Here is a 56,878-nt window from a genome sequence, read left to right on the forward strand (position 1 = left end):
TCGATCGCCGATGCCTGATCCAGGATCGACGCCAGGGCCTCCGAGTCGATCTCGGCGGGCTGCTCCACCTGCCAGCCGTGAATGCCGCTCGGCAGGCAGAGCAACGAGCCGGAATGCGTCATTCCCTCAAAGCGGAAGCCGAAATCGCCATAAGCCTCGATCGGTACCTGCCGCGGCAGGTGCTGATCGCGAACGACGAGCGGCGGCGGCCGCTGGAACAGAGCCATCGCTGCGTTAGGCCTTCTGCGCGCCCTTGCCAGTCTGCTTGGCCATGGCGTTGGCTGCCGACTTGGACGGATCCTCTTCCGGCTTGTCGTCCATCTGGTCGGGCCGGAGCTTGAAGTAAATCAGCACGGGTGCAGCGACGCAGATCGACGAGAAGATCGCCGCGCAGACGCCGAAGATCATGGCCAGCGTGAACGCCCGGATGACCTCGCCGCCGAAAATGTAGAGCGAGAACAACGCGATGAGCGTCGTCATCGTCGTGATCACGGTACGGCCAAGCATGTCGTTGATGGCGCGGTCGATCAGATCGCCCAGAGGGATCTTCTTGTATTTGCGCAGCGTCTCGCGGATTCGATCATAGACCACGACCGTGTCGTTCAGCGAATAGCCGACCGTGGTCAGGATCGCGGCGAGCGACGTCAGATTGAATTCGTGCTGCGTCACCACATAGAAGCCGAAGGTCATGATCACGACATTGGCGGCCGAAATGATACTGCCGACCGCAAACTGCCACTCGAAGCGGAACCACACATAGATCGCGATCGCCAGGAAGGTGACGATCATGGCGAGGGCGCCGTTCCAGGCGAGTTCGCCTGAGACGCGCGGACCGACGATCTCGGTCCGGCGGAACTCGGCCTGGTCGGCGAGGGCGGCGCGGACCTTGCCGATCGCTTCCTGCTGCGCCGTCTCGCCGCCGGCTTGCTGGCCGACGCGGATCAGGATCGAGTTGTCGTCGCCGATCGTCTGCACCTGAACGTCGCCGAGGTCGAGGGCATTCAGCTTGCTGCGCAGCGCGGTCAGGTCGGGATGCTGCTCCTTGGTCTGGATCTCGATGACCGTGCCGCCCAGGAAGTCGATGCCGTAATTCGGCCCGACGACGATGAACAGCACGATCGAGGCGAGCGACAAGAGCGCGGCAATCGGGAACGTCCAGCGCCGCATGCGCATGAACGGGATCTTGGTATTGTCTGGAACGAGGCGAAGATGGCGCATGTCTTAAGTCCTTCTTGCCGCGCTCAGAGCGAGATCGTGGTCGGACGGCGCCAGCGCACCCACATCGCGACCAGAAGTCGCGTGAAGGTGAAGGCGGTGAAGATGGTGGTCGCGACGCCGATGGCGTGCGTCACCGCGAAGCCGCGGATCGGGCCGGAGCCCAGATAGAACAGCACCAGGGCCGCTATGAGCGTCGTGACGTTGGCATCGAGAATGGTGCCGAGTGCTCGGTGGAAGCCCGCATCGATGGCGGCGATCGCGGAGCGTCCCTGTCGGAACTCCTCGCGGATGCGTTCATAGATCAGCACGTTCGAATCGACGGCGGTACCCACCGTGATGATCACGCCGGCGATGCCGGGCAACGACAAAGTCGCGCCGAGCAATGTTACGATCGCGAAGATCAGGATGACGTTGACGAGCACGGCAATGTTGGCGATCCAGCCGAGCACGCCATAGGTCGCCACCATGAAGGCGCAGACCGCCGCGGTGGCGATGATCGAGGCGATCTTGCCGGCGCGGATCGAATCGGCGCCGAGGCCGGGTCCGATATTGCGCTCCTCAACGATGGTCAGCTTGGCTGGCAGCGAGCCGGCGCGGAGCAGGATGGCGAGATCGTTCGCTGTCTGGATCGTGAAGCTGCCGCTGATCTGGCCGGAGCCGCCAAGGATCGGCTCGCGGATGACCGGCGCGGAGATCACCTTGTCATCGAGGACGATGGCGAAGGCGCGGTTGACGTTCTTCTGCGTCACGTCGCCGAAGGTGCGTGCACCGCCCGTCGTCAGGCGGAACGACACCGTCGGCTCGTTGGAGCGCTGGTCGAATGAGGCCTGAGCGTCGGTCAGGTCCTCGCCGGTCAGAAGCGGCGACTCCTCCAGCACATAGGTCGGACCGCCCGGCTCGTTGGAGGGCACGAGAATCGTCCCAGGCTTGCGCGCCTGATCGGCGCTCTGACCTGGAGCCACGCTCGAATCGACCAGGTGGAAGGTGAGCTGTGCCGTCTGGCCGACGAGCGATTTCAAGCGCTCGGGATCGCCGAGACCGGGAGCCTCGACGAGGATGCGGTCTTCGCCCTGGCGCTGGATTGACGGCTCGACCGTGCCAAGCTGGTCGATGCGGCGGGCGATGACCTCGATCGACTGATCGACGATCTGGCGGATGCGCTGCGCAAGGCCCGCCTCCGAATAGTTCATCTGGACAAGGCCGTCGCTACCGACGGTCAGGTCGAACTCGTTGACGGCGACACCGCTCAGGATCGAATTGCTCAGCGGATTGCGGAGCGGCTCCAGGCGCTTGCGGACGAGATCGAGCTGGGAGACGTCGCGGATGCGCAGCTGCACCCCCTGCCCTTGTACGCCGAGACCCGAATAGCCGATGCGCGGCTCTTCCAGCATCACCTTGCGGATTTCGCCGACGAGCGTGCGCAGGCGCTTCTGCACATAGTCCTGCCGGTCGACCTGATACAGCAGATAGGAGCCGCCCTGAAGGTCGAGGCCGAGGACGAGCTGGCGCTTGGGCACCCAACTCGGCCAGGAATCGACGGTTTCCTTGGAGAACAGATTGGGCACCGCGAGGAGGATCCCGATGAGCACTGTGCCCAGGATCAACACCATCTTCCAGCGCGTGAAATGGAGCATGGAAACCGCTTCCGTAGGTCCGGCCGTTTAACCGGCCGTGTTGGGGAGAAGGATTATTCGCCTTCCTTGACCGGTTCGCCCTTGGCGCGAACATCGGCAATGGAACCGCGGGAGACGCGGACACGGACGTTCTCGCCGACTTCAAGCAGAAGCTCGCTGTCGTCGACGACCTTCGCAATCTTGCCGATCAGGCCACCGGTCATGACGATGGTGTCACCGCGACGCACGTTCTTGATCATCTCCTGATGCTGCTTCGCCTTCTGGCGCTGCGGACGGATCATGAGGAACCACATGATCGCGAAGACGAAGATGAACGGCACGAACTGAATGATCATGTCCATGCCGCCGGGCGAACCCGCGGCCGCGGTCTGGGCAAAGGCTTCCGTAATGAACATCTGGCTTCCCTATGAATGTCCGACCCGAGGGACGAATGACTAAGCGCATCGACTGGCGCCGGTCCTCACATAGGGCGAGACAGCGGCCTGCGAAACGGCGCGGACTATAGCGGCGCCATCACCCTTTGCAAATGCCGTGTCGCGCATGATACCGCAGGACCCCACCTCGCCTTCGCATTCGCCAAGAGGAACGTCCCGATGCCCGCCGAACCGGACCTGACGCCGCTCGCCGAAAGGCTCGACCGCCTGATCGCCCTGATCGAGCGCGCCGTTCCGCCGGCCCGCCCGCCGCTCGACGTCGATGCCGCCGACGCGTTCGTCTGGCATGCCGCGAGCGGCACGCTGCAGCCCGTCAAGAAGGTCAACCGTGTCGACATGGTGCTGCTGAAGGGCATCGACCGCGTCCGCGACATCCTGAACGATAATACCGAGCGCTTCGCGCGCGGGCTGCCCGCCAACAACGTCCTGCTCTGGGGCGCGCGCGGCATGGGCAAGAGCTCGCTCGTCAAGGCGGCGCATGCCCATATCAATCTGGACCCAGCCACCCTGCCCGGCGGCCATCCGCTGAAGCTCGTCGAAATCCACCGCGAGGATATCGACAGCCTGCCGGAACTGATGGTCAAGCTGCGCGACCTCGATCGCCGCTTCATCCTGTTTTGCGACGATCTCTCCTTCGACAATGACGATACGTCCTACAAGTCGCTGAAGGCGGCTCTGGACGGCGGCGTCGAAGGAAGGCCCGAGAACATCGTCTTCTATGCGACATCGAACCGGCGGCATCTGCTGCCGCGCGATATGATGGAGAATGAGCGCTCGACGGCGATCAACCCGCATGAGGCGGTCGAGGAGAAGGTGTCGCTGTCAGACCGCTTCGGCCTTTGGCTCGGCTTCCACAAATGCAGCCAGGACGACTATCTCGCCATGGTCCATGGCTATGCTGATCATTTCGGCCTGAAGATGGACGCGGCGCAACTGGATGCCGAGGCGCTGGAATGGTCGACGACGCGCGGCGCTCGCTCGGGCCGCGTCGCCTGGCAATTCATTCTGGATCTCGCCGGCAGGTTGGGAGTGGCGTTGGGGCGGTGATCGCGGGGGAGCGGCGGATCGTAACCTCCGCTTGAGCCCTCCCCTTGAGGGAGGGCCAAAACCGCGCAAGCGGTTTTGGGGAAGGGTCGCTTCGTCGGGAAGAGGAGAACGCTTCGGCTCTGCAGACGCTAGCCCCTCCCCGAAGCCGCTTCGCGCCTTCGGCCCTCCCTCAAGGGGAGGGCTCAAGGAAGATCAGGTCTGGAGATAATCCAGCGGGTTGACCGGCTTCGAGCCCTTGCGCAGCTCGAAATGCAGCTGCGGGGCACTGACCGAGCCCGTGGCACCGGCGCGCGAGATGATCTGGCCGCGGCGGACCGTGTCGCCGCGCTTGACCAGGATCTGGCTGTTATGGGCATAGGCCGAGACCCAGCCATCGGCATGGCGGATCAGCACCAGCTGGCCATAACCTTCGAGCTCGTTGCCCGCATAGATGACCGTGCCGGCTTCGACCGCTTTGATCGAGGTGCCTTCCGGAACCGCGAGATTGATGCCGTCATTCTTCTCGCCGGTCGGCGAGGCGCCAAACGACCCGATGATGCGGCCACGAACCGGCCAGCGGAACGTCGTGCCATTCGTCGAACCGGCATCCGCAACGGCTGCGTCGGCCGTACCGCCATCCGCCGGCGCATAGGCAGCCGCCTGCGGCTTGTCGGGGGCACCCGACATTTCCTTGGCGGCGTCCGCAGCGCCCGATGGAGCGATCGAAGCGGTTGTCTCGGGCGACGTTGCGCCGCCGGGAGCCGCGGCCTGGCCGGCCGCCAGCTTGTCCTTGCCGGCTTCCTCGCCCTTCGCCTGATCCTCGCGCCGTGCCGGATCGGGCAGCGTGGCGACCGGCGTATTCTGGGAATGGCCGGGGATCTTGATCTTCTGACCGGCGCGGAGCTGATTGCTCGACGACATGTCGTTCGCCGCGGCCAGTTCGGTCGGGGTGACATTGTAGAGGCGAGCGATCGAGGAGAGCGTCTGGCCCGCCGTCACGACATGCAGCGATCCGAGCGCGCCCGCCTCGCCAGCGGCTGGCGCGGATGCCAGCTTCGGCTCGGTCGCCGACTTCGCCTCTCCACCCGCGACACCATAGGTCGGGATCGAGATGCGCATGCCGGAGACGACCTGCGAGGGGTCGGAGATGCCGTTGGCCTTGGCGAGTTCCTTGACCGGAACGCCATAGCGACGGGAAAGCGAGGAGAGCGTTTCGCCCTGACCGAGCGTCACGACCGTGGCGCCGGCTGTCGTCCAGGCGCCCTTGCCATTCGCCGCCGCATGGGAAGCCACTGAGGCGACGGCTGCCGATCCTGCCGAGGCAGCCGCCGAAGCCGAGGTGCCGGGCAGCATGGGCTGCGGGGCAGGCGGAGGCAGATCGGAGCGCTGGACGGGAGGGGTATAGGCCGCGGGCTGCGGCGGCATGGGCTGGTCGCCGCCGATGATCGCCTTCTGGTTCGTGGTACTTCCGGTGAACATCGGAATACCGAACTTCGACGTATCGCTGCCGCAAGCTGCCAGGAGCCCCGCCATCAGGGAGACCGCAGCTACCTGACTGAGAGTCCGGGTCCGAAGAGAAAGAACGCTGTTACGCATCTATGTCACTCGCGACGCCACATCACCAATGCTCACGAATAGACAGCAGTAACGTTTATAAACGCTTAAACGCGGTGCAGTGGCCGGCGGATTTGCAAATGATCTCGCAGGGATCGGGACATTTCGGCGGCGGGGGTACGGCTTTTTCGGCTAAGGAACCGACGATCAGAGCCGCTGCGCCCTGCCCGCGATGAACGGCAACAGCCGCACATCGCAAATCGGCGTCGCCACCAATTGCCGGTCGATCCGCTCGAAGCGCGTCAGCCTCTGAATGCCGTCCGCAGGTCCGATCGGCATGATCAGAACCCCGGTCGTCGAAAGCTGCTCGACGAAGGCCGGCGGCACGCTCGGCGCCGAAGCGGTGGCGACGATGCGGTCGAAAGGCGATTTGTCGGGCCAACCCGCCGTGCCGTCGGCGAAGATGGAGGTGACGTTCTCGATGCGCAGCGAGGCGAAGCGCGACTGCGCCGCGGTCACCAGCGTGCGAAAGCGATCGAGCGTATAGACGCGGCGCGACAGCCGCGACAGCACCGCCGAGAGATAGCCAGTGCCCGTACCGATCTCCAGCACGCGGTCGCCCTCCCCGGCTCCCAGCGCCATCAGCAGCCGCGCGATGACCAGCGGCGGGGTCGTCAGCTGGCCGCAGGCGATCGGCTGCGGGCGCTCGGCATAGAGCGGGCCGAAGCGGGCGTCTCCGTCGAGGAAGATCGGGCGCGGCACGGATTCGATGGCGGCCAGGATGCGGCGATCGGTGATGCCGATCTGGCGCGCCTTCAAAAGGAACTCCGCGATCGGAATCATCTCGCCATTATCGGCTTCGATCGGGAAGGGAACCTTCGGCGCGCGCATGTTAGGCGCCGGCTCGGCCGCTCGTGGCGCCCTCTCGATGCGCACGCCCGGCTCGAGCAAGCCCGGCTCATGCCTTGGCTCTTCGCTATATTCCTGACGGGACAGCCCGGCCACGCCGCGCAGGAATCCCGTAATCCGAACCGCTCCGAGTGCCATACGCTACGCGCCCTCGCCTTACGAAGCGCAGTCATGCACCCATCCTGGTAAACGCGTGGTTAGCCCCTCAACCGAAGAGCGCACGCAGGCCGTGCGCCTCGTCATAGGCGGTCATGTCGAGACGAAGCGGCGTCACCGAGATCGCGCCCTCGCCGATGGCGTGAATATCCGTTCCCTCGGCATGGGTTTCGACGACGCGCTGGTGGCGCAGCCAGAAATAGGGATTGCCGCGGCCATCATGGCGCTCGTCGATCGACAGGCCGTGGCTGACCATGCCCTGCGCCGTGACTTCGACGCCCGTGACGTCGCCGGGGGCGCGGTTCGGGAAGTTGATGTTGTAGAGAACGCCGCGCTTCGGTTCGATACCGATCAGCTTTTCGAGAATCGCCGGCGCATGCTGCTCCGCCGTTTCCCAGGGAATGACGCGCTTGGCGTCGGCATAGGCGAAGGTCTGGCTGAGCGCGATCGAGCGGATGCCGAGCAGCGTACCCTCGATCGCCGCCGCGACCGTTCCCGAATAGGTGACATCGTCGGCCGCGTTCTGGCCGGAATTGACGCCGGAAAGGACAACATCCGGCTTGCCGCCCAGCACCTTGTGCACGGCCATGATCACGCAGTCCGTTGGCGTGCCGCGCACGGCGAAATGGCGCTCGTCGATCTCGCGCAGGCGCAGCGGCTCGTTCAGCGTCAGCGAATGTGCCAGCCCCGACTGATCGGTTTCGGGCGCCACGACATAGACATCGTCCGACAGCGTGCGGGCGATGCGTTCCAGGACCTGCAGGCCCGGCGCGTGAATGCCGTCGTCATTGGTGATCAGGATGCGCATGGGAGGGGTCCTTCATTCGGTATCATTCGGGGCGCGATCTGAACCCTCCCCTGAGGGAGGGTCAAAACCGCGAGAGCGGTTTTGGGGAGGGGTCGCTTCGTTGGGGAAAGAAGCTAGCTTCGGCTTTGCCGCAGCTAGCCCCTCCCCGAAGCCGCTTCGCGCCTTCGTCCCTCCCTCAAGGGGAGGGCTCAGGAAGCGGAGACCTTCTCCAGCCCGCCCATATAGGGCTTCAGCGCCGACGGGACCGTGACGCTGCCGTCTTCGTTCTGGTAGGTCTCCATCACCGCGATCAGGCAGCGTCCGACCGCCGTGCCCGAGCCGTTCAGCGTATGGACGAAGCGCGTGCCCTTGCCCTCGCTGGGGCGGTAGCGCGCCTCCATCCGGCGGGCCTGGAAATCGCCGCAGACCGACACCGACGAAATCTCGCGATAAGCCTTCTGGCCCGGCAGCCAGACCTCAATGTCGTAGGTCTTCTGCGCGCCGAAGCCCATGTCGCCCGTGCAGAGCGTCACCACGCGGTAATGCAGGTCGAGCCGCTTCAGCACTTCCTCGGCGCAACCCAGCATGCGCTCATGCTCGCCGACAGATGTCTCCGGCGTGGTGATCGAGACCAACTCGACCTTGTCGAATTGATGCTGCCGCAGCATGCCGCGCGTATCGCGCCCGGCGGAGCCAGCCTCCGAACGGAAGCACGGCGTCAGCGCTGTGAAGCGCAGGGGGAGTTCCTTCTCGTCGAGGATGGATTCGCGGACTAGGTTGGTCAGGGGGACTTCGGCGGTGGGGATGAGCCAACGAGAGCCAATGGGCAACTGCTCCCTGAGCTTGACGAAATCATCCATCGGCAGAGAAGGGCTGCCAAGACTCCCTTGCTCGTCGCCCGCCTTGCCGGCCAGCTTTGCAAGAGCCAATCGTGTGATCGGCTCAGGATTGGCCCTGGAGTCCGCCGACAAATTGTCGAACAGCAGATCATCATCGATCGGGGTGAAGGCAGAAAATAGGTCTTGTCTGAACTTCGGCAACTGGCCCGTGCCGTAGAGCGCGTCGTCGCGCACCAAGAGCGGCGGCTGGACCTCTGTGTATCCATGCTCGCCCGTATGCAGGTCGAGCATGAACTGGCCGAGCGCTCGTTCCATCCGCGCCAATTGGCCCTTGAGCACGACGAAGCGGCTGCCGGATATCTTCGCCGCCGTCTCGAAATCCATCAGCTTCGTCGCGACACCGATCTCGAAATGCTCTTTCGGCTCGAAATCGTAAGGCCGCTTCTGGCCGGAGATCAGCTTCTCGACATTGTCGTGCTCGTCGCGGCCGATCGGGACGTCGTCGAGCGGAACATTGGGGATCGTCGCCAGAAGGTCGTTCAGCGCTTTGTCGAGTTCGCGCTCCTTCTCCTCGGCGTGGGAGAGGAACTCCTTGATCTCGCCAACTTCGGCCATCAGCCGCGCGGCGGTTTCCTCGTCCTTGGCGCCCTTGGCCTTGCCGATTTCCTTGGACGCCGAGTTCCGCCGCTCCTGCGCCGCCTGCACCTTCTGGACATGGGCGCGGCGCTCTTCGTCGAGGCCGAGGATCACTTCCGCCGAAGGCGGCGCGCCACGATGCGACAGTGCGCGGTCGAACGCGGCGGGGTTCTCGCGGATCCATTTAATGTCGAGCATGATCGGGTCTTCGTCTTTCGGTCCGGGTGGCCGGAAGAGCGATAGTGGCGAAAGGCGGAAGGATCAACCGTGAAGGCGGGGAAGGCAGCCGCCGGAACCGCCCCGATCTTCAACCCTCCCCTTGAGGGAGGGTTGAAAACGCTCTCGCGTTTTCGGGGAGGGGCTAGCTTCGGCAAAGCCGAAGCGTGCTTTTCTCCCTCAACGAAAGCGACCCCTCCCCAAAACCGCTTCGCGGTTTTGACCCTCCCTCAGGGGGAGGGTTCAAGATGAGAGCCCCCTACTCCGTCACGTCCTTGCTCTCTTCGGCTTCCTTCTCCGCCGCGACCTTGGCCTTCTTTTTCTCGACCATGCGGACGGAAATGATGGAAATCTCGTAGAGCAGCATCGCGGGGACGGCGAGCGAGATCTGGCTGATCATGTCGGGCGGCGTCAGCACGGCAGCGATGATGAAGGCGATGACGATCGCGTAGCGACGCTTCGACTTCAGCATGTCGGAGGTGATGATGCCGGCGCGGCCGAGCAGCGTCAGGATCACGGGAAGCTGGAACACCGTCCCGAAGGCCAGGATCAGCGTCATGATCAGGCCGAGATATTCATTGACCTTGAACAGCGCCTCGATCGAAGCCTTGCCGTCGCCGCCGGTCTGCTGGAACGACAGGAAGAAGTGCAGCGCCATCGGCAGGATCAGGAAATAGACGAGCGCCGCGCCAATGCAGAACAGAACCGGCGTCGCGATCAAATAGGGCACGAAGGCGTTGCGCTCGTGCTTGTAGAGGCCGGGCGCGGCGAATTTGTAGATCTGCGAGGCGATCACCGGAAAGGCGATGAACACGGCGCCGAACAGCGCCAGCTTCATCTGCGTCAGGAAATATTCCTGCGGCGCCGTATAGATCAGCTTCACGTCCTGCGTCGGGCCGACGGCCCACTCATAAGGAATGACGAGGATGTTGTAGATCGTGCCGGCGAAATAGAAGCAGACGAGGAACGCGACCAGGATCGCGCCGAGCGCCCAGATCAGCCGCGTGCGCAGTTCGATCAGATGATCGATCAGCGGCATGCGGGAGGCTTCGACCTCGTCTTCGACGCTGGGTTTGTCGCTCATGCGCTTCGCTCTTCCGGCGTCGTCTTGGCTTCAGTCGTTCCCTGCGGCGCAGGCGCTGCTGGTGGCGTTTCCGCGACAGCCGGAACCTCGGCGGCAACGACAGGCTGGGCCTTGAGGGCGCGCGGCTTCTTCGCCGGAGCAAGCTCGCCTTCCGCCAGTTCGGCCTTGGGCTTGCGGGGCCGCGGGGCGGGCTTCGCGGCCGGCTCGTCGCCGGAAGCGACTTCCGCCTTCGGTTTGCGCGTGCGCTTCAGCACCGATTCGGACGCCGCGACCACGGGAAGTGCGGCAGCCGCCGGGGTAAGGGCGGCCGGTGCGGCGCTCTGGTCCGGCAGCGCGGGCGGCGGCGCCGCTGGCTCGATATCCGCGTCGGTGGCGGGCCGCGCATCCTGTCCCATGGCTGGGGGAAGCGGCTCAGGTGCCGGCTTGGCAATCGGCTCCGGATTCGCGAGCGCCGCCTGGATCGGGTCGAGCTGCTTCTTGATGGCGTTCATCGGGTTCAGGCCGCGGAGTTCGTCCAGCGATTCCTTGACCCCGTCCAGCTCCGCCTCGCGCAGAGCCTCGTTGAACTGGCTCTGGAACTCGCCCGCGGTACGGCGCATCTTGCCCATCATGCGACCGGCAGCGCGAAGCATGGGCGGCAGATCCTTGGGACCCACCACCACGATAGCCACCACGACGATGACCAGTATCTCGGACCAACCGATATCAAACATCGATCACCGCCGGCCGGCAGAAAGAGGCGCGCCGCCCGGAGGCAGCGACCCGACCCTCAGCCCGGCTCCCGTTGAAGCCTCAGCTGGCGCGCGTCTTCTCTTCGGTCACGACGACCTCGGGGGTCTTGTGATCGATGGTCGTGCCCGCGGGCTTCACCGGCGTCTCGTCGTCGTCGGCGAGGCCCTTCTTGAAGCTCTTCACGCCCTTGGCCATGTCGCCCATGACGTCCGATATCTTTCCCTTGCCGAAAAGAAGCAGGACGATCACCAGCACGATCAACCAGTGCCAGATGCTCAAAGAACCCATCGAACCATCTCCAGAACTATCAAATTCAGCGGTTGCCGCGGACTATCGCAGAGCCGGCACGGCACTTCAACCGACCCTTTCCCGCATGTAGGGCTATTCTAAGGCTTTATCAAATATGAGGACATCGCGCGGATCGACCGCGATGGCGACGCTGTCGCCGGGACGTGTCGGGGTTCCGCCGCGCAGGCGCATGCGGATCGGCGCGTCGCGGCCCTCCACGACGACATCGATCAGATCGACTTCGCCCAGGAAACGATGCGCGACGACGCGACCGGGAATGCCACTCTCTGCCAGGCGAAGCCCCTGCGGGCGAACTGCGACGGTGAGGCGACTGCCTTCGACATGGTTGCCGGCCGGTAGCGCTCCTAGCGGCGTCACCACGCTACCGCCCGCGACGATGCCATCGAATTCGTTGAGTTCGGAGAAGAATCGCGCCGCATAGAGCTCGACCGGCTGCTCATAAAGCTCACGAGCCGGGCCGACCTGGAGCAGGCGCCCTTCGCGCATCAGAGCGATCCGGTCGCTCATGCGCATCGCCTCTTCCGGGTCGTGCGTCACGATGATGCAGGTCGCCCGCGTCTCGCGGATGATCGCCAGCGTCTCGTCGCGCACATGGTCGCGCAGCCGCTTGTCGAGGCCGGAGAACGGTTCGTCCATCAGCAACACGCCGGGGCGCGGCGCGATGGCTCTTGCCAGCGCCACGCGCTGCTGCTCGCCGCCGGAAAGCTCATGCGGATAGGCGCCGGCGAAACCCTCGAGTCCGACGCGGGAGAGCGCATGATGGCCCTGCCGCTCGGCCTCGGCCCTTGGCATGTCGGCGAGGCCATAGGTGACGTTCTTCAAGATCGTCATATGCGGAAAGAGCGCGAAATCCTGGAACATCAGGCCTATGCCGCGCTTTTCCGGCGGCACATGCCCCGAAGGGCCGGACAGTTCGTGGCCATTGACGAGGACGCGCCCGCCGGTCGGACGCTCCAGCCCGGCAGCGACGCGCAGCAAAGTGGTCTTGCCGCATCCCGAGCGCCCGAGCAGGCTCACGATCTCGCCTGGCTCGATAGAAAGATCGATGCCCTTCAGCGAGATATCGTCGCCATAGTGATGGACGATGCCCTCGAAATCGAGGCGCGCGGCGATCGTGACGCCGACCGTGCCACGGCGGCCCCAGGCGGTACGTTCGAAGGATTGCGTGCTGGCCATGGCAGTGCGTTTAGCCGCGCGGCTCAAAAAAATCGAACGAAATATGGTCGCAACGTAGGATGGAGGAACCTAGTCGGCCAGGAAACGCACCAGGCCATTCGTGGCGGAGAGGCGACGCGACAGCACGGAAGCCATGGCCTGGTGAAACGCCACCGCGATCTCCGACCGCTCGATCGCCAGCCGGTCCAGATCGGCCCGAGAGAACCGCCAGACAACCATGCTCTGCGTGACAACGACCGATGCGGATCGCAGCCCGCGCAGATAGAACGACATCTCCCCCACCGCCTCCCCGACACCGACCGTGGCGAGCGCCACGGGCTCACCATGGTCGCCCATCGTCTCGACCACCGCGGCGCCCGATTCGATGAAGAACATGTCGTCGGATTCCGAGCCTTCGACGATCAGCCGGCTGCCGGGCTCGAGTTCCAGACGCGAGCAATAGGGCGCGAGCTTCCATGCGGTTTCGCCGAGGGATGTATCGAGCCAGGTCTCCAGCATCCACCCCGCCGCGTCTGGCACGCTGCCCAGCGACGACAGCAGCGTGTCCTCGCACCAGCGCAGTCCCCGCTCCATATCCGGCTCGATCCGGACGGGCCTGTCTTCACCGACCGTCATCCCGCCCTGTATAAACGCCTTGCGCATGCGCGAAGAAACGCCGCTTAAGACGAGCGTGAATCCGCGCGACTCAGCGACCTGCGCCAGCCGGACGAAACTCATCAAGGCGGAAGAATCCATCGCCGGTACGCGGCGAAAGTCCAGCAGCAGAAAGCGCCGGGCATCGTCCTCCAGTGCTGCCATGCGGTCCTGGAACCGCTTGCGCAGGCGGTCGGCCGTGCCAAAGAACAAAAACCCCTGCAGGCGGACGATGACGATCGATCCGCCGTGCCGGCGGAGCATGTCTTCGCGCGGCCCGGAAGCATGCCGGCCCCGGAATTCGGCGCCGGTCCATTCGTGGCGGACGATCTCGACACGTCCATATTCATAGGCAAAGAGGACGACAGCCGCGATGAGTCCTACCAAAATGCCAACTGGGAAGCTGACCAGCGCAATCACCAGGAAGATCAGCAGGATAACGCCATATTCGAAGATCGGGATGCGGGTGCGCGAGTGCACCAGCCATTCGAGCATCAGCGCCCAGCCGATCCAGACGAGAACCCCGCCGAGAAGCAGCGCGGGAACTGCATCAAGGATGTAGCTGCCAAGCATCAGCGCCGCCAGCACGAGCGCGGCGACGACAAGACCTACCCATCGGCTGCGGGCCCCGAGCTGGTCTGCGAGGACCGTCAGGGAAACCGCTGGATAGCCGGGAATGCCACCACCGGCGCCGGAGAGAGCGATCATGGCGCCATAGACCCGCATTTCCCGGTTCAGATCGATGTCGCGCTTGGCGTGAAGCTCGATTCCCGTCGTGTTCATCAGCAACGCCATCACCGTGATGACGATGACCATCGGCAAATTGACCATGCCTCGAGCCACCGCGCCCCAGTCGATCATGGACAAGTCGCCGACGCCGATCGGCGGCCAGAGATTGCCTGTCTCCGGCAGCTGGATGAGCCAACCCTCCGCTCGTAAGTCCCCATATCGGTATCCACCCCACCAGACGGCGAGGTTGAAGACCAGCAGGATGGCAAGCAGGACCGCCGGCACCACGAAGGGACTGCGGATCAGCCGCTCGGCGAGGATCAGGATCGCGACCAGCCCGCCCGTCAACGCGAATTGAAGCGCTGCGGAGCCTTCGCGTAAACGGCCCAGCAGCTCCCAGTTCAGATCACCGCCAGCAGCGAGCGACACGCCGCCCACCACGATAAGCCACCCGGTCCCAGCGAGAAAGCCCGCAATCACCGGATAAGGCATGAAGCGCACGATCCCAGCGAAGCGGAAATAGCCGAGCGCAAAGGTCGCCAAGCCGGTCACCACCGTGGCAACGGCGATCGCGGCGACCAGCGTCGCGAATTGGGCGTTCTGGCCGAGCGAAGGAGCGATCGCGGCAAAGGTTGCCGCGACGACCAGCGTCAGGGCGACGACCGGTATCTCTTCGCTGATGGTAACGACGCCCGGAATGGAACTGCCGAGCGCGCAGAATGCTGCCATGACAGCGGTCGAGAAAAGCGAAAGGCCGATGGCGGACGGAATGAACCCACGCATTTCGCCGGTGAATAAGAGGCTGCCGAGACTGATCGACAGGACGATCGCCAGGAAGCCGCAGACAATTCCCGCGACAAGGATCGACAGGAACGAGCTTCGATTCGCGGGGGGAATGGCCGTCACCGTCGACAGGGGATGCGATTTTGCCGCCGAACTTCTCCGCGGACCGGTGCTAAGTCAACCCCGCCGCGAAGCCTGACGGCAATTGCACTGAAGATCAGTCTAACCCTCTTCGTCCAATCCCGAAGGCAGAAGATCGCCGGGATCGAGTGGGTCCTCGTCGTCGCTGAGTTCATCGCCGTCGCGAGGCTCGGGCACCTGAAAGCCGGGTGGGATGCGACCATCGAGGAGGCCGGCGCCTTTCAGTTCGTCGAGGCCGGGCAGATCGCCGATCGCGTCGAGGCCGAAATGCACGAGGAACGAATCGGTGGTGCCATAGGTGATCGGGCGGCCCGGTGTCCGGCGCCGGCCGCGCATGCGCACCCAGCCCTGTTCCATCAGAACGTCGATCGTTCCCTTGGAGGTGGAAACGCCCCTCACCTCCTCGATCTCGGCCCGCGTCACTGGCTGGTGATAGGCGATGATCGCGAGCGTCTCCAGCGCGGGGCGCGACAGCCGCCTCGTCTCGGCATAATCGCGCTTCAGCAGGAAGGAGAGGTCGGAGGCTGTGCGAAACATCCATTTGCCGCCGACACGCACCAGATTGACGCCCCGGGCCGAATAGGCATGCTCCAGCTCGGACAACAGCGCCTCGACGTCGCTGCCTTCAGGCAGGCGCGCTCCGATATCGGCAGCGGCGAGAGGCTGGTCGCTGGCGAAGAGCAACGCCTCCACCATGCGCAGCGCCAGTCGGCGGCTCTCGGGGGCAAGCGAGGTGACGACCGCCTCATCAGCCATCGGTGCCCCCCCCGGCTGGATCGCGGAGATAAAGCGGCGCGAAGGCCCCTTCCTGCCGCAGCCGCACCTTGCCCTCGCGCACCAGCTCCAGGCTGGCGCCAAAGGATGACGCGAGCACGGTGGCGCGCATTTCCGGCGTCACGAGATAGGGCGAGAGAAACACCTCCATGGGCGTCCATTCGGCGAGCCGCCCGATCATCCGCGTCAGGATCTCGCGGCCATCGGCCAGCGACCAGACCTGGCGGCGGCGCATATGCACGACCGAGATCATGTGGCGCTGGCGCTGTGCGGCATAGGCCATCAGCAGGTCATAGAGCGTGGCGGTGAAGGCGGTACGGGACTGGATCTCGATCGGCTCCGGCTCGCCGCGCGGATGGACGTCGCGCCCCAGCCGGTCGCGATTGACGAGGCGCGCCGCCGCATCACGCATGGCCTCCAGCCGTTGCAGGCGGAAGGCGAGCGCCGCCGCCATCTCCTCGCCGCTCGGCTCGTCGGGCGAGGCCGGGGCGGGCAGCAATAGCCGCGATTTCAGATAAGCGAGCCATGCGGCCATGACGAGATAGTCAGCGGCGAGTTCCAGCCGAAGCTCGCGCAGCTTCTCGATATAGGCGAGATACTGGTCGGCGAGCGCCAGGATGGAAATACGGGCAAGGTCGACCTTCTGAGTGCGGGCAAGCGCCAGCAGCAGGTCGAGCGGCCCTTCGAAACCGTCGACATCGACATGCAGCGCCTCGTCATCGACGCGTGGCGGCCGACGCTCGGCGCGCTCCCAATCGTCGATGAGGCCCCCTGGATCGCGCGTTCCGGCCATGAAGCCTTCCGTTCAGCTCGTCGGCGGCCAACCTGCCCGCTCCGCCAAGGTCGCATATTCCGCCTCGGCGGCTTCGCGGTCGAGAGGGTGCGCAGGCTTTCGCATCGCGAGGGCCGCCGCGGCGCGCTCGGCTGAGCGGCCTGAAAGCGCCGGCACGGCATCGGCAACCGCCCGCATCTCGTCCATCAGGCCGTTGCAATGGAGGACGATATCGCAGCCGGCGCCCAGCACCGCCGCCGCGCGGCTCGAATAATCGCCGCCCAGCGCTTTCATCGACAGATCATCGCTCATCAATAGTCCGTCAAAACCGATATGGCCGCGAATGATCTCCTCGACGACAATGCTCGACGTCGTCGCCGGCCGTTCGGGGTCGATGGCCTTGAAGACGATATGGGCCGTCATACCCATCGGCAGTTCGGCAAGAGCACGGAAGGGGACGAAGTCCGAATGCTTGAGCGTCGAAAGCGCCGCATCCACCTCGGGCAGCGCCAGATGACTGTCGAGCGTTGCACGGCCGTGACCCGGCATATGCTTCATCACCGGAAGCACACCGCCGGCCATCAGGCCTTCGGCTACCGCGAGGCCGAGCGTGGCTACCGCGTCCGGATCGGAGGAAAAGGCGCGGTTTCCGATCGCCGCATGGGTCTTCGGCGTCAGGACGTCCAGCACCGGCACGCAGTCGACATTGATACCAAGGTCGGCGAGGTCGGACGCAATGAGCCGGGCCTGCAGCCAGGCCATGCGCCTGCCAGCCGCCTCGTCAGTCGCATAGAGATCGCCGGAATATTTCGCGGCCGGGCGGCCCGGCCAGGTCGGCGGGCCGATGCGCTGGACACGCCCACCCTCCTGGTCGATCAGCACGGGGCGCTCCGGATCGCCCAGCGCGTCGCGGAACGCAGCGACGAGATCGCACACCGCCTCCGGCGTGCCGATGTTGCGCTTGAACAGGATCAGGCCCCAGGGCTGCTCATCGCGGAAGAACGCGATCTCGTCGCTCGTGAGCGCCGTGCCGGCGCAGCCGGAAATGAAAGCCTTGGCCGTCATGGTCGGTTCATCCGAAAAGAGAGTGGCGCCGATCGCAGCTATATCCCGCGGACGGCGAACCGCCTGCGGTTTCGGCCGCTCAGTTCTTCTGGACGATGCACGCGCCGCCCGAGGCCTTGAGAGCCTCGCAGAGCGTGATGGCCTCGTCGCGCGTCGCCATCGGGCCGACGCGGGCGCGGTAGTAGATGCCCTTGGCGCCGAGATCGGCGCGGACGATGTCCGGTGAGCGGTTGCCGAGGATCTCGGGATATTTGCGCTGAAGGGCGCGATAGGCCGTTGCCGCCTGATCCTGGCTGCGCTGCGATGTAACCTGCACGACGAAGCCGCCAGCACCCGAAGCGGAGGTCGCCGCCGGAACTGTTTCGGCGGGAGCCGGACGAAGCGCCGGCTTCGGCGCGGCCATCTGCGAAGTGTCCTTCGACGAGGGCGGCGCGGACGGCTCGGCCGCGGGCAGCGGCGCGGTGACGGCCGGCTCGGGAGCCGCGGGCTCAGGAGCGACAGGCTCCGCCGCCGCAGGCGCCGTATCCGCCGCCGGGGCGGCATCGGATGCGGCCGGGGCAGCCAGGGTCGTTGCCGGCGCGGCGGCGACATCGGCCGAGCCGGGTGCAGCGTCCTTTGCCGTCGCCTGGCTGGAGACGATCGTCCCGTCCGGCTTGATCACGACCGTGCGCACCTTGCGCGGCACCGCGTCGTCGCCGCCCTGTGCATCGCTGGCCGGAGCGGCCCCCGATGCATCGGGGGTTGCGGGCGCCGACGAATTGTCGCCCGGCGCGCCGGGAAGAATGATGCGCGAAATCTCTCGGCTCGCCGCCGATTCATTCGACGACGGCGCATCGACGGCGCCATCATCGGGCAGCACCAACTGTTCCTGCGGCGCGGCATCGGGATTGGCGCGGTCGAAGATCAACTTGTTCTGCTGGCCGTCATCCGCAGCCGGCTGAGCGGCCGGCTGGACTTTGGTCGGCCCTTGATCCGCGACAATCACCTTCGGTGCATCGGCGCTCGTATCGGAACTGCCGCCCTTCAGAGCCAGCGCCGCCAGACCGCCAGCCAGAACCACGGCAAGCCCGATCGCGGCGATGATCAGCGGCCGGCGCGAGCGGCGCGGCGGCTCGGCATCATAGCCGTCATACTCGCCGAACCGGTCCTCGCCGTAATCGGTGTCGTCATAACCCGGTTCCGCCGGCTCATCCTCGTAATAATAGTCATCATGATCGGCGGCCGCAGGCTGGGGCGGCGGGGCAGCGGGCGCCCTCGTGCTCGCACGAGGGGCGGCGAATGGGTCCGTCTCGCGGTCGAAATCGCCCGCGGCATAAGCCGTTCCGGAATAGGGATCTTCCTCGGCCTCAGGCTCACGGGGCGCCGTCCAGCTCGGCGTCTGCGGCTGGCCGGGGCGCAGGCGCATGTGGTCGAAGGATTCGCGCGGCGCGGCGGCCTGAGCCGCCCTCGGCTCCTGTCTTGGTTCCTGCCTCGGCTCCGGCGCGGAAGCGCGCGGGCTCGATGGGCGGCTTGCCGGATCGAAGGAGGACTGCAAATCGTTCAGGAGTTCGGACTCGAGATCGAACGATGTATCGCGCACCGGAGCGCGCTGCGCCGATGCCGGACGCGTCGCTACCGTAGGCTGCGCCGCCGGCCGGCCGACGAGATCGTCGAAGCTCTGATTCCCGGAAACAATACGGGCGAGTTCCACGAGCGGGTCATCCTGCGGCACGGGCCGCTGGGCAGCCGGCTCGGAGCCAACCGGCTTGCGCGTGAAAGACTTGTCGTAGCGATCTACCATCGCACTCCACTTTCGGCTGATCCCGAAGCCGCTCGGGCGAACGCTCAAGAAAAGAAGACGCCTAACGCATCTCCTCGGGGGAGCTGACGCCGAGCATCAGCAGTCCGGATGAAAGCACCACCTTTATGGCATGAACAAGGGCCAGCCGGGATACAGTCAACTCTGGTTCATCAGCGTTAATAAAGCGTAATTGCGGCAGATCCTTGCCCCGATTCCACTGCTGATGGAACTCAGCTGCCAGATCATAAAGGTAGAACGCAATCCGGTGCGGCTCGCTTGCCTCGGCCGCCGATTCGACGATACGCGGGAATTCGGCGAGGCGGCGCACCAGCGCAATCTCACCGCTGTCGTCGAGTCGCTGAAGATCGGCGGCGGCGAAACGCTGCGACGAAAGTTCAGCGCCCGGCATCTCGATCGCGGCGTTGCGCAGGATGGATGCCGCACGGGCATGGCCGTATTGAACGTAGAAGACGGGGTTGTCCTTCGACTGCTCCGTGACCTTCTGGAAATCGAAATCGAGCGGCGCATCGCTCTTACGGTAGAGCATCATGAACCGGACGGCGTCGCGGCCGACTTCCTCGACCACGTCCCTCAGCGTTACGAAATCCCCCGAGCGCTTCGACATGCGCACCGGCTCGCCAGCGCGATAGAGCTTGACCAACTGGCAGAGCAGCACCTGAACCGAAGCCGTGCCGCCCGAAATCGCGCGCCCGACCGCCTGGAGACGCTTCACATAGCCGCCATGATCGGCGCCGAGGACATAGACCATGCGCCGGAAACCACGGTCGAACTTGTCCTTGAAGTAGGCGACGTCACCGGCAAAATAGGTGTAGCTCCCGTCCGACTTCATCAGCGGCCGGTCGATGTCGTCGCCCACATCCGTGGCGCGGAACAGTAGCTGCTCGCGGTCCTCCCAATCGTCGGGAAGCTGGCCCTTGGGCGGCGGCAGCGTGCCGCGATAGACGAAACCCTTCTTCTCCATGTCCTCGATCGTGGTGGCGATCTTGCCGCCGTTCGAACCGGCGAGCGAGCGCTCGGAGAAGAAGACGTCGTGACGGACGTTCAGAAGCGCGAGATCGTCGCGGATCATCACCATCATCGCGTCGATGGCGATCTGGCGCACGATCGGCAGCCACTCGGCCTCGTCCTTGCCGAGCAGATCCTTGCCGAAGCGGGCCGCCAGATCGGCGCCGACCGGCTTCAGATAATCGCCCGGATAGAGCCCCTCGGGAATGGCGCCAATATCCTCGCCGAGTGCCTCCCGGTAGCGCAGGAAGGCCGAGCGGGCGAGCACGTCGACCTGCCCGCCGGCATCATTGATGTAATATTCCTTGGTGACGTCGTAGCCGGCCGCGCTCAACAGGCTCGCCAGCGCATCGCCGACCACCGCGCCGCGGCAATGGCCGACATGCATGGGGCCGGTCGGGTTGGCCGAGACATATTCGACATTGACCTTCAGATCCGCCCCGATATCGCTCCGCCCAAAGGCAGCACCAGCCTCGATCAGCGCCTTGAGCGCCGCAGCACGATAGGCCGACGAGAGCAGGATGTTGATGAAGCCAGGGCCTGCCACCTCGACGGAGGCAACCGCCTCATCGTCGCGCAGACGGCCGGCTATCGCTTCGGCAAGATCGCGCGGCTTGAGGCCGAGCGGCTTCGCCAGCACCATTGCCGCGTTGGTCGCCAGATCGCCATGCGCGGCGTCGCGCGGCGGCTCCACCACGATGCGCGACAGGTCGACGCCCGTCGTTCCGCGCGCGGCGAGGACAAGCTCGACGGCGGAGATCACGCGCGCGGTAAAATCGCGGAAAATGTTCATGGATCGCACTCGGGTCGCTATCGGGGCTGCGGAACGCAGGAGATGGCGTGGCGCTAGCCCAAATCCGCGGAGGCGTCAAACAGACGCTGGTATTCCCGTATCGCATAGCGATCCGTCATCCCGGCGAGAAAATCAGCAATTGCGCGGGCGCGGCGTGCTTCGCCTACCCCTTCGCAAGCCAGACGCCATTCCTCCGGCAGCGCACCGGGATCGCGCCAGTACCGTTCGAACAGCCGCCGGACGATATCTTCCGCCGATCGCATGACTGACATAATCTTTTCATGCCGATAGACGTTCTTCTTGAGATACCGCTTTATCTCCCGATCGCCGATCGCGACCGCCTCGGAGAAGGCGATGACGGCATGGGGCGCATGGCGGATGTCATCCGCATCGTGCGGGTTCAACGTTTCGATGCGGGCGATGGATTGGGAGATCACATCCTCGATCATACGGGTGATCAGGCGGCGGACAATCTCATTGACGAGCCTCGGCTGCTCAAGCCGGGGATGCTCGGCCTCGATGGCTGCCATGATGTCGTCGAGGAACGGCACTTCGCGCAGGCCCGCCGCGGATAACAGGCCGGCGCGGAGCCCATCGTCGATGTCATGAGCGTCATAGGCAATGTCGTCGGCGATCGCGGCCGCCTGCGCCTCGGCCGACGAGAACGTCGAGAGCTCCAGATCCTGCAACTCGGCATAGGCGGTGAGTGCCAAGGGAAGCGGGCGGCCTGCATAGACGCCGACGCCGCTCCCCTCGGCATCGACCAGCGGGCCGTTGTGCTTGACCAAGCCCTCCAGCGTTTCCCAAGAGAGATTCAGTCCGTCGAACCCAGGATAGCGACGCTCCAGCCGCGTGACGACGCGGAGGCTCTGGGCGTTGTGGTCGAACCCCCCGCAATCCGCCATGACGGCATCAAGCGCCCGCTCGCCGGCATGGCCGAAGGGCGGATGGCCGAGATCGTGGGCGAGCGCGATGGCTTCCGCGAGATCCTCATCGAGGCGCAGCGCGCGCGCTAGCGCTCGGGCGATCTGGGCCACCTCGATCGTGTGGGTCAGGCGCGTGCGATAATGATCGCCCTCGTCATAGAGGAAGACCTGGGTCTTGTCCTTCAGCCGGCGGAACGCTGTCGAGTGAATGATGCGGTCGCGGTCGCGCTGATAGGGCGTTCGCGTCGGGCTCCCGGCCTCCGGATAGAGGCGGCCGCGGCTGGTCTGGGGCTGGACTGCGAAGACCGCCCTTTCGCCGCCGAAGCCGATCTTGCTCTGCATGTCAGCCTCACCATCGCGCCGCGGGTTGACACCCGCCATAGCGATCTTAACTATCGTTCCTGGAACCACGATCCTAGAGGTTCATCGGGACCGCCTCATGACCACCGCGACATCCGAGATCACGATTTCCGACAGCGCCGTGAAGCGCATCGCCCGCATCCTCGCGAAGGAACCGGCGGGCACCGCGCTGCGCATCTCCGTGTCCGGTGGCGGCTGCTCGGGCTTCCAATATGGCTTTGACCTCGACGCGACGCGCGCGCCCGACGATCTCGTTCTGGAGCGGGGCGGTGCCATGGTGCTGATCGATTCGGTATCGGTGCCGTTCATGGACGGATCGGAGATCGATTTCGTCGACGATTTGATCGGCCAATCGTTCCAAATCAAGAACCCGCTCGCCACTTCGTCCTGCGGCTGCGGCACCAGCTTCGCGCTCTGACGTCCGCGCTGCAGCGGACGCCATTGAGCGTTACGCCTTCCCTATTCGAGATTGGTGTGGTTGGCGCGCATCGCGTCCGGCGAGATGGCGAGCTTTTCGCGCAGCTTCAGGATCATGACCTCGAACAGCACAAATAGTGCGCCCTCGAAGAGCGAGCCCATCGGCAGCACCGAACTTTTCTTCTCGCCCTGGTCGTCGGCCATGGTCTGCGCAGGCAGCGTGAGCACGAAATCGGCATAGGCCGCGCCGCGGCCCTTGGGCTGCGCGGTGATGAAGAGGATGCGCGCACCCGCCCGCTTGGCGACATCCATCAGCGCGAGAGCCGTCGATATCTCGCCGGGACCGCATGTGACGATGAAGAGATCACCCTTGCCCACAGGCGGCGTCGTCATGTCTCCCTCGACCGCCACCTTGAGGCCCATGTGATAGAGTCGCATGGCGAAGCCCATGATCTGCAGCCGCTCACGTCCGCCGCCGAACACGACGATCGTCCTCGCCTCCGCGATCATGTCGAGCGCCGTGTCGACAGCGGCATCGTCAATCCTGTCGAAAACGCCCTTCAGTTCGTCGAGCGCCGTGCCGTAAAGCGAGCCCATGGTATTCCTCCCGTTTCGATGATTGTTGGCAGCGGCCGCTCCTCAACGGCTACCGCGCCGGCTTTTCGTTGTCGGCAAGTTTATTGGAACGCCGTCTCCGTGAAGCTGCGGAGCTTTCTCGAATGCAGCCGTTCCGGCGCCATCTGGCGCAGCATTTCCAGCGCACGGATGCCGATCTCCAGATGCTGGCCGACCTGGGTCCGGTAGAATTCCGAGGCCATGCCGGGTAGCTTCAATTCGCCATGCAGTGGCTTGTCGGAAACGCAGAGCAGCGTTCCATAGGGCACCCGGAAGCGGAAGCCATTGGCGGCGATCGTTGCCGATTCCATGTCGAGTGCTACGGCACGGGACTGCGAGAAACGCTGCACCGGCTCCCGGTGGTCGCGCAGTTCCCAGTTCCGGTTGTCGATCGTCGCCACCGTCCCCGTGCGCATGATGCGCTTCAAATCATAGCCCTCCAGCCCGGTGACCTCCTCCACCGCATCCTCCAGCGCCACCTGCACCTCGGCGAGCGGCGGGATCGGGATCCAGTTCGGCAGATCGGCGTCGAGCACATGGTCCTCGCGGACATAGCCATGGGCCAGCACGTAGTCGCCGAGCTTCTGGCTGTTCCGGAGGCCAGCGCAGTGGCCGAGCATCAGCCAGGCGTGTGGACGCAGCACCGCGACATGATCGGTGATCGTCTTCGCGTTCGACGGCCCGACGCCGATGTTCACCATGGTGATGCCGGTGCTGTTGCCGAGCTTCAGATGATAGGCCGGCATCTGCGGCAGGCGCGGCGGGGCACGGCCGGAGATCGGCTCGGACGAGCCGGCGGGCGTCATCAGATTGCCCGGCTCGACGAACGCGTCATAGCCGCCACCGCCCTCGGCCATCAGCCGGCGGGCGCGGACGCAGAACTCGTCGATATAGAACTGGTAGTTGGTGAAGAGCACGAAGTTCTGGAAATGCTCGGCATCCGTGGCGGTGTAGTGCGACAGCCGGAACAGCGAATAGTCGATGCGCGGCGCCGTGAAAGGCGCGAGCGGGAGAGGCGTTCCGGGCGGCGCCACATAGGTGCCATTGGCGATGGCGTCGTCGGTTACCGCGAGATCCGGCACGTCGAACATGTCGCGAAGCGGCCTCTCGATGCGCTCAGCGAGTTCGCCCTCGACATGGACACCGTTGGGGAAGGCGAAGTGCAGCGGAATCGGCAGATTGGATGGCCCAACGGCGACGGGCACGCCGTGGTTGCGCAGCAGCAGGCGGATCTGCTCGGTGAGATAATTGCGGAAAAGGCTCGGCTGGGTGATCGTCGTCGCATAGTCGCCAGGGCCCGAGACATGGCCATAGGCGAGACGGGAATCGATATGAGCGTAGCTCGTCGTGCGGATGCCGATCTCGGGATAGGTCGCCCTCACCCTGCCTTTGGGCGGGCGGCCATGGAGCAGCGCGTCGAAGCTGGAGCGCAGATGCGCCGTGTGGGCATCATAGATTTCCTCGAGTCGCCGCACCGCCTTGACGGGATCGGTGAAACTCTCGGTCGGTATCGGCTCGGGCAGATCGAAGGCGGCGATATCGCGTTCCGGCTCGGCGGTCATGTCGGTCCCCATTTCGGGGCGGGACTGTCCGCCAGTGAACGCGCCGGGTCAAGGCATGGAGGCATTCCCTCGCGGCCTGTAATCCGCCACCAGACACAATGACGAGAGGCGGCCAATGGCCGCCTCTGCTCTTTATCGTAACGAGAATGCCCGTCAGACGAGCTTGGCGTCGAGGCTGATCGGGACGGCCTTCAGGGCCTTGGACACCGGGCAACCTTCCTTGGTCGCGGCGGCGATCGTGTCGAATTCGGCCTTGTCGATACCGGGCACCTTGGCCTCGGTGACAAGGGCTATCGACGTGATGTCCGCGCCGCCGGGGCCGACTTCAACCTTCACCTTCGCGGTCGTGTGGACGTTCTCCACGGTGTGGCCGGCACCCGACAGGCCGGCAGCGAGCGCCATCGAGAAACAGGCCGCGTGGGCGGCGGCGATGAGTTCCTCGGGATTGGTCCCGACGCCTTCTTCGAAGCGCGAGGAGAAATTGTACTGGCCCTCATAGGCGCCGCTGCCAAGCTTCACCGAGCCCTTGCCGGCCTTGAGGTCGCCTTGCCATTCCGCGTCGGAAATTCTTGTCGGCATTGATCGTTCCCTTCCTTGTCGCCGGCCCGGTCGCCGACGGAACAGACTTAGTGCGGGATGGCGTCGCATCCAAGGGGAGCGCGACGCGGCCGGCCTGTCTCAGTGGATCGCTCCGCCTTCCTGGGGCTTGGCGTAACGCGGCAGGAACAGCGTCAGGACGCCGATGCCGATCAGCGCGGCGACTTCGAACCCGATCGCCCACTGGAAGGCGCTGATGTAGTCCTCGCCGGTGATGGCGAGCCGGCCGAAGAAGACCACACCGGTAAGCGCGATGCCCATCGCCGTCCCGACCTGCCCCATCGCGCTGACGATGCCGGATGCCGAACCCGCGTGGCGAACCGGCACGTCGACCAGCACGAAATTGAACACCGGCGCGACGATGAGGCCCATGCCGATGCCGCCGACGATGAGGGACGGGATCATCTCCCACGGCGTGATGTCCTTACCGAAATGTCCGGCCGTCCAGGCGAGAGCCGCCATGGCAGCTGCCAGCGTGAAGGCGCCCGTCGTCAGCACGGCGCGGCCGAAGCGCGGCACCAGGATCGGCCCGGACAGAGCCGCCGCCACGGAGACGCCGAGCGAGAACGGGATGCCGGTGAGGCCCGCCTCCATCACGCTGAAGCCCATGCCGAGCTGCATGTAGAGCGATTGGGTCAGGAAGAAGCCGCCGACGACGCCGAAGAACGAGCCACAGATCAGAATGCCGACAACGAAGGATCGATATTCGAATAGACTTGGCACGACGAGCGGCGAACCGTCGATGCGGTCGCGGCGCTTCTGACTCCAGGCGAACAAGCCGAAGACGGGCAGCGCAGCCGCGATCATCGCAAAGGTCCAGTGCGGCCACTCAAGCTCGCGGCCTTGGATGAGCGGGAAGATCAGCATCGTCATAGCGAGAAGCGCGAGGCCGGTGCCGAGGAGATCGAGCTTCAGCGGATGCGGGGATTTCGCCGATGGAAGCGCGTACCATGCCGCGATGATCGCGAAGATACCGACTGGCACGTTGACCAGGAAGATCATGCGCCAGCCCAGGCCGAAGAGACTGCCCGCCACCAGCAGGGCGCCGAGAATGGGTCCGAGTACGGAAGCAAGGCCGGCGATGCCGCCGTAGAAGGCTGAAATGTGCTGCCGTTCCTTCGGGTCGACATAGAGGATCTGGATGGTCGACATGATCTGCGGAACCATAATCGCTGCTGCCGCGCCCTGCAGCAGCCGGGCCACGACCAGGCCGGAGGCGGTCGTCGAAAAGCCGCAGATCGCCGAGGCGATCGTGAAACCAGCCATGCCGATCAGGAACATGGTCTTGTAGCCATAGATGTCGCCGAGCCGACCACCGGGGATCAGGAACAGGGCGAAGGTCAGCGCGTAGCCGGCGACGATCCACTGGATCGAAGCGAAATCGGCGCCGATCGAGCCCTGGATCGAGGGAATCGCGACATTGACGATCGTGCCGTCGAGGATATCCATGAAGAAGGCGATGAGGACGACGAAGACGGCAAGGCGCCGCGACCTGCCTTTGAGGAGGCCCCTGCCCGTCGCGCCGCCCTGCTGTGCATCCATGCTGGAACCCCATTCGGTCGTCCGAAGATTTTTGGCCGTCGCGCCGATGCTCTATTCGACGCAGGCCTTTCTCTCAACAGCCAATCCGCCGCGCCATCCTTCCAACTCTGTCAGCGCTCCCCCGAAGGCCCTATCCATCCTCGCGGACAGACACTAGTCTCCCGGCCATGAAGATCGCTACCTGGAACATCAATGGCGTGAAGGCGCGCATCGAGACGGCACTTGCCTGGCTGCGCGAGGCCTCGCCCGACATTGTCGGCCTGCAGGAGATCAAGACGGTCGACGAGGGCTTCCCGACGTCGGCCTTCGAGGATCTTGGCTACAATGTCGCGGTGCATGGCCAGAAGGGCTTCAACGGCGTCGCGCTGCTATCGAAATTGCCATTCGACGAAGTGAATCGCGGGCTGCCCGGCGATCCCACCGACGAGCAGTCGCGCTTTATCGAGGGCGTGTTCTCCGTCCCGAGCGGAGCGCTGCGCGTCGTCTCGCTCTATCTGCCGAACGGCAATCCGATCGGCACGGAGAAGTTCACCTACAAGCTCGCCTGGATGGAACGCTTCCGGAATTGGGCGGCGCAGCGCCTCCTGCTCGAAGAGCCGATGGTGCTGGCCGGTGACTACAACGTCATTCCCGAGCCGCGCGACGCGAAGGATCCTTCGCTCTGGCTTGACGATGCGCTGTACCAGCCAGAAAGCCGCGCCGCTTTCCGCGCCATCGAGACGCTCGGCCTCACCGACGCGCTCCGCGCCACGACCGACGCTGGTGACCTCTACACCTTCTGGGACTATCAGGCCGGCGCGTTCCAGAAGAACAACGGCATCCGCATCGACCATCTTCTGCTGTCGCCGCAAGCGGCAGACCGGCTCAAGGGCGTCGGCATCGACAAATATGTGCGTGGCTGGGAGAAGCCTTCCGACCATGTTCCCATTCATGTGGAACTCGATCTGTGAGCAACGCGACGGCGATCCTGACGGGCGGCTGCCTCTGCGGCCGCATCCACTACCGGATTGACCGTGCACCGCGCGTCGTCAGCCATTGCCATTGCCGCATGTGCCAGCTCGCCGCCGGCAGCCTGTTCCTGACATGGGCGACCTTCAACGCGAGCGCATTCGAACTCACGGCGGGTGAGCCGGCGATCCACGAATCTTCGACGACCGGCCGCCGCCATTTTTGCGCCGATTGCGGCACGCCGCTGATGATGACGATGGCCAATGACGATCGCTTCATCGACGTGACGCTCGCCTCACTGGACGAGCCTGACGGGTTCAAGGTCGATCAGAACATTTGGGTCGGCAGCCGGCGCGAGGCGTCGAAGGGCTTCGATCCGGCCCTGCCATCCCATGTCGACGAACCCGAGCTGACTTAGCGCATGGACACGCCGATCTCGTCGATGCGCGGCATCGGACCAAGGACGGCGACGTGGCTGAAGGACGTGGGTGTCGAGACAGAGGACGATCTTCGCCGAATGGGCGCCATAGCGGCCTACCGCCGGCTGAAGCACAGTGGCCCCAAGCGTGTCAGCCTGAACGCGCTCTGGGGCCTCCACGCGGCACTTGAGGGCATTCCCTGGACGGCGGTCGACCGGGAGACCAAGCAGCGCTTGCTGGCAACGCTCGCCGCCGGTGGGTGATCGATCCACACAGTGAAGCGAAGTCGCGCAACCCCAGGTCGCGCGGCGCATCGAGCGTACGGAAAATGCCGAGGCTGGATGATTGCGCGGCCGTTTTATTCTATGTATCCAGCGGCTTCCACCGATTCATCAGCTCTGCCCCTGCCCCCCTGAGTGAGAGGTGTAGCGGCGCGGCGGGAGGGCAAGAAGTGGTGAATTCTGGCCCTATCGGACCAGACGGCGCGGAAGGGTCATTGTTTCAACAGGGTGGCGTATTTGATACACGAACCGACCGATGCGGGGGCGTCGGTGAGGGAATGGGCTGCGCCGGATTGGTCGAGCTTTGAATCGGTCGATGCCGCGGCATTGGCGATCCGGCAACATCCGGATTTCGATGCAGCCATGCTGATCAGCGCCCGCGGCGTCATCGATAATTTCCAGGCGCAGCCGCTGCTCAACCTCGTGATGAACGATCGCGCCCGCTTTCTTTTCCTCATGGCTGTGCTTGCGTTACACACCGACCCGGATTCGAACGGCAACCGCCTCCTGCCGAGCCGGCTCCTGGCTTTCTGTAAGGAGCGGCAGATCTGCAGCGCAGGCCGCGCTAAGGCCATGCTGGCGGCACTCCGCTGGGCTGGCTACATCCAGCCGGGGCCGCTGGTCGGCGACGGCAGGGCCCGTCCGCTGGTCCCGTCCGAGGAACTCGTCGCGATGCTTCGGCGGCGCTGGCGCATGCAGATCGCTACCGTATCGCGGCTGAGGCCGGAGGCTCATGCCGCGGCGACGGCACTCGACGCCGATCCGGACTTCGCCTTCCTATGCGCGCGGGCCTTTTACGAACGGCTGCGTCTCGGCTTCCGGGTGCTGAATCACGCACCCACGCTCATCCCCTTCGGGGAGAGCAATGCCGCCTTCCAGATACTGACCGAATGCTATCTCACCTATCGCGCCACCGCGGCCATACCGTCCATCGCGGGACTGGCGCGCCAGTTCTCAGTCTCACGGGCCCATGTGCGCAGCACGTTTCGCGCCGCCGAGGCCGCGGGGCTCATCTTCCAGGACGAAGCCAAAGGCGCGTTGACCACCACGCCTGCCCTCCACGACAGCATGGCCGCCTTTTTCAGTGCTTCGATGCTGACGTTCGCAGACATAGCAATCAGCTTGACGGCGGGCGTCGCAGGGCCTGGGGTCGTCGATCCGCCTCAGCGCGGAAACTCGATGCCCATCTCGCGGTAACGCTCGGGATCGTCACCCCAGTTTTCGCGGACCTTGACGAACAGGAAGAGGTGCACCGGCTTTTCAGCCATCTGCTGGATGTCGGCGCGCGCGGCCATCGAGATCGCCTTGATGGTCTCGCCCTTGTGGCCAATCACGATCCGCTTCTGGCTCTCGCGCTCGACATAGATCGTCTGCTCGATGCGAGCCGAGCCATCGGGCTGGTCCTTCCACTGCTCGGTCTCGACGGTCGAGGCATAGGGCAGTTCGTCATGGAGGCGCAGAAAGAGCTTTTCGCGGGTGATCTCGGCGGCCAGCGCCCGCAGCGGCAGGTCCGAGACCTGGTCGTCCGGATAAAGCCAAGGCCCCGCCGGGACGGCGCCGGCAAGATAGCTGAGGAAATCACCGCAGCCATCGCCGGAGAGGGCCGAGATCATGAAGGTCTGTTCAAAGCGAACGCGATCATTCGCCTTCATCGCCATCTCAAGCAGCGCTTCGCGCCGAACCTGATCGATCTTGTTCAGGATCAGGATCTTCGGCTGGCGCACATCCGCGAGCTTGCCGAGAATGCCATTGACGTCGTCGCCGAGGCCCCTTTCGGCGTCGACCAGCAGCGCGACCATGTCGGCATCCTTGGCGCCGCCCCAGGCCGTATCGACCATGGCGCGGTCAAGCCGGCGCTTCGGCCGGAAGATGCCGGGCGTGTCGACGAAGATGATCTGCGAGGCGCCTTCCAGCGCAATGCCGCGCATGATCGCGCGCGTCGTTTGCACCTTATGAGTGACGATTGAGATCTTGGTGCCGACGAGGCGGTTCAATAGCGTCGACTTGCCGGCGTTCGGCGCGCCGATCAAAGCCACGAAGCCGCAGCGCGTCGCGACAGCCTCCGGGCCATCGACGGATTCCATTTCAGGCGACATCATATCCTGCTTTCCAGACACCGGCGGCCATCAACATGGCGGTCGCTGCCTTCTGCTCCGCCTCGCGGCGCGAGCGGCCCTTGCCGAGCAAGGGGCTCATTCCTTCGATGGCGACCTCGACCACGAACTTCGGCTCGTGATCAGGACCGCTGCGATCGACAATCGCATATTTCGGCGTCGGCAGGCCCCTGCCCTGCGCCCATTCCTGCAAGGTCGTCTTGGCGTCGCGCAAGGGCGTCGACCAGTTGACCATCAGGGCGCGCCAATTGCCTTCGATGAAGGCGCGGGCAGCCGGCAAGCCACCATCCAGAAACAGCGCGCCGATCACGGCCTCGCAGACATCACCCAGAATGGCCGCCTTCCGGCGACCGCCGGATTGATTCTCACCGCCACCGAGGCGGATCCATTCCCCGAGGCCGATCGCCAGCGCGACCTCGGCGCAGCTCTCATTGCGTACGAGGCCGTTGAGCCGGCGGGCCATCTCACCCTCGTCGGCTTCGGGAAACGCGTCGAGCAGCATATCGGCTATGACGAGCGCCAGCACCCGGTCGCCGAGGAATTCCAGGCGCTGGTAGCTCTCGCCGGGCGCCAAACGATCTTCGGCCACGGCGCTCGCATGAGTCAGCGCCCGCACGAGATGCGTCGGATCGGCAAAGCGATGTCCGAGGCGATCTTCGAGGGGCCGTAGCGTTTCAGTCATGCCGTTCAGTTCATATCGTCTTGAAAATACGGTCGAAGCGGACCGTCCAAGGCCAACGCCAGAATTGCCATGCGGGGTCCCCCTCCTTGACCGAGAAGAAGACCAGTTCAGCGCGGCCGACGAAGTTCTCGAAGGGCACATAGCCGACCGCGGCGAGAACGCGGCTATCGGTAGAATTGTCGCGATTGTCGCCCATCATAAAGTAATGATCCGGCGGCACTTCGTATATAGGCGTGTCGTCCCACATGCTGTGCGGATCAAGATCCAGGACTTCGTAGCTGATGCCCTTGTGGATCGATCCGTTCGGCAGCTTGTCGTCGGGAAGCGTCTCCCGGAAACGCGGGACGCGCACCTCGGTGCCGAACTCGTCGGTCGTCGTATAGTCGTCGACCTTCTCCTTCTTCACCGCCTGGCCGTTGATCTGCAGCACGCCGTCGATCATCTGGATCTTGTCGCCAGGCAAGCCGATCACGCGCTTGATATAGTCGACCGATGGATCGCGCGGCAGGCGGAACACCGCGACATCGCCGCGCTTCGGCGGGCTGGCCCAGATCCGACCCGTGAAAAGATCCGGCGAGAATGGCAACGAATATTTGCTGAAGCCATAGGCGTATTTGGAGACGAACAGATAGTCGCCGACGAGCAGCGTCGCCTTCATCGAACCTGATGGAATGTTGAACGGCTGGAACAGAAAGGTCCGCACCACGACAGCGATAAGCAGCGCCTGGATGACGATCTTGACGGTTTCGCCGAGGCCGCCGCGCTCCGCCTTGTATTTCTCGCCCGCCACGCTCATGGGTCCTTCCGATGAATACGGCCAAACCCGGCCAGACTGCGGAGGATTGGTTCATACCGGGTCGCTGGCGATGGTGCAACGCGGCGGGATCGCGATTGTGACGGCGGTCGCACCAGCAGGCGAAGCGGAGGTTACTGCGGCAGCGCCTCGATGATCACGAAGGCCTGGGCGAGCGGGAAGTCGTCGGTGATCGTCAAATGGATCATGGCGCGGTGGCCGGCCGGCAGGATCTTCTCGAGGCGCTCCGCGGCCCCGCCCGTCAGCATCATCGTCGGCTGGCCGCTTGGCAGGTTGACCACGCCCATGTCGCGCCAGAACACGCCGTTGTAAAGCCCCGTCCCGAGCGCCTTGGCGCAGGCCTCCTTGGCCGCGAAACGCTTGGCGTAGGACGCGGCACGCTGCTGGCGCCGCTCCGATTTCGCCCGCTCGATATCGGTGAAGATGCGCTCGGTGAAGCGGGTGCCATGCCGCTCCAGCACGTCCGCGATGCGGCGTATATCGATGAGGTCACTGCCAAAGCCGATGATCATGAAGGGTTTCCTTGGCTGGCACATCGACCGGAAGCATGAAATCGACTTCCGGATCGATCCGGGTGGAGAACAGAAAAATGGAGTGCCTTCCCGCATCCGGCAATGCGCAATGAACTACCCCGCCGCCGGGCAGGTCTGCGCGACGAGATGCTCGTAGGCGCGCTGTTCGGCATCGACGCTGCGCCAGAGTTCAGCCTTGGCCAAAAGCCCGCTCCCGCAAAGTCGATCGAGCGACGCGGCGTGCCCGAGCAGGTCGGCCCGGCGGCTGTAGATCGCACATTGCTCGGGCACGGACGCGCCGGACGCGCGCGAAAGCTCTCCGTTCGAGGCGGCGAGCGCAGCCTGAACCTCGCCAAGGCGCGAGCGGCAGCCGGGCTCCAAGCCGACCGAACGCCAGATGAGGCCGGCCGAAAGCACGACCGTCGCAGCGGCGGCCGCCAATGCCCCGCGGGGAATGCGCCACGATACGAGCCGCGGCATCACTCCGGCTGCACGGACACCGGAGCGCGGGCCTCGTCCATGAGTTGCCGTATCTGGCGGATCGAGGTCTCCAGCCCGACGAAGATGGCTTCGCCGATCAGAAAATGGCCGATATTGAGCTCGACGATCTCCGGGATCATGGCGATCGGCTTGACCGTGTCGTAGGTAAGGCCGTGGCCGGCATGGATTTCGAGGCCGAGTGAGGCGCCGTAGGCAGCCGCTTCGGCGATGCGCATGCGCTCGAATTCGAAGGCGCCCGGCCCTGAATCGAATGCCTCGCAATAGGTACCGGTATGGATCTCGACGACAGGCGCGCCGAGGGCCTTGGCCGCGTCGAACTGCTCCTTGTCAGCACCAATGAACAGCGACACGCGGATTCCTGCATCGCCGAGTTCCCGCACGATCGGGGCGATCTGGTCGAACTGGCTGGCGGCATCGAGACCGCCTTCCGTCGTCCGCTCCTCGCGCCGCTCCGGCACGACGCAGACGGCGTGCGGGCGATGGCGGAGCGCGATCGACAGCATCTCGCGCGTCGCCGCCATCTCGAAATTGAGCGGCAGCGAAATGTGCTCGCGCAACCGCGCTATGTCGGCGTCACCGATATGGCGGCGATCCTCGCGGAGGTGCGCCGTGATTCCGTCGGCACCGGCAGCAGCGGCGAGGCGGGCGGCGCGGAGCGGATCGGGATGGCCGCCGCCACGCGCGTTTCGGATGGTGGCGACGTGGTCGATGTTGACGCCGAGGCGAAGAGGACGATGGGGGCTCACGATCGGGGTCTCCTCAGGAACGGCTGCCATGAAGTTCGTGGCGGCGAACCGCTACGCGGTGCCGCCGGGCGGACTGAAATGCCGCCGCGGCATAGTAGACGGCGCCATAGGAAATCGCCGCGGCGATCATGGCAACTGGAATCGACCCGATCAACATCGGCTCGAAGATAGGCCAGATATTGTGCAGCGAATCGTTCAGCAGCCCGTGCGAGATCTCCTTGAAGCTCATCGCCGTATGCTCACGCCCGAACCAGCCGAGAATGAGGCTCCCCGTTTCATAGGTCGCGATCCAGATCACCGGGAAGGTCAGGGGATTGCCGATCGTGGTGCCCAGGACTGCAGCCAGCACGTTGCCGCGAACCAGGAAGGCGGCAGCAAAGCAGAGCAGGTAGTGGAAGCCGACAAACGGCGTCATAGCGAGCGCCACGCCCACGGCGAAGCCGGCCGCGATCGAATGCGGACTGCCGGAGAGACGCATCAAGCGCTTGCCGTGATAGCTCACCGCCCGCCGCCAGCCGCGCCGGGGCCACATGAAGTGATGCAGCTTCTGGTGGAAGCGGAGTGGCTTGCGGCGGCGAAAAAGCATCGGATCCGTGGTGACGGGGCGGCTCAGGCGAGGTTGCGGCTGCCCGGCTTGACGGGGGGTATGGCGGCTAATTCCGGCGGAAGCTGGTCGTCCGGGTAGGCAGGAACCTTGTAGTCGGCCAGCGCGATCAGCGGCGCGCCGCAATCGGCCTCGCCCGCGGAGCGGTCGATCAAGCAGGCAACGGCCACAACCTCCGCACCCAGCGCCCTCAGCGTCTCGATCGTTTCGCGGCTCGAAAGCCCGGTCGACACGATGTCCTCGACGACGAGAACGCGTGTTCCCGGCTCGAGATCGAAGCGACGCAGGCGAAAGGCACCGCCCTCTCGCTCAACCCAGAGCGCCGGGACGCCGAGATGGCGCGCCGTCTCATAGCCCGGTATCAGCCCACCCAGCGCCGGCGACACGACGATGTCGAATTCGATGCCCGTTTCGCGGATCTTAGCCGCGAGAGCCTTGCAGAGCTTTTCCGTCCGGTCGGGATGCATGAAGACACGAGCCTTCTGCAGAAAGACCGGGCTGCGCAGCCCGGAGGACAGGATGAAATGGCCCTCCAGCAGGGCGCCGGACTGGCGGAAGACGTCGAGAACTTCGGACTGGTTCATGGTTCCTTCCAGATCAGGCGTTGACGCGGCTTGCGGAACTCACGACGTGACGCTCGCGCAGGTCGCTCAAAAGGCGGTTCAGATGCTTCAGGTCCCACACTTCGAGGTCGATCGACAACTCCGAAAAGTCGGGCGCGCTCTTCACGATCTTCAAATTCGAGATGTTGCCATCATTGTCGGCAATGATCTGGGCGATCTGCGCCAGCGTTCCCGGTTCGTTGATGGCGATGACTTCGATCTGTGCGGGAAAGCGCTCGCGATTGGCCGCGTCAATGTCCCAGCGCACATCCAGCCAGCGCTCCGGCTCATCGTCGAACTCCTTCAGACCCGGCGACTGGATCGGATAGATCGTGATCCCCTCGCCCGGCGAAAGGATACCGACGATCCGGTCGCCCGGCACCGCGCCGCCCTCCGGCGCGAAGCGGACGGGCATGTCGCCGGCAAGGCCGCGAATCGGGATCGCATGGGCGTCGGCCGGATCGCCATTCGGCACGCGGAAGATCATGCCGCTGCCCTTCTTCAGCCCGAACCAGCCCGTCTCGCCGGCGCCGTTGCCGCCCTTCGGCATGGCGGCGCGCTCTTCCTTGTGGTCTGGATAGACGGCCTTCAGCACATTGGCCGACGGAATCTCGCCGCGGCCGACAGAGGCCAACATGTCCTCGACATTCTGCTGGGCGAGGCGCGAGAGCGCTGCCTTCAGCTTCTCCTCGGAGAATTCGCGCCCGGCCCGCTCAAAGGCGCGCTCGACGATCTTGCGGCCAAGGCCGGCATATTGCTTGCGGATCGCGGTGCGGGCGGCGCGGCGGATCGAGGCGCGCGCCTTGCCAGTGACGGCGATCGATTCCCAGGCCGGCGGCGGCACCTGCCCCTTCGCGGTGATGATCTCGACCTCGTCGCCGTTCTTGAGTTCCGTATTGAGCGGCGTCATCCGGCCGTTCAGCTTGCAGCCGACGCAAGTATCGCCAACATCGGTGTGGACGGCATAGGCGAAATCGATCGGCGTCGCGCCGCGCGGCAGCGCGATGAGCCGCCCTTTCGGAGTGAAGCAGAAAACCTGATCGTGGAAGAGTTCAAGCTTGGTGTTTTCCAGAAACTCTTCCGGCGTATCGCCCTCTGCCAGCATTTCCACGGTGCGGCGCAGCCAGGTATAGGCGCGGCTCTCGTCCGAGATCCGGCCGCCAACCTTATCCTTGTACAGCGCATGGGCGGCGATGCCGTATTCGGCGACGTCATGCATCTCGCGGGTGCGGATCTGCAATTCGACGCGCTGGCGCCCCGGCCCCACGACCGTCGTGTGAATCGATCGATAGTCGTTCTGCTTCGGCGTCGAGATATAATCCTTGAAGCGGCCCGGAACGGTCGGCCAGGTCATGTGGACGATCCCAAGGGCAGCGTAGCAGTCGGCCTGCTTCTCGACGAGGACGCGAAAGCCGATGATATCGGAAAGCTGCTCAAACGAGATCGCCTTCCGCTCCATCTTGCGGAAGATCGAATAGGGGCGCTTCTCGCGGCCATAGACTTTGGCCTTGATGCCGTTCTTTTCCAGCTTGTCGCGCAGGTCCTTCTCGATCTCCTCGATCAAAGCGTGGTTGCGGATGCGGATCTCGGCGAGTCGGTCTGATACGGCTCGGTGCGCTTCCGGATTGACGACGGCGAAGGCGAGTTCTTCAAGCTCCTCGCGCATGTCATGCATGCCCATGCGACCGGCCAGCGGCGCATAGATTTCCAGCGTTTCCTCGGCGATGCGGCCGCGCTTCTCCACTGGCATGAAATGGAGCGTGCGCATGTTGTGGAGCCGGTCGGCGAGCTTGACCAGGAGGACGCGCACGTCCTCGGAGATCGCCAGCAGAAGCTTGCGAAAATTCTCGGCCTGCGCCGCCTTCTTGGTGACGAGGTCCAACCGCTTGATTTTGGTGAGGCCCTCGACCAGCCGGCCGATGTCCTCGCCGAACATGCCGTCGATCTCGGCGCGCGTCGCGTCGGTGTCCTCGATCGTGTCATGCAGCAGCGCGACGGCGATGGTCGAATCGTCGAGCTTCAGATCGGTGAGGATGCCTGCAACTTCGAGCGGATGGGAGAAGTAGGGATCGCCATTGGCGCGCTTCTGCGTGCCATGCTTCTGCATGGCATACACATAAGCCTTGTTCAGAAGCCCCTCGTCTGCCTGCGGGTTATATCGCTGGACCCGCTCGAGGAGTTCATATTGGCGCATCATGGCGCGGCATCCGGCCGAAAGACGAAGCCGGGAAGCATTCCCGGCTACCCATCATCTATATAGGCGGACCGCAGCTCTCAAACGATATGCGAACCGTGCCGGGCCTTGCGCCGCGACGATGCCGTTCTCAGAAATCGTCCTGCTTATCGGGCGGAACCATGTTCTCGAGGCCGCGAAGCAGTTCCTCTTCCGACATGCGATCAAAGGCGATCGCATTGTCTTCGGCGACGTCGTCCTCGCCGGCGCCCAGAAGCTGGAGATCCTGCTCCGGCTCGTCGACTTCGACATATTTCTGGAGCGAATGAATCAGATCTTCCTTGAGATCGTCGGGCGCGACCATCTCATCGGCAATCTCTCGCAGGGCGACAACGGGGTTCTTGTCGTTGTCGCGGGCGACGGTCAGCGACGAGCCGCTGGCGATCATGCGGGCGCGATGGGCGGCCAGCAGCACGAGCTCGAAGCGGTTCTCGACCTTGTCGACGCAATCTTCCACGGTCACGCGTGCCATGGGGTCTCCTCAACGGATCCGGACGGGGTTCAAGCGCGGACACATAAGCGGCGAAGCGGGCGAATGCAAGGCAGATGCACCGCCCTCTGGTTTTCCAGGCCGGTTTTCCCGGCGATTTACCATTTCGCCACAAGTCTTACCGAATTGTTTGCGAGGCGCCGCTTCACACGATATTGATTCAAAGTTGCAAAACCACCTTCCCATCTCGCTCTGCACCGGAGAAGTGCAGGTTCGTCAGCTAAATTGGATATTCAAATTATGCTCGACTCCCGAGAAAAAATTGCCCTTTTCATCGACGGCGCCAATCTGTACGCGACCGCCAAGTCGCTCGCCTTCGATATCGACTACAAGAAACTTCTCGGTGAATTTCAGTCGCGCGGCTATCTTTTGCGCGCCTATTATTACACCGCCCTGTCGGAGGATCAGGAATACTCGTCCATCCGGCCATTGATCGACTGGCTCGACTATAATGGCTATTCGGTGGTGACGAAGCCGACCAAGGAATTCTTCGATTCGGCAGGCCGGCGGAAGATCAAGGGCAACATGGATATCGAGCTTGCCATTGATGTGATGGAGCTTTCGGACCATGTCGACCATGTCGTGCTGTTCTCCGGTGACGGCGATTTTCGCTCCCTCGTCGAGGCGGTGCAGCGCAAGGGCCGTAAGGTCTCCGTCGTATCGACGCTCGCCACCCAACCTCCGATGATCGCCGACGAACTGCGCCGCCAGGCAGATCATTTCATCGATATCGTCAGCCTGCAGTCCAAGATCGGCCGCGATCCGAGCGAACGGGCGCATCGCGCCGCCGAGCGCCAGCAGGTCCCGGCCAGCTTCGACGACGAATTCGACGAAGAAGTCTGACGCGGCTGAGTGCCGCCATGAGCCTCTGCGAGGTGGGTCCGGACCGGGACTGTCCGCTGTGCCCTCGTCTTGTGGCCTTTCGCGAGACGTGGCGGGCGCGCGAGCCCGGCTGGCACAATGCTCCAGTCCAATCCTTCGGCTCTGCCGATTCGAGGCTTCTGATCGTCGGGCTTGCGCCCGGCCTTCGCGGCGCCAATCGCACCGGCCGCCCCTTCACGGGCGACTATGCCGGAGACCTTCTTTATAGCACGCTCATCGCATTCGGCTTTGCCCAGGGCGAATTCAAAGCGCGCCCCGATGACGGCTTGACGCTCGTCGACGCGGCGATCGCCAACGCCGTTCGCTGCGTACCGCCCGAGAACAAGCCGACGACGGAAGAAATCCGCACCTGCCGGCCGTTCCTCCGCGCTTCGATCGACGCGATGCCGCGCCTTCGCGTCGTCGTCGCGCTCGGCAAGATCGCGCACGATTCGCTTGTGGTCGCGCTCGGTCGCCGGATGTCGGCGCATCGCTTCGGGCATGGCGCCGTGCACGAGATCGGCGGTCTGGCGGTTTTCGACAGCTATCACTGCTCCCGATACAACACGAACACGGGCGTTCTGACGCCGGCGATGTTCCGCGACGTGTTCGCGGCAGTGCGAGAGCGGCTGGACGGCTGAAGGGCCTCGCCGCACAGCCTTCCAGGCGCACGAAATGCCGTCGATCTCAACCGACATATGTGACTTTTTCGTAGCACGCTTCGATTGCCACGCTTCACAAAATCCTCATTATCCACTTGATATTACTATGTTTATTTCTTCATCAGTTCAGGTCATGTAGCAAACTAGTTACATTGCCTTATAAACAGATTACCGCTGGGTATCTCCGCTTCACCCCATAAGCGAACACGGCTATCCATTGATGTGCCGGGGGGCTTGATGCCGACCCGCAGAGGACGGTGGCCACAACGACGGCTGCTCCGGAGCGCAAGCTGCGGAGGAGCGACTGCACCGCCCGGCCACATCTGAACCGGAGAACCAATATGAACTTCAGGACAATGCTTCTCGGGTCCGCCGCTGCGATGATCGTGGCTGGCGGAGCTCAGGCAGCGGATCTCACGGTCGCCGAGCCGGTCGACTATGTGAAGGTCTGCGACGCGTTCGGCGCGGGCTTCTACTATTCGCCCGGCACCGACACCTGCATCAAGGTCGGCGGCTATGTAAAGGTCGGTACATCGGTCGGCGACACGGATTTCGGCGACTACAACTCGACCTACCCGAACTCGCAGTGGTCGAACTTCTACACGGAAGTGTCGATCCAGCTGACGGCTTCGTCGGTCACCGAATTCGGTAACCTGACCGGCTTCATCGACATGCGGGCTCAGACCGGCAATACGGGCGGCTTCAACACCTCCCTGACGCAGGCCGTGAACTCGACGACCAAGTCGGCCTATATCGACAGCGCTTATCTTCAGCTCGGGCCGATCAAGGCAGGTTACTTCACCTCGCTGTTCGACTTCGGCCGCGGCTATAACGACACCGGCTTCTTCGGCTCGGATACGACCGCCGACCAGGTCCAGCTGAACTACCAGGTCAACGGCTTCGGTCTTGCCATCTCGGTCGAAGACCAGCGCGATCGTGGCGCCTCGGGCAATCTCGGCGGCCTGACGTCGAGCACCGACGTGAGCTACGCCTATGACAGCAGCACCGGTCAGTATTACCCGGTTCTGTCGACGACCTATGCCAATGGTGGTTCGGACAACATCCCGACCGTGGTCGGCGCTGTCAGCTACGCCTCGGGAATCATTTCGGCCAAGATTGCGGCTGCCTATACCGACATAGCCCTGGATCGCACGGGTACCGGCACGGCCGCCAACCCCTTCGACTACACCTCGCAGACCGGCTGGGCCGTCGGCGGCAACGTCGAGTTCGCCCTCGACAGCTTCTCGGCCGGCGACAAGTTCGTCATCGCCGGTGCCTATGGCGACAATGCCAACACGTTCACGGGCATTGCCGGCGGCACCTCGGTAGCTGGCCTCAGCGGCTATGCGTCCCAGTCCGTGGCCGCTCTGTCGGCAGGCACCAGTTGGAGCGTCGGCGCTTCGTACAAGCATGTCTGGACCCCGTCGATCTGGACGGCGGCTTCGGGCGGCTACGCTTCGTATGAAGGCGACGGTACCTGGCATGGCGCCGATAGCCTGACGGCTTGGCGCGCGGTTCTCGGCACGGGCTGGACCCCGGTCAAGGGTCTCGATGTCCTGCTCGAGGGCTCGTACAACAAGGTAGACGGCGAAGGCACCATCTCAGACGGCGACGCCTGGGCCGGCGTGCTCTGGCTGAAGCGTTCCTGGTAAGACAGACCGCTCAAAAACAAGAAAAGTCCTGATCTCATAAGTCCCCCACCCCGGGTCAAACTGCGAAAGGCTCGCCTCACGGCGGGCCTTTTTTCATCGGCAAGGCCGACTGCCAAACGCCCGCGAAAGAGTGGTTCGAGACCGGTTCAGATTCGGCGAGCCGCTCCGAAGCTTCGGACACACTCAGAAATAATCCGAAGCTAACAGAAATATAAATCCCATAAATCGATACTTCGTACTCGATTGTTTCGTTATGTTTCCGCTCTTATCTATCGTATTTCCATATCAACGAAGTGTAACGATAGATATCGAAACCACAACGTATTGATTATTATACGGTTTTTTCTGATCTACCGCCCGTCATGCGGATATTGTGTATCTCTTTTGTTACGCGCTATGTCGCTCAGCTGCCTTCGAAGCAATTGTTGTTGGCGCAAAATCTCACCCCGCGTACCAATTGTTGCGTCGGGGGGCGCATAGCCGGCTCGCAACGACCGAAGCCAGGACGGCGGCGGTTCGAAGCGCGACGGCGAGGGAACAGGTGACCCGCCCCATCTGAATCGGAGAAGCAGGATGAATATCAGAAGCTTGTTCTTTGGCTCCGCCGCCGCGATCGTCGCGGTCGGCGGCGCCCATGCGGCGGATCTCACGGTCGCCGAGCCCGTCGATTACGTGAAGGTCTGCGATGCGTTCGGCGCAGGCTTCTACTATTCGCCCGGCACCGACACCTGCATCAAGGTCGGCGGCTATGTGAAGGTCGGCACGTCGGTCGGCGACACGGATTTCGGCAACTACAACTCGACCTACCCGAACTCTCAGTGGTCGAACTTCTACACCGAAGTGTCGATCCAGCTGACGGCCTCGTCGGTCACCGAATTCGGTAACCTAACCGGCTTCATCGACATGCGCGCTCAGACCGGCAACACGGGCGGCTTCAACCAGTCGCTGACCCAGGCCGTGAACGCCACGACCAAGTCGGCCTACGTTGACAGCGCCTACCTGCAGCTCGGACCGTTGAAGGCTGGTTACTTCACGTCGCTGTTCGACTTCGGCCGCGGCTATACCGATACCGGCGTGTTCGGATCGGACACGACCGCCGACCAGGTCCAGCTGAACTACCAGGTCAACGGTTTCGGCCTCGCCCTCTCGGTTGAAGACCAGCGCGATCGCGGCTCGGTCGGCAACATCGATCTGTCGTCGTCGACGTCTGTCTCCTACGGCTACAATTCCAGCACGGGTCAGTACTACCCGATCCTGTCGACCAAGTACGTCCAGGGCGGCGATGACAACATCCCGACCGTCATCGGCGCGGTCAGCTACGCTTCGGGCATCTTCTCGACCAAGCTCGCCGCGGCCTACACCGACATCGCCGTCGATCGTAGCGGCGCTGGCACGCTCGCCAATCCGATCACCTACACGTCGAAGACCGGCTGGGCGATTGGCGGCGACGTCGAATTCGCTCTCGACAGCTTCTCCGCCGGCGACAAGTTCACCGTCTTCGGCGCCTATGGCGACAACGCCAACTCGTTCACCGGCATCGCCGGCGGCACCTCGGTGGCAGGGATCGGCGGCTTCGACTCGCAGGCGATCGCGGCTGTGGCTCCGGGCACCAGCTGGAGCGCCGGTGCTTCGTACAAGCATGTCTGGACCCCGACCGTCTGGTCGGCGCTGTCGGGCGGCTATGCCGAGTATGATGGCGACGGCAACTGGCGTGGCAATGACGGCCTTGACGCTTGGCGCATCCAGGCTTCGACCGATTGGTCGCCGGTCAAGGGCTTCGATATCATGCTCGACGGCGGCTATACCGACGTCAGCGGCAAGGGCTCGATCGCCGACGGCAACGCCTGGGCTGCCAATCTCTGGCTGAAGCGTTCCTGGTAAGACAAACCTCCCAAAAACAAGAAAAGTCCTGACCTTATAAGTCCCCCACCCCGGGTCTACTTCCAAAGGCTCGCCTCACGGCGGGCCTTTTTTTGTGCTGACGTGGCCGTTCAAGGCAACGATGAGCCGCCGCTTGGTATCGTTCGGGTTCTAATTGAACAGGCGATGATGCGAGGGAGCGGCGGACCGCGCCGGCTTATGCCGCTGTGGCCCATGAGGCCGCCGCCGATCAGCCCTTGTCGCGCAGGACGCGGCTCTTCTCGCGGTTCCAGTCGCGTTCCTTCTCGGTGGCGCGCTTGTCGTGCAGCTTCTTGCCGCGCGCCAGGGCGATCTCGACCTTGGCGCGCCCCTTCTCGTTGAAGAAGATTTTGAGCGGGACGATCGTCATCCCCTCGCGCTGGACCGCCACGGCGAGCCGGCCGATTTCCTTCTTGTGCAGAAGGAGTTTCCGCGGCCGCTTCGTCTCATGGTTGAACTGGTTGGCCTGGAGATATTCCGGGATATAGGCGTTGTAGAGCCAGACCTCGCCGCCCTTTTCCGCGGCGTAGGACTCGCCGATCGTGCTGCGCCCGCCGCGCAGCGACTTGATCTCGGTGCCCGTGAGCATGATCCCGGCCTCGAAGACCTGGCCGATCTCGAAATCGTACCGGGCCCGCCGATTATCCGCCGCGAGCTTGTAGCGGTCGCTACCGGTGCCGCTGCTCATCGTTCCGTTCCACTCAGTTGATCAGCCCCGCATGCACCATCGCCGAGCGGATGGTAGCACGGGTCGGCTCGGAAATGCCGACAAGCGGCAACCGCACGCGCTCATCGATGCGGCCGAGCAGCGACAGGGCATACTTGATGCCGGTCGGGTTGGGTTCGATGAAGATCGAATTGTGCAGCGGCATCAGGCGATCCTGATAGGCCAGCGCCTTGGCGTAGTCGCCGGACAGGCAGGCCTCCTGGAATTCGGCACAGAGCTTCGGCGCAACATTCGACGTGACCGAAATGCAGCCATGGCCGCCATGCGCGTTGAAAGCGAGCGCGGTTCCGTCCTCGCCCGAAAGCTGGAGAAAGTCCGGACCCATGGCGTGGCGCTGCAGGCTGACCCGGTCGATCTTCGCCGTCGCGTCCTTGACGCCGATGATGTTCGGCAACTCGAACAGCCGGGCCATCGTCTCGACGCTCATGTCGATCACGGAGCGCGGCGGGATGTTGTAGATGATGATCGGAATGCCGATGGCGTCGTTGATCGCCTTGTAGTGCTGGAAGAGACCTTCCTGATTCGGCTTATTGTAGTAGGGCGTGACCACAAGCACCGCGTTGGCGCCCGCGGCCTCGGCGTGGCGGGCGAGATCGATCGCCTCGGCCGTGTTGTTGGAGCCAGCGCCCGCGATCACCGGCACGCGCCCGGCGGCGACCTTGATCGTAAGCTCGACGACACGCTTGTGCTCCGCATGCGACAGGGTCGGGCTCTCGCCGGTCGTGCCCACCGGCACCAGACCATGCGATCCTTCCGTAATCTGCCAGTCGACGAAGCTCTCCAGCCGGTCTTCGTCGATGCCGCCCTCGCGCATCGGCGTGACCATGGCCGTGATGGAACCCTTGAACATGACCCGCTTCCGTCCCTTGCCGTCAATTGGCCCAATTCGATCCTGATAGAGCAGGAGCGGACGGGCATATCGCAGGCTTGCTGCGCTCTTCCTTGGGCCGGGAACATAGTAGGTGGCTCCAGTCAGGGCAAGGACCGGCGCTATCAGATGAGGGCGTCAAGCCTTTGTTCACCATGGCCCCCTACCCTTCGCAAGATGGTCGACCGGCGACGCTGTGACGTCGTTCATCGAGGCGGTACTACAAGCCGCCCATGATCGGGTCCGGCGCAGGCGAAGAGGAAGCGGAACATGGCGCAGCATTCGGGCAGAAGGGGGCGAGGCGAGCAGATGATCCGGATCGCTCTCGGGACACTGATTGCCGTGGCGCCGCTCAGCGATGCCTTCGCCGCGCCGAAGCCCCGCCCCAATCCGAGCCGCCAGTCGACCGACGACGACCTCGTCACGGCCGCAATCACGCCGGTCGCCAAGCCGACGACGGTGCAGCGCGCCAGCGCAGCCTCCCCGGCCAACGACCTGCTGGGCTCGCTTTCGCCGAGCCAGCTCGGGCTCGAAGCGGCGCTGAAGCTGCTCGACACCGGACAGGTAGGCAAGGCAGCCGCGATCGGCCGCATGATGCCCTACCCCACCAACCGTCACATTATCCAGTGGCTGGTCGCCCAGAGCGGCAGTCCGGATGTGTCTGTCACCGAGATTACCCAGACCGCCCAGGAACTATCCGACTGGCCCGGCCAATCGCTGATGCGACGGCGCGCCGAACAGGCGCTGAAGCGGATGAACGCCGATCCGCAGATGATCATCTCCGCCTTCTCCGGCACCGAACCGGGCTCGGATGAAGGCCTGATTCTCCTGACCGGAGCGCTGGTGCAAGCGGGGCGGACGAAAGACGCCGCAGCCCTCATCCGGCCGCATTGGCGCAAGGATTCCTTCTCGGACACCAATGAGCAGCAGATCCTGCAGCAATTCGGCAATCTGCTGACACCGGCGGACCATAAGGCCCGCATGGACAAGTTCTTCTATGACGATGACGCTACCGAGGGCCTCGCCATCGCGAAGCTGCTCGACGCCGACACCCGCCAGCTCGCCGCCGCCCGGGCCGCCGTCGTGCGCAAGGACAAGAATGCCGGCGCGATGCTGGCCAAGGTGCCGGGCCGGCTGCAGAAGGACCCCGGCTATCTGTTTGCCAAGACGCAATATCTGCGTCGCAACGAGCAATATGTCGACGCCGCCAAGGTCATGATGCAGGCACCGCGCGATCCCGACAAGTTGGTCGATCCCGACGCCTGGTGGGTCGAGCGGCGCGTGCTGTCGCGCGAACTGCTCGATCTTGGCGACCCGCGCACGGCCTACAAGCTGGTCTCCGAGCATTCGGCCGAATCGAGCAGCAACCAGGCGGATGCGGAGTTCCACGCCGGCTGGTACGCGTTGCGCTTCCTGAACGATCCGGCCTCGGGGCGGCGCCATTTCGCCGCCATCCAGGCCGCGTCGACCATGCCGCTCAGCCAGTCGCGCGCCGAATATTGGCTCGGCCGTTCCGCCGAGGCGATGGGCGACAAGAGCGAAGCCATCGCCCAATACCGGCTGGCGAGCGCCTATCCGACCACTTTCTACGGCCAACTCGCCGCCGCGAAGCTCGGCATGAAGCAGCTTGCCCTCTCCAAGCCGCCAGAGGCCGACAGCGCGACGAAGAAGCGCTTCGCGAGCCGTGAAATGGTGCAGGCGATCCAGCGCTTCGGCGCCGCCGGCTATGACGACCGCACGCAGGCGTTCTACATGCAACTGGCCGATACGCTGACCAATCCGTCCGAAGTCGCGCTGCTGGCGCAGATGGCCGAAAAGAGCGGCAAACACCAGATCGCGCTGCAGATCGGCAAGAAGGCCTATACGCGCGGCATGCCGGTCGAGACGCTCGCCTTCCCGATCGCGGCGATCCCCCGCTCGGTGAAGACGACCAGCATCGAGAAATCGATCGTCTATGCCATTGCGCGTCAGGAGAGCGCGTTCAACCCCGGTGCCATCAGCCGCGCTGGCGCGCTCGGCCTGCTGCAACTGATGCCCGGCACAGCCAAGATGGTGGCGAAGGCCGCTGGCGTTCCGTACAATGCCAAGAGGCTCACCACCGACCCCGGCTATAATGCGACGCTAGGCGCTGCTCATCTCGCCGATCTCGTCGGCGACTTCAACGGCTCCTACATCATGTCCTTCGCGGCTTATAATGCCGGCAAGAGCCGCGTGATGCAGTGGGTGGCCCAATATGGCGATCCGCGCGATCCCAACGTCGATGCGATCGACTGGATCGAGCGCATTCCCTTCACGGAGACGCGCAACTACGTCATGCGCTGCACCGAGAATTTGCAGGTCTATCGCGCCCGCCTCGGCGAGCCGGCCCTCGTGATCAACCAGGATCTGCATCGTGGCCGACCCGGCTAGCGCCGGGTCGCGCGCATCGACCGGCTACGAACCGTTCTTCTATGCGAGCCGGGACGGTCTCAAGCTCCATGGGCGCGACTATCCTGGCACGGTGGACCGTCTGCCGGTGGTCTGCCTGCCGGGCCTGACGCGCAACAGCCGCGACTTTCACGAATTGGCGCTCCAATTGTCCGGTCTAGCCGGCCGCCGCGTCCTCGCCTTCGATTTCCGCGGTCGCGGGCTTTCACAGCGCGACCCTACAGGCAAGACCTATCTGCCGCCGGTCGAGGCGCAGGATGTCCTTGATGGCATGGCGAGCCGGGGCATCGCGAAAGCCGCTTTCGTCGGCACGTCGCGCGGCGGCATCGTCACGATGATCATCGGCGGGCTAGCCCCCGGCGCGATTGGCGCCGCGGTGCTCAATGATATCGGCAGCCGGATCGAGACGGCGGGGCTGCTGCGGATCAAAGGCTATGTCGGACGTCCCCTGCCCGCGATGGGCTGGGACGAGGCGGCCCGGCTGCTGGAAACGACGGTGGGCGGCGAATTCCCCGCTTTCGGCCCGGAAGACTGGGTCCGGCAGGCCCGCCTCACCTTCGCGGATCGGAACGGCATGCCCGCTTCCGACTATGATCCACTGCTTGCCGAGGGCTTCAGCGCGCTGACGCCCGAAACACCGGCCATCGATCTTTCGGCGGCCTTCGCGACGCTTTCCGCCGTGCCGGTGCTGGTGCTGCGCGGGGAGACGTCGCATCTTCTGGCCCGCAAGACCGTCGCGGCCATGCAGGCGGAGCATCCCGGCCTCGAATCCGTCGAGGTTCCCGGCCAAGGCCATCCGCCCGAGCTTCGCGGCGAGATCGCCTCACGGATCGTCGGATTTCTCGACCGCATCGACCCCATCGGCGACTGAAGCGTCCGGCACTTCGCCGGGCGAGGTCGTCGCACGGCCTTCCACGCTTGCCGGCGCTGGTGCCGGGGCTGCCTCCTCGTCCGCCGCCTCCTTCTTCGTGCGCCCGCGTCTCGCCCTTGCTTTTGGCGGCTTCCGAGGTGGGCTGGCGGCCTCCGCCGCGGGATCGTCAGAACCCGCGACCCGCGTGGCTCTCCCGATCCAGTCACGCTGCCGCATCGTATCGCCCACTCCGAGGAAAGCGGCGATCCATGCAGCCTCCTGCGGTGTCCAGGCGGCGATCTGGCTGAAATGATAGATGCCGATCCGGCCCAGCTTCTTGGCGTTCCGCTTGCCGAGCCCGGCGATCGCCGTCAGGTCGTCTGGCCGGCCGAGACGGGGACCGCCGAGCACGGCCGGCCGGGTTCCGACCAGGTCGGCCCTGTCCACCGCCTCGCGCAGATCCTCGGCGTCGAAAAGCGACCGTCCGAGACCGCCCTCAAGGCTCGGCGTGCCGGAGTGGATCTCACCCTCGCCCCACTCGATCGGCGCCGCAGGGGCAACCGGCTCGGCATGGCGATAGTCGGGCGGTGGCACCGGTACGACCGTCGGCAGGGGCACGGGACCGCCATATCGCCACGGCAGCAGGCGCCATTCGACGATGCGGATGCCGCGATCGATCATGTGAACCAGCCTGCCCTGCAGGCGCGCCGCCCCGGTAAGGCCGACCGTGCGGTGGATCAGTGAGCCGGCCAGACAGCCGGAGAGGAAGCAGACGGCCAGCGCGGCCCAGAGCTCGGCGGCGTGCTGGATCACGATTCGCCCTCTCGCGCCGCCCCGCGCCCGCCATGTCGAGAGCCCTGCGCCCACCAGCCGACCAGGACGCCGAGTCCAGCCGCTGCGGCCAGATATTCCCAGTACTGGACGATCAAATAGGCCACATTCCACCCTATTGGCCGACGACGCTGAACTCGATGCGCCGGTTCTGCGTGCGGCCCGCTGTCGTGGAGTTCGACGCGATTGGGCGGGTTTGTCCATAGCCGACCGCGTTCAGCCGTTCGCGGCGCACACCATCCTCGACAAGATGCTCGATCACCGACTGTGCCCGCTCTTCGCTGAGCGCCTGGTTTCGGCGGGTGCCGCCTCCCGACTCAGTGTGCCCCGCAACCTCGATCGTCGCCGCGGGGCAGCGCTGGGCGATCGACGCCAAACGATCGACCAGGCCGTAGCTGTCGGGCGACACCGCCGATCGCGCATCGTCGAACTGGATCTGGCCGTGCCCCATCTCCGCCTGCAACGCCGCCTGGCAATCTGAGCCGGAGAGCGGATCGCCGCCGACGGCGACAATCATCGCAGCGGCGAGTTCGAAGTTTTCCGGCAGATCCCGTCGCAGCGCCGCCTCGATGGCAGTGCGCGCCGGTTCGGAAACGGCGACGCCCGAAACCGAAAGCCGCTCATCGACGAGATCGAGCCGGCCGCCTTCCAACCGGCTGATCGCCTGAAGGCCGGCTGCAACGGCGTCGATAAAGCCGTCTGGAACACCGCCGGCAAGCTCCAGGCGAATGTCGATGGCGTCGTCGCCGAACTTCGGCTGCGCCGCGCCGACGATCGTCTTTGCCACCTCGTCGGTGGGCACATAGCCGGAAAGGGTCAGACGCCCATTGCCCCGAACGGCGGCGAAGAGAAAGGGCGAAATGGGAGCCGGCGCGACGGCGCTGTGCCGCAACTCCATGCTGGCCGGTAGCGTCTTGCCAAGCTCGTCCTGCAGGGCATGAAAGGCCGGTGTCGAGAGTGCCTCGCCGGCAATGTCGTAGCTGTGTCCCGTCAGCGAGACGGCGCCGCGACCGAGGCGGGACAACTGGCCCAGGCTGAACGAGATAGCGCCGATCCAATCCATCTTGGGATCGCCTTCCGCTACCTTCAGCCTGTCGACGATGTTGAGACCCTCGAATAGAGTTCGGGCTTTGGCGAGGACGGCCGCGCGCGCCGCCTCGGTTGGTACATATCCACCGAGCGTCACCTGATCGCCGGAGCGCTCAGCCCGCCAGACATAGGGATCCACCGCGGCGGGCAGGATGTCGATCGTTCCGAAGGTGATGCCGCCGGAGCGCCCGCGCCGAGCATCGATCTCGGCCAGCGCCTGCTCATAGTCGGCAACGGTCTTGGCCTTGCCCGAGAGGCTCAACGTAGGTCCGTCCATCGAAGCCGAGCCTTCGCTCAGATGCGCCAGCTGATAGGCGGCGAAGGTCGCGGCCGAGCCGAAGCTCTCCGGTGCGCCCGAGGCAAGCTGCGTGCTGTCCTCGAACTCTACGTCGGCAACCGTCGCCCGCAGCGCGGCAAGGACATCGGCCCGCGCCGAGCCGGAGGGAACGAACCCGCTCATCTGCGCCTTGCGGCCGTCGAAATCGAGCCGCCAGGCGAAGCGCTCCGTTCTCGGAGGCAGGATGCGGATGTTGTGCAGCATGGCACTTGGCGGCAAGGCCACCGAGAGCGCCTCGGCAGCCGAGGCGAACTCCGTCTCGTCGCGCGCCGTGCCGCTGATCGTAAGCTGGGGGCCGCTCAGGCTGACGGAACCGTCCGCAAGCTCGGCGAGGCGGGCGATGGCGAAATGGACGATGCCGAGGAAGTCAACAGGCTGGCCCCGGGCGAGCTGCATCTGATCCTCGACGCCAAATTCGGGCAGCAAGCGCTTCGCGGTGGCGAGGATCGCAACGCGCTCATCCTCCGACGGCACGAAGCCCGTGATGACGACCTTTCCGCCCTGCTTCTCCGCCTTCCAGACGAAATTCGGCTGCAGGGGCAGCAGGCCGCTTCCGTCAACCACGGTCGCCACACCCCAGACCCGGTCGGCCGATTCGATCGCGAAGCGCTGCGCGATACGTGTCGGCGCGGTCCCCATGATCGTCGCGGTTCGCCCGCTGATCTCGGCGGTGGCCCAGGACTGGCCATCCGCGACCAGCACCGCGTCCACCCTCTCCGCGAGGTCCGATTCGATACGTCCGAGATTGAGAAAGAGCGCCGCGACGGTCAGTATCGTGACGATGACGAAGCCCGGGATGATATAGAGTCGCCAGCTCTTCATGGCACGGGCACGGCGTCGGAGGCCCTCGCCTGACGGCGGCGGCAACTTTCCAGTCGCCATGGCTGGTTGGCGACGAATGCCATCCGATTTCCTCCCAAACCGCCATCGACCCTCATGCCAAAGGCGAGGGCCACGTTTCCGAAGGGGCGGGATGGGATGTTCGCCCGAATGGGCGGTCAGCGGCAAGCGGTGCCGCGTCATTCAGCAAGGTATTCCCCTGCGACGTCGGCCGATCAGGGGTTCGGCTTGCCGTTCTTGTTGAGCCAGTCGTCAGCCAGCGCCAGCGCGGTGCGCCGTTCCGTCTCGGTCGCGAGCGAGAAGGCCTGTTCCTGCATGTCCTGAATCCAGGGATCATCTGCGTCGGACCGGTCCCGGGCAACCGTCAGGAACATCAACCCGAGCACAGGCTCGCGCGAGACGCCCTCACCCTCGAACAACATATGGCCGAGCAGAGCCTGCGCGCCGACATTGCCCTTGTTGGCCGCGAGCTTGGCCCAACGTACAGCCTGCTTGGGATCCCGCTCGCCGCCCTGCCCCTCATAGTACATGCGGGCCAGGTTCAGCTGGGCATCCGAGTCGCCGAAATAGGACGCGGCATAGGCGAACATCTGCCGGGAGCGATTGAAATCCGGCTTCACCGTGCTGTTCGGAATTCCGTCGCGATAATAGAGCCCCAGCGCGACGAAGGCGTTCGATACGAAGCGGGCCGACGAGCCGTTCGGATTGTCGTCGGCATGCGCGTCGGCGACCTCGCTGAACATCTCGAAGGCCTTGACGTCATCCTTGGCGAGCCCGTCGCCTTCGGCATACATCCGGCCCAGCTTCCATTGCGCACCGGCATGGCCCTTCTCGGCCGCATAGGTCAGCGCCTCGACCGCCACGGTCTTGTCGCCCTGCTTGTAGGCGTTGAAGCCGAAACGGAAGGCCTCCAGCGGCGTCGCATTCTTGTCTAGCGTCTTGGCGTCGAGCGCAAAGGCAACGCGCGGCAGGATCGCCGATGTCGCGCAGAGCACGCCAAGGCCGAATAGAGCCAGACCGCCAAGGGCGTCACGAATACGCATCACCTGCCACTTCGAAAACGATGACCACATGCTCTCTCGGACAAGCAGAACCGCAGGGTTTGGACCGAGGCGACGGGGTTCGTATTCGCCGCCGCGCCGCAGGTTCCGCCGAGCCGAAGACTGCACCCTGTTTCTGGCAAAAGCTTGGCCAGTTCGCAGACCCGCCAGCGAGCCCACCGTATCGGTTGCGCGCGCCATGAAACGCCTACGAAAAATTTCGCCGATACTCTGCAAGATCGATCCTATCCGCCCCCGGATGCTGGCGACCGTCGTGTCTCTTTATGGCTGAAAGGCGGCAAATCGGGCGGGCGGCCCGGACTCGGATACGTTGCATACCAACTGTTGCGAAGACGTCACAAACACTGGAACTGGCGATTTCATCCTTTCCAGCGGGCTCGTCTTCGCCTCCGCCCTCGCTCCTGCCGGGGCGGCGTGGCAAGATTCGTTCTTGATTCGTCTCGGACTGCGGCACATCTCTTCGGCCCGACGACAACGGAGCGACGATGGACAACACCAAGGATCTGTTCGGCGCCGCTGCCCGCCTCGACGAGGTGGAAGAGCGTGCGCCCCGGCCCCGCCGGACGGCTGCGCCCGCCGCGGCGAGTCCCAGCGAATCCGACTATTCGGCCGCCGATATTGAGGTCCTGGAAGGCCTGGAGCCCGTTCGTCGACGTCCCGGCATGTATATTGGCGGCACAGACGAGAAGTCGCTGCACCATCTCTTCGCCGAGATCATCGACAATTCCATGGACGAGGCGGTGGCCGGCCATGCCGACCGCATCGACGTCGAGTTCAGCGCCGACGGATTCCTGACCGTCACCGACAATGGCCGCGGCATTCCAGTCGACGCCCATCCGAAATTCAAGGACAAGTCCGCCCTTGAAGTCATCATGACGACGCTGCATTCGGGCGGAAAGTTCGATTCCAAGGTCTACGAGACCTCGGGCGGCCTTCACGGCGTTGGCGTCTCGGTCGTCAACGCGCTATCGGACGAATTGGAAGTCGAGGTAGCGCGCGGCAAGAAGCTCTATCGGCAGACCTTCTCGCGCGGCAAGCCGACCTCCGGCCTCGTGCTTGTCGGCGAGGTCCATAATCGCCGCGGTACCCGCACCCGGTTCCATCCCGATCCCGAAATCTTCGGCAAGGGCGCGCATTTCAAGCCGGCGCGGCTGCTGGCGATGGCGCGCTCCAAAGCGTATCTCTTCGGGGGCGTCGAGATCCGCTGGACCTGCGCGCCGGAATTGCTGGAGGGCGACACGAACACGCCGACCTCCGCCAGCTTCCACTTTCCCGGCGGCCTCAAGGATTATCTCGCCGAATCGCTCGAGGGCGAAAATCTCGTTACGACGCAGATCTTCTCCGGACGCACCGACAAGGCCGCCGGCCATGGCGCTGCGGAATGGGCCGTCGCATGGTTTCCGGGCGACGGCTATGTTCGCTCCTATACCAACACGATCCCGACGCCCGATGGCGGAACGCATGAGCAAGGGCTGCGAATGGCCCTGCTTCGCGGCCTCAAGGCCTATGCCGAACTGTCAGGCAACAAGCGCGCTGCCCAGGTTACCGCCGACGACGTGATGACGTCCTGTGCGGCGATGCTTTCCGTGTTCGTGCGTGAACCCGAATTTGTCGGCCAGACCAAGGACCGCCTCGCCTCCGCCGAGGCGACGCGCATCGTCGAGAAGGCGATCGGCGATCCGTTCGACCATTGGCTCGCAGCCTCGCCGCAGGAAGCCTCCAAGCTGCTCGACTGGGTGATCGAGCGCGCCGAGGAACGGCTCCGCCGTCGACAGGAGAAGGAAGTCAGCCGCAAGACGGCGGTGCGCAAGCTGCGCCTTCCCGGCAAGCTGGCCGATTGCTCGCAAACAGCGGCGCAGGGCAGCGAGATCTTCATCGTCGAGGGCGATTCCGCTGGCGGCTCGGCCAAGCAGGCCCGCAGCCGCGCCAATCAGGCGGTGCTTCCTCTGCGCGGCAAGATCCTGAACGTCGCCAATGCCGGCCGCGAGAAGCTGGCGCAGAACCAGCAACTCGCCGATCTTATGCAGGCGCTTGGAGTCGGCGCGCGCAATCAATACCGGGGCGATGATCTGCGCTACGACAAGGTCATCATCATGACCGACGCCGATGTCGACGGCGCGCATATCGCCTCGCTGCTCATCACCTTCTTTTACCGCGAGATGCCGGAGATCATCCGCACCGGACATCTCTATCTCGCCGTGCCGCCGCTCTACCGCATCAGCCAGGGCGGCAAGACGCTCTATGCGCGCGACGACGGCCACAAGGACGAATTGCTGGCCACGGAGTTCACCGGCAGGGGCAAGATCGAGATCGGCCGCTTCAAAGGTCTCGGCGAGATGATGCCGGCGCAGCTCAAGGAGACGACGATGGACCCGGCGAAGCGCACGCTGCTCCGCGTGAACATCATCGACGGCGAGATCGAGCTCACCCGCGATGTCGTCGAGCAGTTGATGGGCAACAAGCCCGAGGAGCGCTTCCGCTTCATCCAGGACAATGCCGCCTTCGCGGAAGAGCTGGACATCTGAGGCGCGCCGCGGCGCAATCCCATGGGGGCTCGCCTCAGTACCCTCGACGTGCGCTGACGTCAGCGACTGCCCGCAGCATTCCGAACCCGGCCATCCTCGCCAGGAAGGCCGGGAAGTGCTGCCTCTTATCCGCCCCACCCGTTCGATGAATCGATTTTGCCGCGCGTGCCCCGGAGCCGGCGAGGCCGGCTGGCCATGCCGACAATAGGGGCTCAGCCGGCGATATCGAATTTGTCTTGTAAAGTCACTGCAGGCCCCAACACCCACTTGGGCCGATAGCGCCGATCTATTACTCCGACAATAGACGTCATTTTTCGACCTATTTCGGCGGCGCAGCATAGAATTCGCGGCCAATGGCTGCCTTTGATAAGAGTAGATGGGTTCCGTACGTTGACGACGTTCTATTCCCCTCGATAATTCGTCCCGTTCGGCGGGAGGAGACCGCCGACGGGGAGGAAAATCATGAAACTTCGTTTACTGGCGACCTCGGTCGCCGCGATGATGCTTGCGCTCGCGGCAGGCGCGGCCTCGGCCGATGACCTGCGCCCGGTCAAGAAGATCGCCTTCGCCAATCCGCTGCCGGCCTATCCCGTGTTCCAGGAAGCCGACAAGTGCTTCAACGAGGCCACCAAGAAGGCTGGCATCGAGGGTGTGACCTCGGGCCCGACCGGCCTGCAGATGGACGAGCAGTTCGTGCTCGACCGTATCTCGCAATATATCGCCACCGGCGCGGACGGCCTGATCCTGGTCCCCTTCAGCTCGGCCATGTATGAGCCGCTGATGAAGGAGGCCAAGGCCGCCGGCATGTATGTCGTGACGATGAATACCGGCGACACGACCAGCGTTCAGGACGTGGTCCTCGGCACCGATTACGCCAACCAGGGCAAGGTGGTCGCGGAGAACATCTCGAAGCGCGGCGGGCCACAGAACGTCATCATCCTCGGCAACCAGCCAAGCGGCGTACACCGTGTCTTCGTCGACGGCTTCGTCAAGGCCCTGCCGGCGCTCGGCAATGTGACGCTCGTCGCCGAGGCCTATGATGCGGGTGACCCGACTCAGACGACGGATGTGGTCAGCCGCACGCTGACCGCCCATCCGGACGTCAACGTCGTTCTCTCCTGGGAAGGCAATGCCGTCGCCGGCATCACGACGGCAATCAAGGAGAAGGGCCTGACAGGCAAGGTCGTCGGCGTCGTCAACGACGTCACGCCGGAAGTCGTAGCAGGGCTCAAGGACGGCACGCTCTACGGCACCAGCAAGCAAAACTTCTGCGGCATGGCGTCGGGCGCGGTCGAGAAGATCATCGCGCTGTCGAAGGGCGAGGCCGTGCCGAAGAGCGTCGACACCGGCATCACCTTCATCACCGCCGAGACGCTCGACCAGGAACTCGCCAAGTGACCAACGCCTCGCATGCGCATCAGGCTCATGCGAGGACCGCCGGGCTTCATCTCAAGGACATCTCGAAGTCCTTCGGACAGGTTCACGCGCTCTCGCATGTGAACCTGTCCGTCGAGCCCGGCGAAATCCTCGCCATCGTCGGCGATAATGGCGCCGGTAAGTCCACGCTCATCAAGGTGATCAGCGGCGTCTACCATCCGGATTCGGGAACGATCGCGGTTGACGGGGTCGAGCGTCATCTGCGCAGTCCCGCCGATGCCCGCAATGCCGGCATCACCACCGTCTTCCAGGATCTCGCTCTGGTCGAATGCCTCGACGTGGCGACGAACATGTTCATCGGCCAGTTGCCGACGCGCGGACCCTTCGTCGACAAGAAGCGGATGGAAGCCGATACGCGCCGGCTGCTCGACGATCTGGGCGTTACCGTGAAGTCCGTCCGCACGCCGATCGGCATGCTTTCCGGAGGCCAGCGCCAGATCGTGGCCATCGCCCGCGGCATGCGAGCCGGCGCCACGGTCGTCCTGCTCGACGAGCCGACCGCCGCTCTTGGCGTTCGCGAGACCGCACATGCCGCCGATCTCATCCGCTCGCTGCGCAGCCGCGGGGCGGCCGTCATCTGCGTAAGCCACGACATGGGGTTCGTCTTCGAAGTCGCGGATCGCATCCAGGTCATGCGGCTC

General features: G+C 64.5%; 54 protein-coding genes (2 of these 54 running past the window's edge). 15 read left to right on the forward strand and 39 right to left on the reverse strand.

The genetic code is table 11. From position 1 onward, the window contains the following. The 4 genes in view from OSH05_RS16435 to yajC are tightly spaced (at most 53 nt apart) and all read right to left on the reverse strand, a layout consistent with a single transcriptional unit that may run on beyond the window. A protein-coding gene (locus OSH05_RS16435) for an Mth938-like domain-containing protein (protein WP_104219143.1) crosses the window boundary here: on the reverse strand, positions 1-227 show its 5' portion. Its footprint begins 178 nt before the window's first position; only the first 227 of its 405 coding nucleotides appear in the window; the start codon lies at positions 225-227; its stop codon lies beyond the left edge, outside the window. A 7-nt stretch (positions 228-234) separates the two neighbouring features. Next, entirely contained in the window at positions 235-1,218 is a 984-nt protein-coding gene (gene secF, locus OSH05_RS16440) for a protein translocase subunit SecF (RefSeq protein ID WP_104219144.1), read from the reverse strand. 23 nt (positions 1,219-1,241) lie between these two features. Further along, positions 1,242-2,852 (reverse strand): protein translocase subunit SecD, encoded by a 1,611-nt coding sequence (gene secD / locus OSH05_RS16445; RefSeq protein WP_104219145.1) that lies wholly within the window; start codon positions 2,850-2,852, stop codon positions 1,242-1,244. Positions 2,853-2,905: 53 nt separating this feature from the next. Next, positions 2,906-3,247, reverse strand: a complete 342-nt coding sequence (gene yajC / locus OSH05_RS16450) for a preprotein translocase subunit YajC (protein WP_104219146.1) — start codon at positions 3,245-3,247, stop codon at positions 2,906-2,908. Between the two features lie 198 nt (positions 3,248-3,445). Here yajC and OSH05_RS16455 point away from each other — a divergent pair, with 198 nt between their 5' ends. After that, entirely contained in the window at positions 3,446-4,333 is an 888-nt protein-coding gene (locus tag OSH05_RS16455) for an ATP-binding protein (RefSeq protein WP_104219147.1), read from the forward strand. A gap of 192 nt (positions 4,334-4,525) precedes the next feature. Here OSH05_RS16455 and OSH05_RS16460 read toward each other — a convergent pair whose 3' ends face one another. The 15 genes from OSH05_RS16460 to OSH05_RS16530 form a co-directional block, all read right to left on the reverse strand. Continuing rightward, a complete protein-coding gene (locus OSH05_RS16460) occupies positions 4,526-5,845 on the reverse strand; it encodes a peptidoglycan DD-metalloendopeptidase family protein (RefSeq protein WP_165801584.1) in 1,320 nt (439 codons plus the stop codon). 228 nt (positions 5,846-6,073) lie between these two features. Beyond that, on the reverse strand, positions 6,074-6,757 hold the full coding sequence (locus OSH05_RS16465) for a protein-L-isoaspartate(D-aspartate) O-methyltransferase (RefSeq protein ID WP_266352610.1): 684 nt from the start codon (positions 6,755-6,757) through the stop codon (positions 6,074-6,076). A gap of 223 nt (positions 6,758-6,980) precedes the next feature. Beyond that, positions 6,981-7,739 (reverse strand): 5'/3'-nucleotidase SurE, encoded by a 759-nt coding sequence (gene surE / locus OSH05_RS16470; RefSeq protein WP_104219150.1) that lies wholly within the window; start codon positions 7,737-7,739, stop codon positions 6,981-6,983. A 188-nt stretch (positions 7,740-7,927) separates the two neighbouring features. Next, entirely contained in the window at positions 7,928-9,391 is a 1,464-nt protein-coding gene (gene serS / locus OSH05_RS16475; RefSeq protein WP_104219151.1) for a serine--tRNA ligase, read from the reverse strand. Between the two features lie 277 nt (positions 9,392-9,668). Then, on the reverse strand, positions 9,669-10,493 hold the full coding sequence (gene tatC, locus OSH05_RS16480) for a twin-arginine translocase subunit TatC (RefSeq protein ID WP_104219152.1): 825 nt from the start codon (positions 10,491-10,493) through the stop codon (positions 9,669-9,671). Then, a complete protein-coding gene (gene tatB, locus OSH05_RS16485; RefSeq protein WP_104219153.1) occupies positions 10,490-11,206 on the reverse strand; it encodes a Sec-independent protein translocase protein TatB in 717 nt (238 codons plus the stop codon). Before tatB ends, tatC begins: the two co-directional genes overlap by 4 nt. Positions 11,207-11,285: 79 nt before the next feature. Next, positions 11,286-11,513, reverse strand: a complete 228-nt coding sequence (locus OSH05_RS16490) for a twin-arginine translocase TatA/TatE family subunit (protein WP_104219154.1) — start codon at positions 11,511-11,513, stop codon at positions 11,286-11,288. A gap of 93 nt (positions 11,514-11,606) precedes the next feature. Then, positions 11,607-12,710, reverse strand: coding sequence for an ABC transporter ATP-binding protein (locus tag OSH05_RS16495; protein WP_104219155.1), 1,104 nt, complete (start codon positions 12,708-12,710; stop codon positions 11,607-11,609). Between the two features lie 69 nt (positions 12,711-12,779). Further along, positions 12,780-14,978, reverse strand: a complete 2,199-nt coding sequence (locus tag OSH05_RS16500) for a SulP family inorganic anion transporter (RefSeq protein WP_104219156.1) — start codon at positions 14,976-14,978, stop codon at positions 12,780-12,782. Positions 14,979-15,077: 99 nt separating this feature from the next. After that, positions 15,078-15,752, reverse strand: coding sequence for an SMC-Scp complex subunit ScpB (scpB, locus tag OSH05_RS16505; RefSeq protein WP_104219157.1), 675 nt, complete (start codon positions 15,750-15,752; stop codon positions 15,078-15,080). Then, positions 15,745-16,563: a segregation and condensation protein A gene (locus OSH05_RS16510; protein ID WP_104219158.1), complete on the reverse strand. Its 819-nt coding sequence runs from the start codon at positions 16,561-16,563 to the stop codon at positions 15,745-15,747. The genes scpB and OSH05_RS16510 overlap by 8 nt, the downstream gene beginning before the upstream one ends. A 12-nt stretch (positions 16,564-16,575) precedes the next feature. Further along, the gene (nagZ, locus tag OSH05_RS16515) at positions 16,576-17,607 is read right to left on the reverse strand and encodes a beta-N-acetylhexosaminidase (protein ID WP_104219159.1); all 1,032 of its coding nucleotides are present in this window, start codon (positions 17,605-17,607) and stop codon (positions 16,576-16,578) included. A gap of 79 nt (positions 17,608-17,686) precedes the next feature. Beyond that, complete coding sequence (locus tag OSH05_RS16520; protein WP_104219160.1) at positions 17,687-19,387, reverse strand: SPOR domain-containing protein; 1,701 nt, start codon at positions 19,385-19,387, stop codon at positions 17,687-17,689. A 61-nt stretch (positions 19,388-19,448) separates the two neighbouring features. Further along, positions 19,449-21,206 carry an arginine--tRNA ligase gene (argS, locus tag OSH05_RS16525; RefSeq protein WP_104219161.1) on the reverse strand — a complete coding sequence of 586 codons (1,758 nt, stop codon included), beginning with the start codon at positions 21,204-21,206 and terminating at the stop codon, positions 19,449-19,451. Positions 21,207-21,259: 53 nt separating this feature from the next. Then, positions 21,260-22,474, reverse strand: coding sequence for a deoxyguanosinetriphosphate triphosphohydrolase (locus OSH05_RS16530; protein WP_104219307.1), 1,215 nt, complete (start codon positions 22,472-22,474; stop codon positions 21,260-21,262). A 97-nt stretch (positions 22,475-22,571) separates the two neighbouring features. Between OSH05_RS16530 and OSH05_RS16535 the strand changes: the two genes are divergently transcribed. Beyond that, the gene (locus OSH05_RS16535; protein WP_104219162.1) at positions 22,572-22,910 is read left to right on the forward strand and encodes a HesB/IscA family protein; all 339 of its coding nucleotides are present in this window, start codon (positions 22,572-22,574) and stop codon (positions 22,908-22,910) included. A gap of 41 nt (positions 22,911-22,951) precedes the next feature. Here the strand turns inward: OSH05_RS16535 and OSH05_RS16540 are convergent, their stop codons facing one another. From OSH05_RS16540 to OSH05_RS16555, 4 genes are all read right to left on the reverse strand, one after another. Continuing rightward, the gene (locus OSH05_RS16540) at positions 22,952-23,506 is read right to left on the reverse strand and encodes an SIS domain-containing protein (protein WP_104219163.1); all 555 of its coding nucleotides are present in this window, start codon (positions 23,504-23,506) and stop codon (positions 22,952-22,954) included. 80 nt (positions 23,507-23,586) lie between these two features. Continuing rightward, positions 23,587-25,086, reverse strand: a complete 1,500-nt coding sequence (locus tag OSH05_RS16545) for an AMP nucleosidase (RefSeq protein ID WP_104219308.1) — start codon at positions 25,084-25,086, stop codon at positions 23,587-23,589. Positions 25,087-25,239: 153 nt separating this feature from the next. Further along, positions 25,240-25,665: an OsmC family protein gene (locus OSH05_RS16550; protein ID WP_104219164.1), complete on the reverse strand. Its 426-nt coding sequence runs from the start codon at positions 25,663-25,665 to the stop codon at positions 25,240-25,242. 99 nt (positions 25,666-25,764) lie between these two features. Continuing rightward, on the reverse strand, positions 25,765-27,225 hold the full coding sequence (locus OSH05_RS16555; protein WP_104219165.1) for an MFS transporter: 1,461 nt from the start codon (positions 27,223-27,225) through the stop codon (positions 25,765-25,767). Between the two features lie 167 nt (positions 27,226-27,392). On the opposite strand from OSH05_RS16555, the gene xth reads away from it, so the two are divergent. From xth to OSH05_RS16575, 4 genes are all read left to right on the forward strand, one after another. Continuing rightward, positions 27,393-28,175 (forward strand): exodeoxyribonuclease III, encoded by a 783-nt coding sequence (gene xth, locus OSH05_RS16560; RefSeq protein ID WP_104219166.1) that lies wholly within the window; start codon positions 27,393-27,395, stop codon positions 28,173-28,175. Beyond that, a complete protein-coding gene (locus OSH05_RS16565; RefSeq protein WP_104219167.1) occupies positions 28,172-28,591 on the forward strand; it encodes a GFA family protein in 420 nt (139 codons plus the stop codon). Before xth ends, OSH05_RS16565 begins: the two co-directional genes overlap by 4 nt. 3 nt (positions 28,592-28,594) lie before the next feature. After that, positions 28,595-28,855 (forward strand): TfoX/Sxy family protein, encoded by a 261-nt coding sequence (locus tag OSH05_RS16570; RefSeq protein WP_104219168.1) that lies wholly within the window; start codon positions 28,595-28,597, stop codon positions 28,853-28,855. Positions 28,856-29,236: 381 nt separating this feature from the next. Beyond that, complete coding sequence (locus OSH05_RS16575) at positions 29,237-30,070, forward strand: helix-turn-helix domain-containing protein (RefSeq protein ID WP_266352619.1); 834 nt, start codon at positions 29,237-29,239, stop codon at positions 30,068-30,070. Here the strand turns inward: OSH05_RS16575 and era are convergent. The 10 genes from era to rpoZ all read right to left on the reverse strand — a co-directional run bounded on the left by era (position 30,037) and on the right by rpoZ (position 38,153). After that, positions 30,037-30,969, reverse strand: a complete 933-nt coding sequence (gene era, locus OSH05_RS16580; protein ID WP_104219309.1) for a GTPase Era — start codon at positions 30,967-30,969, stop codon at positions 30,037-30,039. The two genes, OSH05_RS16575 and era, sit on opposite strands and share 34 nt — an antisense overlap. Then, positions 30,959-31,669, reverse strand: a complete 711-nt coding sequence (rnc, locus tag OSH05_RS16585; RefSeq protein ID WP_104219170.1) for a ribonuclease III — start codon at positions 31,667-31,669, stop codon at positions 30,959-30,961. The genes era and rnc overlap by 11 nt, the downstream gene beginning before the upstream one ends. A 10-nt stretch (positions 31,670-31,679) precedes the next feature. After that, positions 31,680-32,465, reverse strand: coding sequence for a signal peptidase I (gene lepB, locus OSH05_RS16590; protein ID WP_104219171.1), 786 nt, complete (start codon positions 32,463-32,465; stop codon positions 31,680-31,682). Between the two features lie 131 nt (positions 32,466-32,596). Beyond that, positions 32,597-32,995 carry a holo-ACP synthase gene (gene acpS / locus OSH05_RS16595; protein WP_104219172.1) on the reverse strand — a complete coding sequence of 133 codons (399 nt, stop codon included), beginning with the start codon at positions 32,993-32,995 and terminating at the stop codon, positions 32,597-32,599. Positions 32,996-33,109: 114 nt separating this feature from the next. After that, a complete protein-coding gene (locus OSH05_RS16600; RefSeq protein WP_104219173.1) occupies positions 33,110-33,475 on the reverse strand; it encodes a hypothetical protein in 366 nt (121 codons plus the stop codon). After that, a complete protein-coding gene (locus tag OSH05_RS16605) occupies positions 33,475-34,272 on the reverse strand; it encodes a pyridoxine 5'-phosphate synthase (RefSeq protein ID WP_104219174.1) in 798 nt (265 codons plus the stop codon). Before OSH05_RS16605 ends, OSH05_RS16600 begins: the two co-directional genes overlap by 1 nt. After that, a complete protein-coding gene (locus OSH05_RS16610) occupies positions 34,256-34,828 on the reverse strand; it encodes a DUF2062 domain-containing protein (protein ID WP_104219175.1) in 573 nt (190 codons plus the stop codon). The genes OSH05_RS16605 and OSH05_RS16610 overlap by 17 nt, the downstream gene beginning before the upstream one ends. 23 nt (positions 34,829-34,851) lie before the next feature. Next, positions 34,852-35,430, reverse strand: a complete 579-nt coding sequence (pyrE, locus tag OSH05_RS16615) for an orotate phosphoribosyltransferase (protein WP_104219176.1) — start codon at positions 35,428-35,430, stop codon at positions 34,852-34,854. A gap of 13 nt (positions 35,431-35,443) precedes the next feature. Then, a complete protein-coding gene (locus tag OSH05_RS16620) occupies positions 35,444-37,645 on the reverse strand; it encodes a RelA/SpoT family protein (RefSeq protein ID WP_104219177.1) in 2,202 nt (733 codons plus the stop codon). Positions 37,646-37,772: 127 nt separating this feature from the next. Continuing rightward, positions 37,773-38,153 (reverse strand): DNA-directed RNA polymerase subunit omega, encoded by a 381-nt coding sequence (gene rpoZ / locus OSH05_RS16625; protein WP_104219178.1) that lies wholly within the window; start codon positions 38,151-38,153, stop codon positions 37,773-37,775. 258 nt (positions 38,154-38,411) lie between these two features. On the opposite strand from rpoZ, the gene OSH05_RS16630 reads away from it, so the two are divergent. The 4 genes from OSH05_RS16630 (at position 38,412) to OSH05_RS16645 (ending at position 43,227) form a co-directional block, all read left to right on the forward strand. Then, complete coding sequence (locus tag OSH05_RS16630) at positions 38,412-39,014, forward strand: LabA-like NYN domain-containing protein (protein WP_104219179.1); 603 nt, start codon at positions 38,412-38,414, stop codon at positions 39,012-39,014. A 17-nt stretch (positions 39,015-39,031) separates the two neighbouring features. Beyond that, positions 39,032-39,673: a uracil-DNA glycosylase gene (locus OSH05_RS16635; protein ID WP_104219180.1), complete on the forward strand. Its 642-nt coding sequence runs from the start codon at positions 39,032-39,034 to the stop codon at positions 39,671-39,673. Positions 39,674-40,035: 362 nt separating this feature from the next. Further along, the gene (locus tag OSH05_RS16640) at positions 40,036-41,346 is read left to right on the forward strand and encodes a porin (protein WP_104219181.1); all 1,311 of its coding nucleotides are present in this window, start codon (positions 40,036-40,038) and stop codon (positions 41,344-41,346) included. 573 nt (positions 41,347-41,919) lie between these two features. Continuing rightward, positions 41,920-43,227, forward strand: a complete 1,308-nt coding sequence (locus OSH05_RS16645; protein WP_104219182.1) for a porin — start codon at positions 41,920-41,922, stop codon at positions 43,225-43,227. A 229-nt stretch (positions 43,228-43,456) separates the two neighbouring features. Here the strand turns inward: OSH05_RS16645 and smpB are convergent, their stop codons facing one another. Together smpB and dapA are read right to left on the reverse strand one after the other, a co-directional pair. Then, positions 43,457-43,933, reverse strand: a complete 477-nt coding sequence (gene smpB / locus OSH05_RS16650) for an SsrA-binding protein SmpB (protein ID WP_104219183.1) — start codon at positions 43,931-43,933, stop codon at positions 43,457-43,459. Positions 43,934-43,946: 13 nt separating this feature from the next. After that, entirely contained in the window at positions 43,947-44,822 is an 876-nt protein-coding gene (gene dapA, locus OSH05_RS16655) for a 4-hydroxy-tetrahydrodipicolinate synthase (RefSeq protein WP_104219184.1), read from the reverse strand. Between the two features lie 288 nt (positions 44,823-45,110). Here dapA and OSH05_RS16660 point away from each other — a divergent pair, with 288 nt between their 5' ends. Continuing rightward, positions 45,111-47,249, forward strand: a complete 2,139-nt coding sequence (locus OSH05_RS16660; protein WP_104219185.1) for a lytic transglycosylase domain-containing protein — start codon at positions 45,111-45,113, stop codon at positions 47,247-47,249. Beyond that, complete coding sequence (locus OSH05_RS16665; protein ID WP_104219186.1) at positions 47,233-48,138, forward strand: alpha/beta fold hydrolase; 906 nt, start codon at positions 47,233-47,235, stop codon at positions 48,136-48,138. The genes OSH05_RS16660 and OSH05_RS16665 overlap by 17 nt, the downstream gene beginning before the upstream one ends. Here the strand turns inward: OSH05_RS16665 and OSH05_RS16670 are convergent. The 4 genes from OSH05_RS16670 to OSH05_RS16685 form a co-directional block, all read right to left on the reverse strand. Continuing rightward, on the reverse strand, positions 48,091-48,930 hold the full coding sequence (locus tag OSH05_RS16670; RefSeq protein WP_104219187.1) for a hypothetical protein: 840 nt from the start codon (positions 48,928-48,930) through the stop codon (positions 48,091-48,093). The two genes, OSH05_RS16665 and OSH05_RS16670, sit on opposite strands and share 48 nt — an antisense overlap. Beyond that, entirely contained in the window at positions 48,927-49,055 is a 129-nt protein-coding gene (locus tag OSH05_RS16675) for a hypothetical protein (RefSeq protein WP_266352622.1), read from the reverse strand. Before OSH05_RS16675 ends, OSH05_RS16670 begins: the two co-directional genes overlap by 4 nt. A gap of 8 nt (positions 49,056-49,063) precedes the next feature. After that, positions 49,064-51,196, reverse strand: a complete 2,133-nt coding sequence (locus OSH05_RS16680; RefSeq protein WP_165801585.1) for an OmpA family protein — start codon at positions 51,194-51,196, stop codon at positions 49,064-49,066. 233 nt (positions 51,197-51,429) lie between these two features. Then, the gene (locus OSH05_RS16685; RefSeq protein WP_104219310.1) at positions 51,430-52,257 is read right to left on the reverse strand and encodes a tetratricopeptide repeat protein; all 828 of its coding nucleotides are present in this window, start codon (positions 52,255-52,257) and stop codon (positions 51,430-51,432) included. A 503-nt stretch (positions 52,258-52,760) separates the two neighbouring features. Between OSH05_RS16685 and parE the strand changes: the two genes are divergently transcribed. From parE to OSH05_RS16700, 3 genes are all read left to right on the forward strand, one after another. After that, on the forward strand, positions 52,761-54,800 hold the full coding sequence (gene parE, locus OSH05_RS16690; protein ID WP_104219189.1) for a DNA topoisomerase IV subunit B: 2,040 nt from the start codon (positions 52,761-52,763) through the stop codon (positions 54,798-54,800). Between the two features lie 462 nt (positions 54,801-55,262). Continuing rightward, positions 55,263-56,198: a sugar ABC transporter substrate-binding protein gene (locus tag OSH05_RS16695; RefSeq protein WP_104219190.1), complete on the forward strand. Its 936-nt coding sequence runs from the start codon at positions 55,263-55,265 to the stop codon at positions 56,196-56,198. Next, positions 56,195-56,878, forward strand: partial view of an ATP-binding cassette domain-containing protein gene (locus tag OSH05_RS16700; RefSeq protein ID WP_104219191.1) — the 5' portion only. 90 nt of this gene lie beyond the right edge of the window; the window shows 684 of its 774 coding nt (coding positions 1-684); it begins with the start codon at positions 56,195-56,197; its stop codon lies off the right edge, out of view. The genes OSH05_RS16695 and OSH05_RS16700 overlap by 4 nt, the downstream gene beginning before the upstream one ends.

The sequence above is a fragment of the Kaistia algarum genome (assembly GCF_026343945.1).
GTDB lineage: Bacteria > Pseudomonadota > Alphaproteobacteria > Rhizobiales > Kaistiaceae > Kaistia > Kaistia algarum.

What these genes read in the sequence shown, in the direction of transcription:
- OSH05_RS16510 (WP_104219158.1), bottom strand. Translation starts at nt 16,563, where the DNA reads ATGGCCGGAACGCGCGATCCAGGGGGCCTCATCGACGATTGGGAGCGC.
- OSH05_RS16645 (WP_104219182.1), top strand. Translation starts at nt 41,920, where the DNA reads ATGAATATCAGAAGCTTGTTCTTTGGCTCCGCCGCCGCGATCGTCGCG.
- era (WP_104219309.1), bottom strand. Translation starts at nt 30,969, where the DNA reads ATGTCGCCTGAAATGGAATCCGTCGATGGCCCGGAGGCTGTCGCGACG.
- OSH05_RS16635 (WP_104219180.1), top strand. Translation starts at nt 39,032, where the DNA reads ATGAGCCTCTGCGAGGTGGGTCCGGACCGGGACTGTCCGCTGTGCCCT.
- OSH05_RS16455 (WP_104219147.1), top strand. Translation starts at nt 3,446, where the DNA reads ATGCCCGCCGAACCGGACCTGACGCCGCTCGCCGAAAGGCTCGACCGC.
- secD (WP_104219145.1), bottom strand. Translation starts at nt 2,852, where the DNA reads ATGCTCCATTTCACGCGCTGGAAGATGGTGTTGATCCTGGGCACAGTG.
- OSH05_RS16535 (WP_104219162.1), top strand. Translation starts at nt 22,572, where the DNA reads ATGACCACCGCGACATCCGAGATCACGATTTCCGACAGCGCCGTGAAG.
- OSH05_RS16540 (WP_104219163.1), bottom strand. Translation starts at nt 23,506, where the DNA reads ATGGGCTCGCTTTACGGCACGGCGCTCGACGAACTGAAGGGCGTTTTC.
- OSH05_RS16550 (WP_104219164.1), bottom strand. Translation starts at nt 25,665, where the DNA reads ATGCCGACAAGAATTTCCGACGCGGAATGGCAAGGCGACCTCAAGGCC.
- OSH05_RS16660 (WP_104219185.1), top strand. Translation starts at nt 45,111, where the DNA reads ATGGCGCAGCATTCGGGCAGAAGGGGGCGAGGCGAGCAGATGATCCGG.
- OSH05_RS16695 (WP_104219190.1), top strand. Translation starts at nt 55,263, where the DNA reads ATGAAACTTCGTTTACTGGCGACCTCGGTCGCCGCGATGATGCTTGCG.
- OSH05_RS16545 (WP_104219308.1), bottom strand. Translation starts at nt 25,086, where the DNA reads ATGACCGCCGAGCCGGAACGCGATATCGCCGCCTTCGATCTGCCCGAG.
- OSH05_RS16530 (WP_104219307.1), bottom strand. Translation starts at nt 22,474, where the DNA reads ATGCAGAGCAAGATCGGCTTCGGCGGCGAAAGGGCGGTCTTCGCAGTC.
- OSH05_RS16610 (WP_104219175.1), bottom strand. Translation starts at nt 34,828, where the DNA reads ATGCTTTTTCGCCGCCGCAAGCCACTCCGCTTCCACCAGAAGCTGCAT.
- OSH05_RS16465 (WP_266352610.1), bottom strand. Translation starts at nt 6,757, where the DNA reads ATGCGCGCGCCGAAGGTTCCCTTCCCGATCGAAGCCGATAATGGCGAG.
- OSH05_RS16680 (WP_165801585.1), bottom strand. Translation starts at nt 51,196, where the DNA reads ATGAAGAGCTGGCGACTCTATATCATCCCGGGCTTCGTCATCGTCACG.
- tatB (WP_104219153.1), bottom strand. Translation starts at nt 11,206, where the DNA reads ATGTTTGATATCGGTTGGTCCGAGATACTGGTCATCGTCGTGGTGGCT.
- OSH05_RS16495 (WP_104219155.1), bottom strand. Translation starts at nt 12,710, where the DNA reads ATGGCCAGCACGCAATCCTTCGAACGTACCGCCTGGGGCCGCCGTGGC.
- nagZ (WP_104219159.1), bottom strand. Translation starts at nt 17,607, where the DNA reads ATGACGGCCAAGGCTTTCATTTCCGGCTGCGCCGGCACGGCGCTCACG.
- OSH05_RS16685 (WP_104219310.1), bottom strand. Translation starts at nt 52,257, where the DNA reads ATGCGTATTCGTGACGCCCTTGGCGGTCTGGCTCTATTCGGCCTTGGC.
- OSH05_RS16490 (WP_104219154.1), bottom strand. Translation starts at nt 11,513, where the DNA reads ATGGGTTCTTTGAGCATCTGGCACTGGTTGATCGTGCTGGTGATCGTC.
- surE (WP_104219150.1), bottom strand. Translation starts at nt 7,739, where the DNA reads ATGCGCATCCTGATCACCAATGACGACGGCATTCACGCGCCGGGCCTG.
- argS (WP_104219161.1), bottom strand. Translation starts at nt 21,206, where the DNA reads ATGAACATTTTCCGCGATTTTACCGCGCGCGTGATCTCCGCCGTCGAG.
- OSH05_RS16575 (WP_266352619.1), top strand. Translation starts at nt 29,237, where the DNA reads ATGCTGATCAGCGCCCGCGGCGTCATCGATAATTTCCAGGCGCAGCCG.
- OSH05_RS16520 (WP_104219160.1), bottom strand. Translation starts at nt 19,387, where the DNA reads ATGGTAGATCGCTACGACAAGTCTTTCACGCGCAAGCCGGTTGGCTCC.
- OSH05_RS16570 (WP_104219168.1), top strand. Translation starts at nt 28,595, where the DNA reads ATGGACACGCCGATCTCGTCGATGCGCGGCATCGGACCAAGGACGGCG.
- pyrE (WP_104219176.1), bottom strand. Translation starts at nt 35,430, where the DNA reads ATGAACCAGTCCGAAGTTCTCGACGTCTTCCGCCAGTCCGGCGCCCTG.
- tatC (WP_104219152.1), bottom strand. Translation starts at nt 10,493, where the DNA reads ATGAGCGACAAACCCAGCGTCGAAGACGAGGTCGAAGCCTCCCGCATG.
- OSH05_RS16640 (WP_104219181.1), top strand. Translation starts at nt 40,036, where the DNA reads ATGAACTTCAGGACAATGCTTCTCGGGTCCGCCGCTGCGATGATCGTG.
- OSH05_RS16555 (WP_104219165.1), bottom strand. Translation starts at nt 27,225, where the DNA reads ATGGATGCACAGCAGGGCGGCGCGACGGGCAGGGGCCTCCTCAAAGGC.
- OSH05_RS16630 (WP_104219179.1), top strand. Translation starts at nt 38,412, where the DNA reads ATGCTCGACTCCCGAGAAAAAATTGCCCTTTTCATCGACGGCGCCAAT.
- smpB (WP_104219183.1), bottom strand. Translation starts at nt 43,933, where the DNA reads ATGAGCAGCGGCACCGGTAGCGACCGCTACAAGCTCGCGGCGGATAAT.
- lepB (WP_104219171.1), bottom strand. Translation starts at nt 32,465, where the DNA reads ATGAGCGTGGCGGGCGAGAAATACAAGGCGGAGCGCGGCGGCCTCGGC.
- rnc (WP_104219170.1), bottom strand. Translation starts at nt 31,669, where the DNA reads ATGACTGAAACGCTACGGCCCCTCGAAGATCGCCTCGGACATCGCTTT.
- secF (WP_104219144.1), bottom strand. Translation starts at nt 1,218, where the DNA reads ATGCGCCATCTTCGCCTCGTTCCAGACAATACCAAGATCCCGTTCATG.
- parE (WP_104219189.1), top strand. Translation starts at nt 52,761, where the DNA reads ATGGACAACACCAAGGATCTGTTCGGCGCCGCTGCCCGCCTCGACGAG.
- OSH05_RS16605 (WP_104219174.1), bottom strand. Translation starts at nt 34,272, where the DNA reads ATGGCAGCCGTTCCTGAGGAGACCCCGATCGTGAGCCCCCATCGTCCT.
- OSH05_RS16460 (WP_165801584.1), bottom strand. Translation starts at nt 5,845, where the DNA reads ATGGCGGGGCTCCTGGCAGCTTGCGGCAGCGATACGTCGAAGTTCGGT.
- dapA (WP_104219184.1), bottom strand. Translation starts at nt 44,822, where the DNA reads ATGTTCAAGGGTTCCATCACGGCCATGGTCACGCCGATGCGCGAGGGC.
- OSH05_RS16620 (WP_104219177.1), bottom strand. Translation starts at nt 37,645, where the DNA reads ATGATGCGCCAATATGAACTCCTCGAGCGGGTCCAGCGATATAACCCG.
- OSH05_RS16600 (WP_104219173.1), bottom strand. Translation starts at nt 33,475, where the DNA reads ATGCCGCGGCTCGTATCGTGGCGCATTCCCCGCGGGGCATTGGCGGCC.
- yajC (WP_104219146.1), bottom strand. Translation starts at nt 3,247, where the DNA reads ATGTTCATTACGGAAGCCTTTGCCCAGACCGCGGCCGCGGGTTCGCCC.
- xth (WP_104219166.1), top strand. Translation starts at nt 27,393, where the DNA reads ATGAAGATCGCTACCTGGAACATCAATGGCGTGAAGGCGCGCATCGAG.
- scpB (WP_104219157.1), bottom strand. Translation starts at nt 15,752, where the DNA reads ATGGCTGATGAGGCGGTCGTCACCTCGCTTGCCCCCGAGAGCCGCCGA.
- rpoZ (WP_104219178.1), bottom strand. Translation starts at nt 38,153, where the DNA reads ATGGCACGCGTGACCGTGGAAGATTGCGTCGACAAGGTCGAGAACCGC.
- serS (WP_104219151.1), bottom strand. Translation starts at nt 9,391, where the DNA reads ATGCTCGACATTAAATGGATCCGCGAGAACCCCGCCGCGTTCGACCGC.
- acpS (WP_104219172.1), bottom strand. Translation starts at nt 32,995, where the DNA reads ATGATCATCGGCTTTGGCAGTGACCTCATCGATATACGCCGCATCGCG.